Here is a 49931-nt window from a genome sequence, read left to right as displayed (position 1 = left end):
CATTTTCAGGCGTGCGCTTAAGTCTCTCATGCTGACGATACTTTTATCCAGTGCAAAACCTATCCAACAGGACACAAAAGTAAATGTACTTAATGCGGGATAGTCATTTTTGGGGAGTGGCTTGAGAAGCTCTTTCATTAGTTTTGGGAAAATTGTTAGCATGGCTTATTCACATTTATTGGTGTATATTTACTTTGTTTTCTTATCTATAATATCAAATTTTGTACGACTTTTTTCCCCGTTCAACACTTCTGGGGGAATAGCATCGATTTGGGAGGCGATTTCCTGCACAAGTTCCTCGATTCCCACACCGGTTTTACAGGAAGTGGCGATTAGTTTGGTGATTTGGGGATATTTTTTCCGGAGGGTGCGGATCTTAACTTGGGGGGGATGTTCATCGGCACAATTACCCACGATAATCACGGGAGAATTGCCTCCGTAGGTTTCAATGAGTTTTAACCAGTATTCCAGACGGTTTTGCTGTTCGTTTTTGCGGTTGTCGAGGACAAGCAGATAAAGACTGCGTTTAGTCAGAAAAAACTGATGGGTGGTTTGCATCACTTTCTGACCGCCAAAATCCCAGAGATTGAGGCGAATATCGGGTTTTTGGGACAGTTGCCACTTTTCAATATTAATGCCGGGGGTCTTGGGTTCTTCGGAATTAAAGGTATCGTGCAGTAACCTCTTTAACAGGGAAGTTTTCCCCACATCCCCCTCCCCCACCAATAAAACTTTAAGCTCATTAAGAGGGCGTTTTTTCCCTTTATCCTTGAGATAACTAAAAATCGCCTGCGGGTTGCCATTATCCGATATTATTTCACCCCATCCCTGACGAATAATTTCCGGGGGAACGTTGGTAATCGGGTTATTTTTGAGGACTAATCGCTTCAGGTTGACTAAGTGAGCGAGTGCTTCTGGTATCTCCCTGATTTGGTTATTTCTGAGGTCGAGGCTTTGCAGGGGGGTGAGGTAAGCGAGCGCTTCTGGTATCTCCCTGATTTGGTTATTTCTGAGGTAGAGGCCTTGCAGGGAGGTGAGGTGAGCGAGCGCTTCTGGTATCTCCCTGATTTGGTTATGGCCGAGGTCGAGGTATTGCAGGGAGGTGAGGTGAGCGAGCGCTTCTGGTATCTCCCTGATTTGGTTATGGCCGAGGTCGAGGCTTTGTAGGGAGGTGAGTTGAGCGAGTACCTCTGGAATCTCCCTGATTTGGTTATCGCTGAGGAGGAGGAATCGCAGGGAGGTGAGGTGAGCGAGCGCTTCTGGTATCTCGCTGATTTGGTTATGGCCGAGGTAGAGGAATCGCAGGGAGGTGAGGTGAGCGAGCGCTTCTGGTATCTCGCTGATTTGGTTATGGCCGAGGGCAAGGGATCGCAGAGAGGTGAGTTGAGGGATTTCGGGGGGAATTTCTGTTAAGTTTCTGCCAGACAGATCCAACTCCCCCGCTCTTTCGTCCTTTGCCCGTTGAATTAACTCTAATACTTCCCGTGCTGTCATTGACCATCCCCCCGCTACTATATTTACTCCATTTTGGCAAAAGATCCAGTTAATACAACTGGTGGTGATCAGCTAGTCCACTGTTAACAGTATGATTAACTCCCACACGCGGTTATTCATACATTTGTATCAGTTTGGGGATGACTGATAATTGCTGATTGTCGCTATTTCTGCAAATGTGAGATGCAGCCAGTATGTCAAATGAATAATTATAGAATTCAAGAGAATTTATCCTGAAGACAGGGATTGATAAGGAATAATTTCTTCGAGGGTATTTCCTAACTTTTCCCTCGCTAGATCTAACTCATAGGCTTTTTGTAAATTCATCCAAATTTCTGCCCCTGTATTAAAAAAACGCCCTAATTTTAAAGCAATATCTCCCGTGATATTTCCTTGACCTTTGAGAATTTGCTCAAGTTCATTCTCAGAGATATTAACTCTTGTGGCAAGCTGAGAAACATCAAGATTAATTTCCTCTAATTCATCAGCTAAAATTTCACCGGGGTGGATAGGACTTTTCCAATTATTCATCGTGAATTTTCCTTAATGATAATCAACAATTTCAACATTAGTGGCTGCATCATCCCATGAGAAACAAATACGATACTGGTCATTGATGCGAATACTATATTGACCGATTCTATCTCCTTTTAAACGTTCTAAGCGGTTACTCGGCAATCCTGCCAATGCTTCTAGTGTATTAGCACTTTCTAAAATACGCAATCTTTTGATCGCTAATCGTTCAATCCCAGAAAACTTTTTAACAAACTGCTTATTATATAGCTTTTCTGTATCTTTACATCGAAAGCTTTTAATCATGGGTTATTTTTGTCATGTCTAAGGCAATAATTTGATAAATTTAGCTAAATTTATCAACCGTCCCGAGAATTACTCAAATTTTTCTCATCTTTTTTTCTCAAACCATGTTTGTAATAATTCCCCAGATTCCTTAGCTAAAATTCCCGCGATTACCGGTAAACGATGGTTAGAAAAAGGACTATCAATAAAATTAGCCACAGTGCGGATAACTCCTGTTTTGGGATCGTCAGCACCGTACACTAATAATCCTAATCTAGCCTGAATGATTGCCCCGGCACACATGGGACAGGGTTCGAGGGTGACGTAGAGGGTACAATCATTTAAGTGCCAATTGCCTAAAACTTGACTAGCGGCACGAATCGCCAGAATTTCGGCGTGAGCGGTGGAATCATGGTGTTTTTCCTTGCAATTAGCCCCTTGAGCGATTAAATGTCCCTGTTTATCCACGATAACCGCTCCCACAGGTACATCACCCCGGTTTCCCGCAGTTGCCGCTAAATTTAAAGCTAACTGCATCCATTGCCGATGTTTCTCATAGGCTTTTTCATCAATAGACTTTAGATAGTCCCACATTTAGCCAGTAAATTATCTAATTTTTTCTGACCATCCAAAGCATACAAATCATCACAACCACCGATATGTTCATTATTAATAAAAATCTGTGGTACACTGCGTTTACCGTTGGACCGTTCGGCCATGGCTTGACGAGCGCTTTCATCCCCATCAATCTTGTATTCGGTGTATTTTACCCCTTTCCAACCCAGCAACCATTTAGCCCGAATACAGTAGGGACAAGTTGCCCAGGTGTAAATTTCCACATTGGCCTTGATATTCTCGTTATAACGCCCAAAAAGCGAGTTAAATAGATTTAGCATCGTTCTTACTAAGTAGTTAGGTGTTAAAAACTGTCAGATGCCCCCCTTATTAAGGGGGGATTAAGGAGGGATCGACACCCCCCTTATTAAGGGGGGATTAAGGAGGGATCGACACCCCCCCTTATTAAGGGGGGATTAAGGGGGGATCCATCTTCAATTTAATTATAACCAGCTACTTACTCTCCTATTTATCTCTATTTTATGGATTCTGCTACCAAAAAAGCCCAATTACGCAAACAACTAATTGCCCAAAGACGAGCGCTTCCTAAGCATATTTGGCAAGAAAATAGTCAGCAACTTTGCAAAAATTTACAATCTTTACCCCTCTTTCACCACGCTAAAACCATTCTCGCTTACTTCAGTTATCGTCAAGAGCCGGATTTAAGTTCCTTATTTTGTCAACACCATCGCTGGGGTTTTCCCCGTTGTGACGGAGATAGCCTGACTTGGCACTGTTGGACTGCCGATGATCCCCTAGAATTAAATCGTTATGGCATCTACGAACCAACAGCGATCGCTCCTCTCATTTTACCGGCCGAAGTGGACTTACTATTAATTCCCGCCGTCGCTTGCGATCGCCAAGGTTATCGCTTAGGTTACGGGGGAGGTTATTTTGATCGTCTCCTACATTCCCCCGAATGGCAAGCTATCCCCTCGATCGGGATTGTCTTTGACTTTGCCTATCTCGATCCCCTTCCCCTCGATACTTGGGACCAAAAATTACAGGCAATCTGTACCGAATCAAGAACCGAAATTTTTTAACAATTATTTCCCTATTCCCTCACACCCAATCCCCAAGCTGATCCCTGTCTCGGAGTCTCCTATCTGGGAGTCTCCTGTCTCCTATCCCCTATCTCCTATCTCCTGTCTCCTATCTCCTATCTCCTATCTCCTATCTCCTGACTCCTGACTCCTGACTCCTGACTCCTGACTCCTTACCTCACCGTTAACTTTACTTTTCACCGACTACTCATATATTAAGTTTTATTGAATCCGATCGACCCTTAAGATAGCTTTGCTAGGATGAAATTCACATCAGGAGATGTTTATAGTAATCACCAGAAAAAGTCAACAGGGAAGCAATGAAACACTTTCACGAACCATGGATTCAAGAATGGTGTCAAGAAAACGGCTGGACAGAGCTATTTCTCGAACGCTACAGTAATTATTGGGCATTCCCTCCCAATGCCGTGATGCCAGAACCAATTCCCACCAAAGTGTTACAAAACATTAAGCGCCAAAAAGGTCTATCCCCTGCCGAAAAACTTTGGTTAGGAATGGCAATCGGATTGACTTTGACAGCTTTAATTCTCTGTGTCATCCTCGCTTGTCCCATGCCTATAGTTCTCGCTTTCGCTTTTGATGCTGTAACCGCAGCGCGATTGGAAGTGGAATATTAACTGGGCAAAAATTGAGCAGCAAAAACCTAAAAAGGGGGAGATTTTTCCGAAAGTCTTCCCCTTTGCCGCTTTTTTCTGGACAGGGATGATGGATCTGTTCAACGAAACAGGGTAAAATCGGGCGATAATTTAAGAAAGTAGATTCATCGGTTTTTTAGCCGTCAGGAGTCAGTATTTAGGAGTCAGGAGATTATTTTTATTTATTCTCCCCACTTCCCTCTCCCCCCACTCCCCAATTGAGCATCTCATTTATGCAAGTGAGTAATTATACTTATCCATAAAACTGTTTTCTAGCAAGGCTTTCAAAATAGCTTGACATAAAAACCTGATTTAGGGGTTACAAAGGTGAGATGCTCCCCTCCCCAATTCATAATTCATAATTCATAATTCATAATTCATAATTCCCATGTCCGAATCTCGTCGCTTACAGTTTACCCCCGATCTGGAAATTTGTCGTATTTTGAACGGAATGTGGCAAGTTTCAGGCGCCCATGGTTCGATCGCACCCCAAAAAGCGATCCCTAGTATGTTCTCCTATCTAGATGCCGGTTTCACCACTTGGGATCTGGCCGATCATTACGGGCCGGCCGAAGATTTTATCGGTGAATTTCGTCGTCAATTAGTCGCCCAAAGGGGCATTGATGCTTTAAATAATCTGCAAGCTTTCACTAAATGGGTTCCCCGTCCGGGTAAAATGACTAAGGAAATAGTCGCAAAAAATATCGCTATTTCCCTACGTCGTATGGATGTGGATAGTCTCGATTTATTGCAGTTTCACTGGTGGGATTATCGCGATAAAAATTATCTAGATGCCTTATATTTTTTAGGAGAATTACAACAGGAAGGCAAAATTAAACACCTGGCCTTGACTAATTTCGACACGGAACATTTAAAAATTATTCTCAGCACCGGGATTAAAATAGTCTCCAATCAAGTCCAGTTTTCCCTGATTGATCGCCGTCCTCTAGTCAAAATGGCACAATTTTGCCAAGAACATAACATCTATCTACTCGCCTATGGTACTCTAGCAGGAGGCTTATTAGGGGCAAAATATCTCGGTCATCCTGAACCCAATCCCATGAGTCTCAATACCGCTAGTTTACGGAAATATAAAAACATGATCAATGCTTGGGGAAACTGGCAATTATTCCAAGAATTATTAACCGTTCTTAAAGCGATCGCTGATTCCTATCATGTCACCATTCCTAATGTGGCAGTGCGTTACGTTCTCGAACAAAAAGCCGTAGCTGGGGCAATTATCGGGGTGCGTTTGGGTGTTGCTGAACATATCCAAGAAAATGCCCGTATTTTCGATTTTCAATTATCCCCCCAAGACTATCAAAAAATTGATCATGTCTTGCAAAAATCCCAGGATTTATTGCAGTTAATCGGTGATTGCGGTGATGAGTACCGTCGTTAAGTAGGTAGGTGTTAAAAATTGTCAGCTTTCCCCCCTTATTAAGGGGGGACTAAGGGGGGATCGGCACACCCCTTATCAAGGACTGATAACTGATAACTGAAGACTGATAACTGAAGACTGATAACTGAAGACTGAAAAGAGGCTAATGATGAGATTTGAACAACCAATCCCCGATGATCCCGCTAATCAATGGCGCTATCAATTAGATCAATTCGTGCAAGAAAATCAACAGGAATTAGCCGGTTTAATGTGGGGTTTACTCTCGGAATGGGGAGAAGATGCCCAAGAAACCCTGGGCATCGATCTTAAACCCCAGCCCCATTTTGTCTGTTGTTCTAGGGAGGCTCTAGAGAAATTAAATCGCAAGGTTAATTGTAAAATTCAAGAGATGCTTGGGATTATTTATCGCTATAATCCCAGGGAAGAAGTGGCTATAGTCGCTATCGGTGATGGTCAGGTAAAATTGATTTATTTTCAACCCGATCTTTCCCCCCCTGAATGTTTTAATCGCCTCGAAGTGGATCTCGATACCCTAATTCAACAGTTAGAGTCCAAAATGCTGGCGGAAATCCAATCTTTCCCAATTTGATGCCGATTGCCAGCGCAAAAAGTTGGCAGGTTGTCCCACCGATAAACCCGCTAATCCGATCGCTTTTCTGGGGGATTCTGTCCCTAAAAGAATCGCCGTTTCTAAATCACATATTCCCCAGTTAACTAAATTGGCTACTCCTTGTAATAAGGGTAAGGTTGTTCCCGCTAAAGTACCGTCAAAAAGTCTTGCTGTTCCCTGTTTAACTTCAATTTCTCTCTCGTCCCAAGGATAGACACCATCTTCTAAACCGATCGGCGCTAAAGCATCACTAACTAAGAAAATTCCTCGATGATAATTACTGGCTTTTAGTAATAATTCTATCATGGTTGGATGGATGTGTTGACCATCGGCAATTAACCCACAATACACCTCGCAATTGATAATTGCTTCCCCTAATAACCCCGGTTGACGATGATGTAAAGGAGGCATGGCATTGAAGGCATGAGTAACCATTTTTGCCCCCTGTAAAAAGGCTTCTTTTGCTATTTCTTGACTCGCTTGCGAATGTCCTAAACTGACGGTAATCCCTCGATCGCTTAAGTATTTAATCACCGTACCGCTACTATCTAATTCGGGGGCTAGGGTGATAATTTTTACGATCGATAAGTAGTCCCCAAAGATTTTATCTACTGTTTCTATACTTGGGTTTAAAAGATATTGGGCTGGATGCGCCCCCCTTTTTTCATAGTTTAAAAATGGTCCCTCTAAATGTACTCCTAAAACCTGCGCGCTCGCTCGATTTTCCTGTTTCTGTTTCTCGATATATTTGGCAATTACTGAGAGGGATTTTTGAAATTTCTCCACAGACGTGGTTACTAAGGTGGGCAGATAACTATCAATTCCTTGATTCCCAAGATAATCGCTAATCTTATCTAACTTTTCTAGATCTGTTATTTCTAAGTCGGGAAATGCTAATCCTAACCCTCCGTTGATCTGTAAATCTACTCCTCCCAACGATAGCCAATCCCCTTCCATATCGATAATCTTTTCCCCTTTTTTTCTTCCCCCCATCTCCCTTATCCTCTCAATCTTTCCAGCAGCATTTATCTCTATTTGTTGTCGATCCTGATGGGCGGGAATTCTAGCGTTAATTAGGGTTATCATAGAAGTAGAAAACTAATTTTTTTTTATTATAATCTCAAAAAAAAACTTTTTTTTTGATCATGCTTGACAAGTGGGCATTTTTTTGAGATACTTTTTTATATAATGGGAATCTTTGCGTTCAATGATGGACACTTACATCCAATTATATAAAAACTCATCATAAAAAAATAATACCATAACCTGTCCGCTCCCTGCCCAGAGATTGCAAAAATACTTTACAAAACAATTAAGCAGGGAGGCACAATTATTGGTAGGATGGGTTAGCGGTAGCGTAACCCATGCGGGAGTTGGGTTTCATGCTTCCACCCAACCTAAGTTCATCTTATGTTTAATTCCACCCACCTACTTATACCAAATCCGTTTTTAATAGTGTGATTAACTCTCAAGTTATGAATTGTTTCTCCCCACACCCCACTTTCCTATCACCCCACTTCCCCCCGCAACGCGCACGCAGTGACCACCCCACTATCCTATACTTTTTAAACAGGATTTAGTATTACAGCCTTTCTCCCGCAGTTCCGGCGTTCCCCAAAACCAGTGACTGTCAGAGGGAAAGCTTTGTCCTATAATAAAATTAAGACCTTATAAAAACTACTTTTTTAGCGATAAAAGAGCAGCAATCTCAGCAATTAGAGAGGGGTGTGTGTTTTTTAAAAAAATAGGGAAACAGACTCAAGAACCGCGTCGTATTATTATCGGAGATGTGCATGGCAATTTTCAGGCACTTTTGCGACTATTAAACCGAGTTGCTCCCGATAGTGAGGATGAGGTTTATTTTCTGGGAGATTTAATCGATCGAGGACAGCAGAGCTTGGAAGTGGTGGATTTTGTCATCAAAAATAACTACCAGTGTCTCCTAGGAAATCATGAATATATGCTCTTAAAAGCTCTGGCAGGAAAAGAAGTTTCTGAAAAATGGTTTAACGGCTGGATCGAGAGTGGCGGGGCGGCGACACTACTAAGTTATAATAACAATATACCCGCCGAGCATATTAATTGGTTTCAATCCCTACCCGCTTATTTAGATTTAGGAGATATTTGGTTAGTTCATGCGGGAGTACAACCAGAATATCCCCTTGAACAGCAAACAAATGAGCAGTTTTGTTGGATTAGAAACGAATTTCATACCATGACCCAACCCTATTTCAAGGATAAACTAATTATCACAGGTCATACTTTAACCTTTACCTTTCCCGATGTCAAACCGGGACAACTAGCTCGCGGCAGCGGTTGGCTAGACATTGAAACTGGGGTTTATCATCCTCAAAGTGGTTGGTTAACTGCTTTAGATTGGACAAATCAATTAGTTTATCAAGTGCAGTCTCAAAATAAAAATTGTCGCACGATCCCTTTAGAAAAAGCCGTGGTTAATCTAGATATTGACAAGATTTATCGCTACTCTTCCCAGCAAAGCTCATCTAAATTGCTGAATATTTAATGGTGATCAGAAAAGAGAAGCGATAAAATCGGAAGGATCGGTTAAAATAGTTGATAATCTGATTAATACCCTTTTCTAATGACCCTTGCACTCTTATACCAAGCCTTCATCGAAACAATTCAACATCCTGACCCTGAGATAAATCTAGCTCGGGCAGCCCTACAAATAGCCAATTTTGAATATCCGCGCCTCAATATTGATCACTATTTAAATAGAATAAATTTAATGGCTGAGGAGGTAAAAAAACGTTTACCCGATAGATTATATCCTTTAAAAATAGTCAAGATTATCAATCAATATTTGTTTGAAGATTTACAATTTAATGGTAATACCCAAGAATACTATGACCCCCGCAATAGCTACTTAAATGACGTAATTGATCGCCGCACAGGTATTCCGCTCACTCTCTCGATTATCTATTTAGAGATTGCCAAACAGATCGATTTTCCCATGGTAGGAATTGGTATGCCGGGCCATTTTATTATCCGTCCCGATTTCGAGGAAGTGGAAATTTTTGTCGATCCCTTTCACGGTGGTGAAATCTTATTTAAACAGGACTGTCAAGAAAGATTAAGTCAGGTTTATCAACAGCCAGTTAAATTAGAAGAACATTTTCTCAATATTGCTACCAATCAGCAAATTTTGTTACGTTTGTTGACTAATTTAAAATATATTTACCTGAATCGTCAACAATGGTCTCAGACAATTCGGACAATAGATCTGCTACTTTTGCTCATTCCTAATCATCCCTTAGAGCTGCGCGATCGAGGTTTAGTTTACTATCAAATTGGACAATTCAGCCAAGCGCAACAGGATTTAGGCTTCTATCTTGCTCTCCTACCCAACGCCCAAGATGCGGAATCAATTCGGCAATTATTGCAAAAAATTAACTCTTAAGTTGTCCGTCGTCAGGAGATTATTTTTATTTGTTCTCCCCAGATCCCACACCCCACACCCCACACCCCACCAACAAACTTTTTGCCGCAAACCCTAACTAAAATGACTATTAGCCCTTCCGTAACCGCAAAAAAACTCAAAATCGGTCAACTGCGAAAAGTCCATCATATCGCTTTCAACGTCAAAGATATGGATGCCTCTCGTCATTTTTATGGGGAAATATTAGGCTTAGAGGAATTAATGGGGGAAAAAATTCCCAGTACCTTAAAAGAATTAGTTGCCCAGGGAAAAGTTGCCAATTTTATCACCCCCGATGGTACAGTAATTGACCTATTTTGGGAACCAGATTTAAACCCTCCCGACGACAATCCCGAAATCGCTTTTACCCGTGCCAACCATTTAGCCTTCGATATTGCCCCCGAATGCTTCGATTTTGCCCTAGAAGTGCTACAAAGTCAGGGAATTACTATTGCTAGTGGACCCGTGACCCGTCCGACTGGCAGGGGGGTTTACTTCTACGATCCCGATGGCTTTATCGTCGAAATTCGCTGTGATCCCGCATTTTAACGACTCAGAGGACGAAAACTGCCACTAAAAACCAGAAAAGTTAGGATAATCGCTAATATAATCGCCGTTATCGCAATTAGAGGCAGAGAAATCTGTTTAACAGCGATCGCCAAGAAAGCCCAGATAAACACCCCGATAAAAGCCCGATCTTTTCGGTTTAAACCGACTAAAATTGCGATTATCGCCCCGATAACCAGAATTATTACCGTCCAGCTCTGGTCAGTTAGACCCCATGGCTGCCAGTCGATCCAATCTAGCACCGAAGCGACGTTGACAATCGTGGCTACGGTAATCCAAGCGAAATAGATACTAATAGGAGCATTAACCAATAAACCCTGTTTACGATTGACAATAAAGCGATTAATTTCTAAGCGGAGATAAAGCCGGATGAGAGAAATTAAAATGCCTAGCATTGCCAGTAAAGACAGGGCAAAAAAACGGGATTGAAAGAGAATTACCCAGAGAATCTGACAAGCACTAGCGATGGCTAATTCGTAGCCTAACCGACGCAAACGCGGTTCAGTTTTATTGAAAGCCAAAGCTTGGTAAATTCCCAGACTAATTAAACCCAGATAGATTAATCCCCAGATAGCAAAAGCATAATTAGCGGGAATAATTAAGACATCTTGAAAAACTGTATTCGAGATAGCCCCGATATTTTCGCCGTTGAGAGGGAAAATATTAGCGAAAATATTGGTGATAAAAGCCCCTAGAATAGCAAATAAATTTAGTTCTTGTCGGAGACGATCTCGATCAAAATTCATAGGTCAATCAAAGATGGAAAACATCATTTCGCCCTGGGCGGCCAATTGCCCATCGACTCTTGCTTCCCCTTGCATTTTAGCAATTTTATTCATCTTGAAGGATAATAATTCCACCGTCATAATTAATTGATCCCCCGGCACCACAGGACGACGAAAACGGGTTTTATCAATGCCAGCGAAGGCAAAAAATTTCCCTTTCATCCCGGGTAATTGGGTCAAAATCACTCCCCCCACTTGGGCCATGGATTCAACAATTAACACCCCCGGCATCAAGGGACGACTGGGAATATGACCGGGAAAAAAAGGCTCGTTGATCGTGACATTTTTTAGGCCAACAGCCTTTTTACCTGGTACATAGTCAATAATGCGATCGACTAGGGCAAAGGGATAACGATGGGGCAGTAGTTGGCGAATTTCCTCAACGGTAAAGGTAGTTTTTATGACTGGTTCCAACTCGGTTAAGGCTTCGGTAACGATGGTCATGCAAGTCAAAAATTACAAGTGAGATCAGACATTATCTCACAATCAGTTATCAGTTATCAGTTATCAGTTATCAGTGATCACTGATCAGATGAACGTAGGTTGGGTTGAAGCCTGAAACCCAACGCCAGCATAGTTTACGCTACCGCTAACCCATCCTACAAATAATTGTGCCTCCCTACTTAGCTTAACCAATTAGGTTTTAGATTCGATCCTTGTTATCAGTGATCAGTTCACTGTTTACTGTTGACTGGAAATGGCTGACAGCCTTTTTAGTTGGGCATTTCAGTTAAACGAGCATTTTGATAATAATGGCTGAGAATGCGATCATAAGTCACCCCTTGGTCGGCGAGAGAAAAAGCGCCCCATTGACTTAAACCGATCCCATGACCGAAACCGCGACCATTAATGGCAAAAGTACCGTTATCAGCTGAAATCGTGAATAGGGTACTACGCAGCTCGAGTATTCGCCGTAATTGGGTATCAGAGATTAATTTAGAGCCTTGATCGCCTACTACACGCATTCTAATCACTCGTCCGTGGGGAGTGGTCCTTTCGGGAGATAGCGATCGCACGCGACCGACACCACCGATTAAACGGCCTAATTCCCCGGCGCTAAAGTTTTTTGACCATTGAAATACCGGGGCGACTTGGTCGTAATCGATGACACCGCGCAGGTAGGGTAAGGGGGAATTCCAAACATCCTCGACATTTTCCGTATGGCCCCCAGAGGAGGAGTGAAACACCGCTAGAATCGGTTTGCCGTTGAAACTCATAATTTGTCCGGCGGTGGCCTTAACTGCCTCTTGGGTGGTAGTAAACTCGCTTTCTAGACCCTTATAAACTTGGGTGCGGGTGGTAGTATCAAGATCGTAGATGCGATTGCCGGAAGTGTTCATTTGGTAGAGAGCATAGGTACGCGCCGCCACGGATTGGGCTTTTAAGGCCTCTTGCGGCCAGGAGGGAATCGCCTCCGCACCGACGACACTATAGAGATATTCCTCTAAATCGACTAAATTTAGGGCTGTCACCCCAGAACCTTGCCGAATGATCCTTGTCCGTCCTCGATACCAGCGATCGTTAATCCAGACGTAACCATCATTCTCCGGTTCGATGAGCAATTGACTGGCCTGCCAATCGGCCAAACCCACCGCTTTTCCTCTGGGATTAGCATTGAGGGCATTCATGGCGGTTAATTCTCCTAGGACTCTCCCGGCCCCATCTTTCACCACAGCATCGGTGGAACTACCCACGGAGACGGCGCTAACACCTTTACTGATGGCAATGCGTAATTCGACAGCAGCTTGGACTGGAGCGATAATCAAAGCCCAAAACACTAGGATGAGCCAGCTATGGGCAGGCAGGCGCTGCAGGTAACTGCTCAGCAGCCTTGCTGTGTGTTTATTGGTCATGGGGATCGGACTCCTCACACAATCGATCGATAATCAATTTTACCCGGACTGGGATTTTTTGGCTACTCCGGTTCGGAAAAATTTTTCCCCTGTCACTTTTTCCCGATTGTCTGACAATTTTTCTGTCCTCTAGCCCCTGAATAGGCAAATCGTCTTATTTTCTCCGATTAATCGGGATTTATTCGGTTTAGTCGATTATTCTAAGTAGGGAGGCGTTAAAAATTATCATATGCCCCCCTTATCAAGGGGGGATTAAGGGGGGATCGGCACCCCCCTTATCAAAGGGGGATTAAGGGTAGGGTTGATTCATGAATCAACCCTACTATGAATAAACCCTAGGATTAAGGGGGGATCAAAGACAAAATCCATCCTCAATTTAATTATAACCACTTACTTAATTAGTCCAGCAAAGAGTGGACAATCGCCAATTCTTGCCGCCAAACTAGCAGGGATTTCTCCCAAGCTAGTTCCCATTTTTGCGCTAAAAAAGGTCGAGTATTTTTGCCCAAATTATAGGCGAGGACAATCTCTTCCCAGAGAGAGGCTAAGGAAAGTGGCGAAGAAAATAAAGCTCCGAATAATCCCCCTAAAATTATGACAATAGCTAGAGGGCGACGAGTTTGACTTAATTCAAAAGCTTTCAGTTGCAATTCTCCCATGCCATCGACACCAAAACCCGTGACTATATGCCAGATATCGTGAGTTTGCCGTAGGCGAAGCAGCAGATAATCTGTATCAGAATTGACCTGAATAGACCGATAAAAATTAGGATCGAAATTGAGACTAATTAGGTGAGTAGCATAATGATAACCTAGGGAATCTTCCGGGAGTTTTAGCAGGGTTTCTAAACAGGGACTAGCGGCTAGATATCTTTGGGCAATTATTTGAGCGGTAGCTCGATCGCTTTTAACATATTGCAAAGATAATCGCTGTAACCAACTCTCTTTTAAGCCATCTTCAATATCATATACAGACAGAATGTTACTGGGATTTTGTAAAAGAGAAATTATTCCTTTGGTCACACTGATTAGATTAGTTGTGAATAGCATATAAACTCTCCTAAGTCAGAAAAAAGAGTGAGAATAATCGAAAAAAAACTGATAACCAATAACTGAGAAAAACTACTCCTTATAAGGATCGTACTGAGTCAAGATCCGTTCTAACTTTACTTCGTCAATGCGATTAATTAAGCGTTTAGATTCTTCGACATCGCGGACAGTTTTTGATAAATTAATGGTGGAACCGACGCTAAATAGTAAACCCATGCCTAAATAACCTTTAATCCACGGATCTACTGGTAGATAAATAACTCCTAAAGAAGTGGCAGAAATAGAGACAATAAAAGATAACCAAGTTTGAAAAATCCACGCTTGAGTATGACTGGGAGCAGTACCGTATTTTTTATCGTTCATAATCGTCTCCTAAATGTTTCTACACCCATTTTGTCGGTTCTAGAGGTGCAACAACAATGAGCGCTATCTAGTAGGGGGAGGGTTGAGAACTGGGGTGAAGTGGGGTGAAGTGGGGTGAAGTATCAAGTATAATCGTTGTCAGAATCTAGGACCGAAAAGATGGAGAGCAAACACCTGAAAATTTGGTATTCTTGGGAAAAACAAGAACAAATGATCGAGCGCTTGGTGGGGAGAGTGGGATTAACCCGGGTGCGTGCCACTTGTTTTCTGCGTCTCTGGATTTATGCGATCGCCAAGGAGGGACAGGCAAAACCCCCTTTATCCCAGTTAATTTTTCCCACCACTGCCATTATCTGTACCCATCGGCAAGCATCGGATTTATTTTATCAGGATCAGGATCAGGGCAGCGAACGCTCGGCGGGTATGATGTTAGATAAATTAGCGGCCCTTGGTTTAATCGAAAAAATTTTTGACGGCAACACAACCAGAATTAAAATCAAGCCAATTACGGGGATTTTAGAGCCTGATAGCTCAGAATCATCTGTAGAATTGCAATTAGATCAATTTAATCCCCGTTGTGATGCGATTCCTGTGGCTAACTTGCTGACACGCAATTATAACTGGATGAATCGCAATGCTGAAGCAATTCCCCATCGCATTTCTCGTCTGTTGCGGGGTTGGGCAAAAGATTACACTACAGGTATGCGAGTTTTGCGTCGGGTAGATAATCTTAATCCCGTCGGTTTTTATCTCCTCTATCCCACCGCAAACGAGTCGGAAGCGAATTTTTTTTCCTCTCCTAACAAGAGTTTACATCTAAGTGCGATCAATGAACAGGATCCTTTTAAAATGGCATCCGTGGGAGATGAAAATTGTCTTTCGGTATTTATTCGCAGTTGGATGATTGATGCTAATTATTTAGAAAAATATCGTTTAATCTTCCTGCAAGATGCCCAAAAAACTCTCCAGAGAATGACCTTAGATTTTCCTAATCTCTGCGATTTACATACTTTGATTATTCATCCCGATTATGAGAAATTAGCCGCAGCCTTGGGATTTCAAAAAACTATTCAGGAATCCCCAAACTCTATTTATTGGATGTATTTAGGACTCGATCGCTTTTTATCCCTAGATATGAGTGCAATTCAATTTTAATCGGGAGTGGGGAGTGGAGGGAAAAAATCCATAACTGGGTTTTTGAAGTTCGATCGAGAGTTAAGTAGGTAGGCGTTAAAAATTATCAGATGCCCCCCTTATCAACGGGGGATTAAGGGGGGACTAAGGGGGGATCGGCACCCCCCTTATCAAGGGGGGCAGGGGGGATCGAACCTAAAATCTATTTTTAATTTAATTATAACCAGCTACTTAGTCGTAATATTAAAAGCGGATTTGGTATAAATCTTCTTTTGTGGGATTTTTAAAACCTAGATACAAACTAACTTTTCGATGCGGTGCAAAGTTGGCATTCATACCTTAATTCAGCAATATCAATACTGTTAGCAAGGAACGAAACCCAAACCGACAGCAGCTTTTGTCAAGGATTGTTAAGATGTGCTTACCCTGTAGATATCGATTCTTGCCTGTGGCAATATGTTGGTAATAGGGACTTACCAGCAGCTAAAATTTGTCTTATCATGGCGAGGAGGAAAAATATTCTCACCGGTGAAAAGAAGTCGAATTAATTTTCTACAAATCTTTAGACACACATTCTGCAATCTCAAATCGAAAATCTCAAATCTAAAATAGGCTTATGTGGAATTCTATAATACAATTCTATCAAACTAATAAAGACTGGATTGACAATCTCCTCTCCGGTGCATTAGTGACTGTTGTTCTGGCAATAATCGGTTTCATTTGGTGGTATCGAGAGCAAAAACGAAAAGTCCGAATCATTGAACCGTCCTTACCCTTTACGAAAATTGCCCCCAATAGCAATGTAATCCCGATTATCTACAAAAGGGATGAAAAGGATAAATCTCCTTTAGCGGATCATAATATTATTTACCAACACCGAATGGCTGACCGAAACTTTACTAACGAACTTCTGCAAAATCTGGAGGAAAATCGCTGGTTAATTATTCTCGGACCCACAGGAATCGGCAAAACTAGAGAAGCTGCTGAAGTAGCGCAACGCTTGAATCATGAAGGCTGGACGGTATTAGTATTAAAATTAGGAGAATGGTTAGAGCGACCTGAAAATAACCAATTAGAGGCAATTGGAACAGATAGAAAATTACTATTTTTACTCGACGATCTTAACTCATATATGCGCCGTAGTTTGGAAGTAGAACAAAATCCCCAAGCAAAAGATAGTCCTCTTGCGGCGATTAATATTCCCTTACAAGAACGACTATTAAAAACCCTAGAAGCTTATGAAAACCATTGTACTCGTCCCGAAGAAGTGCGGGTGATTGCCACTGCGAGAGATGAAAAAGAACCCGAATTACCGGGACAACCGAGTGAATGGGATAAGTTACAGTGGAATAAATACCCAAAACTGTGGAACCGTTTTCACTTGGTAGAATTGCCATCACCGGAAGACGGTGCAATTGTCGAATTATTGCAGGATACTATCCCGCAAACCAACATTAAAGCCGAAACTGACTACAGCAGCATTGCTGCCTGTAATGATTCTACCTTTCGCAATGTGGTAGAAAATTTAGTGCGCCTCGACAACCGACAATTACCCCTCAATCCTGCCAACTATCAAGCTACTCTGCGAGGCAACTGGCAAAAACGTTATCAGGATGCAATTAAAAGGGATACTCTGGCGAAATATATCTATGCTGCGGTGGATTTGTTGCGCCAGTGTAATGTTTCCTTAGAACCGTTTATTGTTGAACCCACTGCCAGATTTATCGCCAAGGGAAATATGTGGCAACAACTCTGGTATCGCTGGAAAATCAAGCAAAGTTTGGCTGATTTAATTGCCAGAGAAAACATTTTAGAACCTCGCGACGGACAAATTGAAGCCAAGGGAAAGCAGGTAGAATTAAATGACTATCTGCGTCCTCTAAAACAGTTAATTTGGCAGTTATTTAAACAAAAACCAGAGGAAATGTTGCCCTCTCTAGCAGGATTTACTCTTAAACTATATGAATTAAACCGCTATCGAGATGCCTTAAAAGGGTTCAACTGTCTAGTTAGTTTGCTACCTCAATGGAAAAACGGTTGGTTTTATCAAGGTACTACTTTTTATTATCTTGAACAATACCAAGAAGCGATCGCATCCTACGACAAAGCTTTAGAAATTAAACCCGATAAGCATGAAGCTTGGTACAACCGAGGGGTTGCGTTAGGTAATTTAGGCAGATTTGCAGAAGCGATCGCATCCTACGATCGAGCTTTAGAATTTAAACCCGATTTCCATGAAGCTTGGAACAACCGAGGGAATGCGTTAGATGATTTAGGCAGATTTGCAGAAGCGATCGCATCCTACGATCAAGCTTTAGAATTTAAACCCGATTACCATGAAGCTTGGAACAACCGAGGGATTGCGTTATTGAATTTAGGCAGATTTGAACAAGCGATCGCATCCTACGATCGAGCTTTAGAATTTAAACCCGATTACCATGAAGCTTGGCACAACCGAGGGATTGCGTTAAGAAATTTAGGCAGATTGGCAGAAGCGATCGCATCCTACGATCGAGCTTTAGAAATTAAACCCGATTACCATGAAGCTTGGTACAACCGAGGGATTGCGTTAAGAAATTTAGGCAGATTGGCAGAAGCGATCGCATCCTACGATCGAGCTTTAGAATTTAAACCCGATTTCCATGAAGCTTGGTACAACCGAGGGAATGCGTTAGGTAATTTAGGCAGATTAGAACAAGCGATCGCATCCTACGATCGAGCTTTAGAAATTAATTCAAATTATGCTAATACTTACTACAATAAAGCTTGCTGTTATGGCTTACAAAATAATGTGGAATTAGCTATCGAAAACTTACAAAGCGCCATCAATCTTGATGTCAAATATCAGGATATGGCAAAAACGGATAAAGATTTTGAGCAGATTCGGGGAGATGAGCGGTTTCAGAGTTTCCTAAATCGAGTATAATAATATATATTTGTATTTTAGCTAAGGAGATATTCTATGACTAACACCTACACAGCTATCATTCAGCCAGACGGAGATTGGTGGATTGGTTGGATAGAAGAAATTCCGGGAGTTAACTGTCAAGAAGCATCTCGTGATCAGTTATTAGAAACCCTAAAAATTACTCTTAGCGAAGCATTAGAATTGAATAAACAGGAAGCAATTGCCGCTACAAAGGGAAACTACCAAGAAGAGAAAATTGTTGTATGAAACGTAAACAGTTTATCGATCACGTCCTGTAGGGGCGAAGCATTCGGATAGGAAATCTACGGTTTCAGCGATAAGTTATTGCCCGAATGCTTCGCCCGTACTTTTTCAGCAAGTCCTAGCCATTCTTGGTGGTTTAACCCCCAATTAAATAAAAGATCTGCGATTCCAAGACATACCGGAGTGATAATTATCACAATTGGTCAATTCAGCAATGGGAAAAAGTTGCCAACCCTTTATTAACTTGTGAGGCAGTTATCACTGAATCCTGTTTTATTTTGTGAAGTAAATAAAGAGAGAAAATTATTCATGTCAAACAAAACTATTGATCTCAATCAAGTACAGTTAACTTTACAAGAACTACTTGCCTTAATAAAGGTAGATACTGAAATTATTATAACCGAAGGAAACAAGCCTGTAGCTCGTCTAATTCCTTGGGGAGATACTGAAAAAACAACGTCTGAAACTCCTTCTCCTAAGTTACGACAACCAGGACTACACGCTGGAAAAATTAGGACTAGCGAAGATTTTGATGAGCCACTTCCTGAAGAATTTTGGACAGGTGAATCATGAAATTTCTTTTAGATACCCATACATTTATTTGGTGGGATAGCGAACCAGAAAAACTCTCTCAAAGAGCTTTAGAACTGTGTAGAGATCCTAGTAATACGCTATTACTTAGTATTACAAGTATTTGGGAAATGCAAATCAAACTACAACTAGGTAAACTATCACTCAAGATACCTTTAGCAGAAATGATTAATACTCAGCAGGAAACTAACCAAATTGGCCTTTTATTAATTACAGTCAGCCATGTTTTAGCTTTAAATACTTTACCTAACATCCATAAAGATCCATTTGACCGCTTGTTAGTTGCTCAAGCTAATCTTGAAAATGCTAGACTGATTAGCCATGATTCAATATTAGCAAAATATCCTGTTCAGATAGATTGGTAGATAGGGCTTGCTGAATAAATGTGAAATATAGACGAGGTAAGAGTTTTAGGGTTCTGTTTTGCTCTCACAGGTGCAAGATTTTGAGAGAATCGTCGTTCAAAACCTTGCGTCTTCATCGGCCCGCGTCCTGTAGGGGCGAAGCATTCGGACAATAACCTATCGGTGAAACCGTAGATTTTCTATCCGAATGCTTCGCCCATACTTTTTCAGCAAGTCCTAGCCATTCTTGGTGGTTTAACCCCCAATTAAATAAAAGATCTGCGATTCCAAGACATACGGAAATTAGGGATATTCTCGCTAATAAAATCTGCAAAGATATCGGAATACCACTAATCAAATAAATCGTTCATCAGTCTTGATGTCAAATATCAGTATCTGGCGAAAACAGATAAAGATTTTGAGCAGATTCGGGGAGATGAGCGGTTTCAATCATTGCTAAGTTAAGTAAATAAAAAAAGAGATAACTATCTATGTCGAAAGCAATCCCATCATCACAGTTAGGCGATAATAACTCTTAAGTTCCAACTTTCTATCCTAATCAGGAGACCGATTGCTATGACACTGGCAAATACCCACCTAAAAATCGAAAATCTCGCTCATTATATCATAAAAATCACCAAAAATACTTAATTTACTTAAGACAACTAAATAATTGTTTAATCAGTAATTCTTGAGGAAATCTAAAATCAGAACCCAACCAGCAAAAAAAGTGAGAGAATAAAAACATAGTTCAGAGAGTAGAGGCTGTCAAGACAAGCTTTCCAGTCGTAAAATCCATAATTCCTGCCGGGTGAGGGCCGATAACTAACTTTCAAAAAAGCAGAATTAAATTTAGTAGAAAAAAATCGCAACAATCTGTCAATCCACTGAAAAAAGAGAGAAAACTTATGTTTTGTGAACAATGCGAACAAACCGCTAGTGGTAATGGTTGTCATCAGTGGGGAGCCTGTGGAAAAAGTCCCGAAGTCAACGCCGTTCAAGACTTATTAGTTTATTGTCTGCGGGGATTAGCATCGGTGGTTTTAAAAGCCAAAGAAGCGGCGATATCTACTCGCGAAGCCGATATTTTTACCTGCGAGTCGCTTTTCGCCACCATGACCAATGTGAACTTCGATCAAAGACGTTTTACCGATTATATTCAGCGTTGTTTAGAGATTCGGGAAAATTTAAAAGCACAATTGGGATCGGTGGACTGGTCTGCACTTGCTAACTATCAGCCTAATTTTAATGAGAGCCTAGTCAGCCAAGGTCAAGAAGTATCCTTAGAACTAATTGAAAAAGTACAAGACCTCGATATTTTTTCCCTAAAGTTAACCGCTATCTACGGAGTTAAAGGTCTGGCTTCCTATACTTTCCACGCTCAGGAATTAGGTCAAGAGGATGACTCAGTTTATCAGGTTATCCAAGAGACTTTAGCGGCAATTGATCGCAGTGATTTAAACCTGAATGATTGGGTGGCAATCTGTCTAAAAGTTGGGGCAGCAAACCTGCGGGCCATGGAATTATTAGATCAAGGTCATACCGAAACCTACGGTCATCCCATACCGACAAATGTTCCCTTAAATCCGCGTCTAGGTAAAGCCATTTTAGTCTCCGGCCATGATATTAAACAATTAGCGGCTTTACTGGCACAAACTGCCAATACTGGGATAACAGTCTATACCCACGGAGAATTATTACCCGCTCACGGTTATCCAAAACTCAAAGAAAAATATCCCCATCTCTACGGTCATTATGGCACCGCCTGGCAAAATCAAACTAAAGAATTTGCTAAGTTTCCGGGGGCAATAGTTTTAACTACTAATTGTCTCATGCCCCCCCACGAAAACTATGAAAGTAAACTTTTTACCCTCGGACCTGTGGGTTATGCCCATATTAACCGCTTAGAAACAGTGGACGGTGCGATCGATTTTAGTCCCGTGATTGCTAAAGCGCAGTCATTGCCCGGATTTACTGAAATAAGCGAACCTCGGCAGGTAATGGTGGGATTTGCCCACAATACCGTTCTCAGTGTCGCTGATACGGTGGTTGATGCCCTTAAACAGGGTAAAATCCGTCACTTCTTTCTGGTTGGGGGCTGCGATGGGGCAAAACCCGATCGCAATTACTACACCGAATTCGTGGAACAAGTTCCCGAAGATTGCATCGTTTTAACCCTTGCCTGTGGAAAATTCCGCTTTTTCGACAAACAATTAGGTAGTATCGAAGGATTACCCCGGCTAATGGACTTGGGACAATGTAACGATGCCTATAGTGCCATCAAAATCGCCCTAGGATTAGCCAACGCTTTTAACGTTAGCGTCAACGAGATACCCCTCTCCCTAATTATCTCTTGGTACGAACAAAAAGCGATCGCTGTACTGCTCACCCTGCTACATCTAGGTATGCAAAATATCCGTCTGGGACCAACTTTACCGGCATTTATCTCCCCCAACGTCCTCAAATTCCTCTCCGATACCTATCACCTGCAGCCGATTACCACCCCCGCAAAAGACTTAGCCGATTGTCTAGGTTAAAACTTTCTGTAAAAATCCCACCCTTAGCCACAAACTGTGGCCTATGGGAAGGAGAGGGATATTATCCTCAAGGAGAATAATTTTTATGTCCGTAATCACTTTAAGCATTGATGGTAAAGATGTAGCGATCGAAGCGGGTTCGCGAGTTCTGGCGGCAGCTAGTCAGGTAGGAATAAAAATTCCCGCCCTCTGTCATCTGGACGGGGTTTCCGAAGTGGCCGCCTGTCGCTTATGTTTAGTAGAAGTTGAAGGTATTAATAAATTATTACCTGCCTGTGTAACGGAAGTGGCGGAAGGCATGGTGGTCCATACCGATACCCCAAAACTGAAAGAATATCGCCGCATGACGGTGGAATTATTATTCGCTGAAGGTAATCACGTTTGTGCAGTTTGTGTGGCTAATGGTAACTGTGAATTACAAGATTTAGCCATCGAAGTGGGTATGGATCATAGTCGTTTTCCCTACCGTTTTCCCAAGCGAGAAGTGGATATTTCCCATCATCTTTTTGGTATCGATCATAATCGTTGTGTTCTCTGTACCCGTTGTGTGCGAGTCTGTGATGAAATTGAAGGGGCGCACGTTTGGGATCTGGCTTATCGCGGCGAAAAAGATAAAATTATCGCGGGAATGGATCAGCCTTGGGGCAGCGTTTCTGCTTGTACTTCCTGCGGCAAATGTGTTGCAGCTTGTCCAACGGGAGCCATATTCCGTAAGGGTTCCGCCGTTTCTGAAAAAGAGGAAGATCGATCGAAGTTGGAATTTTTAGTTAACGCCAGGACTGAACACCAGTGGACGCGTTAGCAAAAAATGGTAGATTCTCAAAACGCTCGTTGGGGACATCTAGGTATTTATGCCAAGTATCTGCGGGCGGAAATGGCTCTGTATGACGAGATTATGGGGATGAATGAAGATATTCGCTTGATTTCCGATTACTGCGGTATTTCTGCTCGGGAAACTCAACGAGCAAAAAACTACGCTTTCGGTAGCGGTGTCAGTCAGTATGAATTTTGGCCTAGTATTGATATGGCAAAGGCTTGGTTGAGGATGGCGCGAGGACAGGGAACGGCGATTGATCGTGTCTTTCTACAACACGAAATCTTAGAATCGGATTTAGTGATCAATCAGGGTATGAATCAGCCTTCTGCTCACGAAATCGCTCAAGCTCAATATGGTTGGTCTGTCCTACTGCGTCAAGGGAATCAATAATGTTATGAATGATACAAATCTCGAACAGATCTTTCTGCAAGCCTTGCATCGCTGTCTATCCCTGGTGGATTATCAATCTCAACCAACCAATTTAGCTTGGTCTGCGATCGAACTTTTCGCCGAAGTTGGACGATTTCCCCAGATGCTTCGTCAATTCTGTGATCAATACCGAGAGCGTGTGGCGGCGGCAGATCGGGCGATCGAGGATTACGCCAGTAGTGTGGATAATTGGACAGTCAAGGGGACTATTTTCGGGGCGCAGGATCAATGTAATATCTTGCATTTTTTTCTCAATGTCCACACGAAAAAATTTAAGTTTTTTAGAGGTGAAAATTGGACACCACAGCTAATCTGTGAATTTTTGCAAGAATGGAAGGGGATCGATCTTTTTTCTTTAATTGCAGATAATCAGGAACTTGTCGAGACAGGCAAAAACCCGCCCCTCGGTAAACAGCCGCTTTTCTATTAGCTAGTAATCACTATTGCCCAAACCTAACAAACAAGGAATTAAAATTATGTCTAAAATTCGCTTCGCTACTGTCTGGTTAGCCGGTTGTTCGGGATGCCATATGTCCTTCCTCGATTTGGATGAATGGCTGTTAGAATTAGCCGAAAAAGTTGACGTGGTATATAGTCCCGTCGGCTGCGATCTGAAAACCTATCCCGAAAATGTCGATGTCTGTTTAGTGGAAGGAGCGATCGCTAATCAGGATAATTTAGAACTAATTCATCTAGTCCGTCAAAATACCAAAACCGTCGTTTCTTTTGGTGATTGCGCTGTGACTGCTAACGTTCCCGCTATGCGGAATATGTTGGGAACTGCCGATCCCGTGCTAAAAAGAGCTTATTTAGAGTTAGGAGATAACACACCTCAACTACCAGAAGAACCCGGTATCGTTCCCGAATTATTAGATCAAGTGCTGCCCGTCCATCAAGTCATTCCCATCGATATTTTTATGCCGGGATGTCCCCCCGATGCGGACAGAATTCGCGAGACATTAATTCCGATTTTAAAAGGGGAATTACCCGTGATGGCAGGACGAGAAATGATTAAATTTGGTTAATTGAATCAGTTATCAGTTATCAGTTATCAGTTATCAGATTTGAGTTTTAAGTTTTGAGTGAGCAGTATGTATTAAGTGAGCCTCATCAAATGCCAGTTTGCTGCTGTCTTTTCGCTGATTATTGATTACTGTTTACTGATTACTGATTGGGTGCATCTCACATTTGTAGAAATACCGACAATCAGCAATTATCAGTGACTCCTAAATTATTACAGATGTGTCAGCAGCCGCGTGTAAGCATCCCACCGAAAAACTAATGCGCTCCGGGGTTTGGGGGCGGCGCCACGCCCCCAACGGGGGGTTTGGGGGGTAGAACCCCCCAAAGGCTTGGATTGAGTGATAAAATCGAAAGTAATAGTAAATCCCTTGAGTATGGGCTATGCAAAACGGAGAATAAATAATCAGTTTTTAATAACTGGATTTAGTATTACTGTTTACTGATCACTGAACATCTAAATCAAGTTAAAATATCCGCTCCTAACATCCGTTGATATTTAGCCTCTAAAGCTTGTTTCAAGTTGGGCAAAGTGATTAAATGGGGATCATCTAACATAATTTTTTCGGCAGCATCTCTTGCCAAAACTAACACCTCTTGATCCTCGACTAAACTAGCGAGGGCAAAATCTGGTAAACCCGATTGTCGTTGTCCTAAAACTTCCCCCGGACCGCGAAATCGCATATCCATTTCCGAGATAAAAAAGCCATCTTGGGATTGTTCCAAAACCGTTAATCTTTGACGGGAATTAGCACTATTAGTGCCACTTAAAAGTAAACAATAGGATTGATGGGAACCTCTGCCCACGCGCCCCCGTAATTGATGCAATTGTGAAAGGCCAAAACGTTCGGCATTTTCAATTAACATCACCGTGGCATTGGGAACATCCACCCCCACTTCGATAACCGTAGTTGAGACAATAATTTGCAGAATATTATCGCGAAAAGCTGTTAAGATTTCCTCTTTTTCGGCGGAACTCATGCGACCATGGAGTAAACCGATATTAAAATTGGGAAAAATCTTTTCTGATAAATTTTGATATTCTTCCACCGCAGCCCTAACATCTAATTTTTCCGATTCTTCAATCAAGGGAAAAATCACATAAGCTTGTCTGCCTTGGGCAATTTCACGCCGAATTAAATCATAGGCAGCCCTTCTTTGATTCCCATTTAAAGCGCTGGTTTGAATCGGTTGTCTGCCGGGGGGTAATTCGTCAATTTGACTCACATCCAAATCCCCATGCAGGGTTAAAGCTAAAGTACGGGGAATCGGTGTTGCTGTCATGGTTAAAACGTGGGGAGACTCTCCTTTGCTTAATAATCTTGCCCTTTGTTGTACCCCAAAGCGATGCTGTTCATCAATAACAACTAAACCTAATTTGCGGAAATTAACTGCATCTTGAATTAGGGCATGAGTTCCCACTAAAAGTGGTAATTCTCCTGTCTCTAATTGGGCGTGAATTTCTCGCCGTTTAGCGGTTTTTGTGGAACCAGTTAATAATTCTACGGGTAAATGTAAGAGATTAAACCAGCTAACTAACTTACGATAATGTTGTTCTGCTAAAACTTCCGTGGGAGCCATTAATGCCGCTTGATAACCGGATTGTAGGGCTGCTAAAATAGCATAAACTCCGACAATTGTTTTGCCAGAACCCACATCCCCCTGCACAAGACGATTCATCGGGGTGCTAGAATCTAAATCCTCTAAAATTTCTTCAATAACTCGTTTTTGAGCATTAGTTAATTGAAAGGGAATTATCTGATTAAATCGATCAATTAGTTGACCCTTAGCACTAAAAACAGCACTTTTCTGTGTCTGACGATACTGTTGCCGCCGCCGCAGAAAACCCAATTGTAAAAAGAAGAATTCATCAAAGACTAATCGCCGTCGCGCTTGACTTAGAATCTCGGCATTATTAGGGAAATGAATGTTAGTAATTGCCGTTTTTAAATCGATTAATCCGTATTGTTTTCTTAGACCGAAAGGTAGGGGGTCTTTTATCGCCTCTACTGCCCCAAAAGCGGCGACTACAGCCTTTCTAATTAGGTCGGCGGGTACTCCATCGGTGAGGGGATAAACCGGCAGAATACGCCCGATTTTTAAGGACTCAATACTTGCCCCAGAACTGTCTAATAATTCAAATTCAGGATTTTCTAAAGTTAACCCATATTTACCCGCTTTGACTAAACCACTAACCGCCACCACCGAACCCACCAGATAGAGTTTTTTTTGTCCTTCTTGCCAAGCACGATTAGTATAGCGAGTTCCCGCATAAAAACGGTTTAATTTTATCTGTCCAGTGCGATCCTGTAAGAGCAATTCAAAGATAGCTAACTTGGTATTTTTGGGGCTAGTAAAACAATTACAGCGCTTGACATTCCCCACTAAAGTTACCGTTTCCCCCTCGGTTAAATTGGCGATATTGACTTGACGACTGTAATCAATATGATCCCGGGGATAATAATATAATAAATCTTCAACTTTGTGGAGGTTTAATTTTTCTAAAAGACCAGCTTTTCTCTCTCCCACTTCCGCTAGATATTTCAAGGGTTGTTCGAGGGTAACTTGCCGTGGAGAAATAGCCTTTGTCGTGATGGGAGTGGTATTAATAATTTTCGCCACAGCTGGTTCTTTTGGGGTGGGGGTTGCTTCTAAAGTTTGCCGTAATTGTTGTAAAAAATTGCGAGTTTCGGTGACTAATTGTTGTCTTTGTCTGGGATTAAACTGGGAATATTGGGCAAATTTTTGGGCTAATTCTCGCCAGCGATTTCTCTCACTGGTGGAAATTCCCACGGGAGGATTATCCCCGAAACTAAGACAGAAAAACTCGCTAAAACGGTATTGATTTCCCTGAAGATCGGGATAACCTTTTTCCGCTTCTACAGATAAGGCTTTTTGTAATCTCACCCAGTCGGGTATTTCCCCTTTCATAATTGCCTCTTGATTCCAAATTTCCCAGTATTATGCTTCCCTGATACCCCTGTTTGATCATAACTGATTAATCGTACCAACTACTGCGCCATGCCGCTTCCGCTTGAGCGATAGTATATTCTTTGCGAATACGATGATATTGTTCCCCTAGACGATTTAATTGTTCCCAAAGGGAGCGAATTTGATTTCTTTCGACACTTAAGCGCGTATCAGCAAATTCCAGTTCAGCCATTCGTAGATGAATCGCCGTTACTTTAGTGACTTTGCCACTTGAAAAATCATGATCATCCCCATCATCTTCATCTTCATCTTTTTCTTCCTCTGGTTCAGGGTTTTTAGCTTCCACTAGAATGTTTAACATATTATTTCCTCCACCTAGGGATTGTCCTTCTTCTCCCGCTTGAATTGCCATATCGATAATTTGACTGGGTAGATGAGGGGGAAGAATATAAGCTTTTTGTAGTTGCTGATTAATTTGTTTAGAGAGATGATTGAGAATCTCGACACAGTTTTTTTCCAGCACTCGACAACAATAAAGTAAAATATCGGGGTTATTAATCTCTCCAGTTGCGGCTAGATTTTCCCGTTTGTCTAGAAAAAGCTTCCAGAAATCTGGGGTGTTAACTGTCTCTGCTGGACTTTTAGAGAATCCTACCCCTGAAAATGCCCCTCCCTCGAAGCTCTGCTCGCCCAATTGCTGTAAACTGGCTTTAGCCTCTTGTCCTAGAGCTTTGATCTCCTCTTGTAGTTTCTGACGATTGCTGTGGGAGAGGGCCAGAAATTCCCCCCCATAGTAACGGGTACAGATATGATACACTGCCCCGATCGCCTGTTTATAGAGAGATTCACCGAGTAAATCAAGATAAATTCGGTATTTTTCTCGCATTCTTTCGGCTAAATTTGCCACTTCCGTTTCTATGTTCTTTAAATCTTGTTGTAGCTTGTTCAGTCTTCCAGTCATAGAAATTTTACCGAGGGAGAAGTTAGCGATCGGCGAATTCTATTATAGCGACTCACTGTCAGCTATAGCGCCCTGACATGGGGGAGATGTTTAGACTCGATCGGTTGTCAGTTATTTTAGCTATTAGCTTTTTGCAGACCAGCTTTTAGCATTTGTTTTGGCAAAGATAACTGCTATAATCAGGCTAATTAGTAGGAAAACTCTCTATCTCTATATTTTTGCATAGTTTACACCACAAGTCCGGGCATGAAAACCGACAGTATTTTTTATGATCTTTTTCAATCTTATCCGTCAATTTTCTTTGAATTAATCAACCTTTCCCCCGGAGAAGCCGAGAATTACCGCTTTGATTCCGTCGAAATCAAGCAACTAGCTTTTCGTATTGATGGCGTATTTTTGCCCAATATTACCGATCCTAGCATTCCTATTTATTTCTGCGAGGTGCAATTTCAAGATGATCAGAATTTTTATGGCCGTTTCTTTGCTGAAATCTTCTTATATCTCAGTAAAACTGCTTTTAACAATGATTGGCGCGGGGTGGTCATTTATCCCCATCGTCGGGTAGAATCAGATCAGGTTGTACGTTATCAAGACTTATTGACATCTGGGAGAGTGACGCGAATCTATTTAGATGAACTAGATGATATTAATCAAGATTCCCTCGGTATTGCCACTATAAAATTAATTATTGCTAAAGAAAATCAAGCAGTGGCAACAGCCAAACAACTTATTGAACGAGTGCGAACTGAATTTACCCAACCGCAAAACCTCCTACAATTAATAGAAACGATCCTTATTTATAAATTACCACGTCTAAGTCGCCGGGAGATAGAAGCCATGTTTAGTTTAGATGAACTGAAACAAACCCGTTATTTTCAAGACGTTCGAGAAGAAGGTAAACTGGAAGGTAAACTGGAAGGTAAACTGGAAGGTAAACTGGAAGGTAAACTGGAAGGTAAACTGGAAGGTAAACTAGAATCTGTGCCGCGTTTATTGGCTTTAGGTTTAACGGTAGAACAAATTGCTCAAGCCTTGGACTTAACTGTAGAAAAAGTGCGAGAAATACCAGAAACCCATTAAGCTAATCTAGCAGTAAGCTATGACAGCGTTTCTGATCAAGATAAAGTGTAACCTAATTTGCTATCGACCACCGACTACCCAAAACGAAAACTTACTACCTCACCTATGACTAGCACTCCTTCAGCTTCTTTAAAATTTAAAAAAACAAAAATTACCGACACAAATATCACTCTCTCCCATGGCAGCGGTGGCAGAGCAATGCGGGATTTAATTAACGAGATATTCGTTAATAACTTCGATAATAACTTACTGGCACCCCTTGAAGATCAAGCCCGATTTGAGATTAAAGATTTAGCTAAAATAGGCGATCGCTTGGCATTTACCACCGATTCCTATGTGGTTTCTCCCCTATTCTTTCCGGGGGGTGATATTGGCAGTTTAGCAGTCAATGGAACTGTTAATGATTTGGCTGTCGGTGGGGCAATTCCTCTCTATCTCAGTTGTAGTTTTATCCTCGAAGAAGGTTTATCTATCGACACCCTAAAAACCATCGTTACCAGCATGAAAATAGCCGCCGACAAAGCAGCGGTAAAAATCGTCACCGGGGATACAAAAGTCGTTCCCAGGGGACAAGGGGATCAAATATTTATTAATACCTCTGGAGTGGGGGTAATTCCGGCCCGAATCCATTCCAGTGCCAATAATTTACAAGTTGGTGATCGCATTTTGCTTAACGGTTTTCTGGGGGATCACGGTGCCGCCATTCTGATGGCCCGGGGCGAATTAGACCTACAATGCACAATCGAAAGCGATTGTCAAGCCTTGAATTCTTTAATTTCGGCAATTCTGGCCGTTTGTCCGCAAGTCAAAGCGATGCGGGATGCCACTAGAGGCGGATTAGCCACGGTTTTAAACGAATTTGCCCAAAGTTCTGGGGTGGGAATACAGGTGCAGGAAACGGCGATCCCCATCCGGGAAGAAGTGCGAGGAATGTGCGAATTATTGGGTTTAGAACCGCTTTATCTAGCAAATGAGGGGAAATTAGTCCTTGTCGTGCCACCGGAGGCGGAAAATCGCGTTTTAGCAGTGATGCGTTCCCATCCTGACGGCATTTTTGCCGCTTGTATCGGGGAAGTCGTCGCTTCTCCCCCCAATTTAGTTTACTTAAAAACCGCTTTCGGCACTAAAAGGATTCTCGATATGTTAGTAGGTGAACAATTACCGAGAATATGTTAATTAGACAGGAGACAGTTTTAAAGGAAAAAGTGAAAACTAAAAAAACAGATAGTTGGAGTTTTGGGGTTTTGGGGTTTTGGGGTTTTGGGGTTTTGGGGTTTTAGTTGAAATTTCCCTGTTCCCTGTTCCCTTCTCCCTTCTCCCTGTTCCCTGTTCCCTGTTCCCTGTTCCCTATTCCCTGTTCCCTGATAACTGATAACTGATAACTGAAAATGCACGAACTAGGAATTACCCAAAATATTATCGAACTTGCTTTAGAACATTCCCGAGGAATGAAAGTTAAGCGCGTGGTGTTAGAGATTGGTAAACTAACGGCAATTATGCCAGAATCGATCGCTTTTTGTTTTGATACCTGTTGTCAAGGTACTAATGTAGAGGGGGCAATGTTAGAGATTCTGGAAATTTCTGGTTTAGGACAGTGCCAAGATTGCGGAAATGAGCTAGAACTAGAATATCCCTACGGAATCTGCGATCAATGTGGTAGTCGCAATATAGTCATTTTACAGGGTCAAGAATTAAATCTCAAATCGTTGGAGACAGAATCCTTATGTGTGTAACCTGTGGTTGTTCTGATAACTCGGAAGTGACGGTAACTAATCCGCAAACGGGAACCCATGAACATATTTTAGCCGATGGTACTGTTATTAGTCATAGCCATCACGATCACGAGCATGAGCATCCCCATCATCCCGCGGAAATTCCCGCTCAAATTCATGGTAATATTCTCCAAGTTGAGCAAAATCTGCTGGCAAAAAATAATCTGTTAGCGGCACAAAATCGCGGTTGGTTGAAGGGGAGAAAAACTGTTGCTCTTAATCTAGTTTCTTCCCCCGGTTCGGGAAAAACTACCCTGTTAACTCGCACAATTGCCGATTTAAAAACCGCTATTCCTATCAGTGTCATTGAGGGAGATCAAGCAACAGCTAATGATGCCCAAAAAATTAGTGAAACCGGTTGTCAGGTTATCCAAATTAACACCGGAACAGGTTGTCATTTAGAAGCATCAATGGTAGAGAGAGGATTAATCGAACTCGATCCACCGATGAATTCTTTAGTCATGATCGAAAATGTCGGTAATCTAGTTTGTCCTGCTTTATTTGATTTGGGAGAAAATGCCAAAGTCGTCATTCTTTCCGTCACCGAAGGAGAAGATAAACCGATTAAATATCCCTATATGTTCCACGCTTCTCAAGTCATGATCTTGACAAAAATAGACCTACTACCCTACGTTAATTTTAACCTCGATCGCTGTTTAGATTACGCCTATCAAGTTAATCCCAATCTGAAAGTTTTTCAAGTTTCCGCTACCACTGGAGAAGGTTTAGATGCTTGGTACGGTTGGTTAAAATCACTGGTTTAAGTTAAGTAGTAACACACCTAAAAAGTTCAGTCTAACCGAAAGAAAAATGACCCTAGCACTTGATCACAATAATTATAATCAACTGTTGACTAAATTTCAACCCAAGATTATTGAAAATGAGGAAGAATATGAGCAAGCGCGTCATCTTCTGATTAATCTAATTAGTAAACAGGATCGACTACCAGAAGAAACCGCGATGGTTAAATTGATGGCGACAATTATTAAGGATTTTGATGCCAAACAACCTCAACCCGAACCAGCTTCACCGCAGGAAGTATTATTACACTTAATGTCAGCTAACAACATGAAACAAGCTGATTTAGTTGGTAAAATTGGTTCTAAGGGTGTGGTTTCTGAGATTGTTAATGGCAAGCGATCGATTAGTAAAGCTCAAGGGAAAATTTTAGGAGAGATTTTCAATGTTTCCCCCAGTGTATTCATGTAATTATCTATTAGTTATTAATGAAAACAACCGTCATTGTTCCCCCGATTAAATGTCAAGGTATCAAAACTAAACTGGTATCATCAATCAAAAGTTTAGCGGATCAGCAAAACTGTGAGCGCTGGATAGAACCCTTGTGTGGTTCGGGGGTGGTAGCTTTTAATTTACAACCCCAAAAGGCCTTATACTAAATCTAGTTATTAAAAACTGATTATTTATTTCCCCTTTTGCCTATTGCCTATTGCCTGAGTGCCTCTCCTAACCAAGAAGTTAATTTTGTTCTAGTCCTTAATCATATTCTTTTGCCGCTTGTACTAAGGATAAAAGTTGTCCGGTTTGATCGGTTCCCGATACTCCTAAATCACTGTGACAGAGGATAACTTTTTCGCTTACCCTTGCCAATAAATCCCTTAAAACTCTCTGTAAACGTGCCTGATTTTCCTCTAATTCTGCTTCCGTTGTCCAGCGTTGATAGGGACTTTCTCGCCAAAAAATCGGCGCAGCAAAAAGAGTAGCAGCACCTCCTTGTTCCCAGAGTGGGGAGGAACAATCTAGCCAAAAATGCCAACGATGACTAGAACGAAAAGAACGATATTGAAAGATATTGCCTAGGGTGACTGCTGAGGAAGATTTAATAAATTGTCGCACAGGATAGGGATTAGCAGTAATTGTACCACGGCGCAAAAGTTGGATAAACTGACTAATAGTTTCGCTGGCACTTTGAAAAGAGGGTTCACTCTCACGCAAACGCCGATCGATCTCCCAAAAATGTTGGGCAGTTTCCATTAATTCTCGCAAAGCTGCCAAGTGATCGAAGGGCAAATTTTCCCCATCGTTTAATAATTGTTCTATCGCTTGATTTAAGACAAAAATCGGGAAAAGTTTGGCCTCTTGCTGCCGTTTTTTCATCCCTTCGATCCAGTGACAAATTCTTTCGTAGGCAGTACAAGCTTTTTGTCCTAAGCGATCCCAACGGGGAAAAGTTTCGATCGCTAATAAACGAGGATTTTCCGGATGCACTTGATAACAATGATCGGCAATTAATCCGGCGCGGATTGGATCGATATCGGGAATTAAATTCTCTTCTTCATCCCAGCGATAACGGCTAAAAATCACCAGCATTTCCGCTATGGCCTCTTGGGGGGCTAAACGCCCCAAATTTGCGTAAACAAGGGCGAGAAGGGTCAATAATGCCCGAATCAGAGGACAACTGATCAGGGGTCGTTGTTCGTTGAGGGGTTGAACGGGTATCCCGGCACCGGTTAAAATTTCCATCAGGCTATAACGGGCGATTTCGTCTAAACCGGGGGCAATAACGGCGATTTCTTCGGCTTTTACTGCTCCTTGCTTGACTGCTTGAATAATAGCTGTGGCTGTCTTCCGTAACAATTCGGCGCGAGAGGTGGTTTGCAGGGAGATGAATTGATCGGGAAGATTGCCAAGATAGTTACCGTCGCTGATTAAGGAGAGAACCGTCTCGCTAAACTGAGCAGCTAACCCCTCAGTGGTAGATAATGGCATAATTTGACAGCGTGCCGCTAATTTTTGTAGATAATCGGGATCGGCAGTTAATCCTAAGCGAATTTTTCCCTGGGGATTGTAGGTAAAAACGCTAAAACAATCATGATCGAGGAAAAAACTGAGTAAATCCTTGGCAATAGCCGGATAATCGTCCACATCGTCCGCAAAAACTCCCCGGAAGCGTTTTAATAGTTGCTGTTGATAACGACTATCAGGAAATAAATAGCGCCAATAGAGTTCGTAGATGATACCATAACTTAATAAACCACGTTCTAGAGACCAATCACGCCATTGAATGATTAATTCTCCCACTTTTTCTGGTGTTTCCTGCTCATTAATCGCTAAAACTCGTTTCAAATCTGTTTCTGATAATCCGTCGGCTAATCTTTCGGGTATCTTTTCTGCGGGAACACCACTAGCGCCGGCTAATTGCAACAAATCGAGAACTTGACGGACGAAACGATATTCATTTATGCTAGTAAGCTGGAAGAATTCAGCGATTGCTGGTTGCCAGAGACGGGTGGCGAGTTCCTGCTCTGTTTCTGGGCGTAATCGGCGGGGAAATTGCGCTTTTAGCCCTAAAGACTCGAAAATTAACGGCCAAAACAGGATGACTTCATCGGTGAGAAAACCTAAAGGGGTTTTGCAGAGAATCGGATAGCTACCCCTAACAGCAAGGGCTAATTGATCGGCTAATTCTCGTTTATTATCATCGTTGGCAGCGAAAACTAAGATCGAGCGGGGAAGGGGCGATGATTTCGGTCGATCGAGATACAATGAATCCTGGGACTGAAGTTGAGAAACAACCCAGCGCCGAAATTCCCCGACTAAAGCGGTGGTTTTTCCCGATCGAGTCCCACCTTCGATCCAAATTGGTATGATTGACATCGTTTTTTCTGGATTGTATTTGTTAAGATGACTGATCGGTACTCTAGCTTTTTTCCTTGTGGAAGTAATTGTTTCCTATGAATCTTAATCGGATTTTGCAAGGTGTTAATCAATGGTTATTACAAACTCCTGAACGTTCTTTAGATGAGGCTTATCATGCAGCTTTGAAGATTAAGGAGATAGAAGACAAGCATTTTCAAGGGCGAAAAGTGGCAGCGGAGTTCTCGAATTATGGCAGTACCACTAATTCCTATTTTATCGCAGAAGTTAAAGGTTATCTGCAAAAAATTAAAGTCAGATTGACGGAGTTTAAAGCTAGTCGCTCGATCGTTAATACCTTCGGACCAAATCAACCGACAATTAATAATGGGGTGATTACTGTCACCACAGATGTTTGTCTGAAAAAACTTCAGTTTATCGATAGTATTATCGGAAAATATCAAGGTAATTATTGGCAAGAAGATATTCAAGATGTTCCCAAAAGTATCCAGAACAGAAATTTTGAGCAGGAAACAGCCAAAAATAAGACTTCTAGAAATCGCTCTTTTTTAGCGGCGGGTAGTCTTGAAGATGAGGAAATGATCAAAAGCAATAAATCCCAAAAAGCTACGGAAAAACCGGGAGTTTTACCCCGTTCTTTTGTCAATACTTTTAATCGCATTAAGCAGGAAATCGATCCCCAAGCGGAGGAATCGGAGGAGGCAGTTTTAAAAAGATTTCGCAATTCTCGTTATAAAACAGCCATTTCTCTCAAGTTTATTTTACTGTTAATTATTGTTCCTTTATTAACCCAGCAATTAACCAAAACTTTCCTGATTACCCCCTTGGTTAATAAATATTTCCAACAACAGGAACAGTTTATTTTTATCAATCAGGATCTAGAAGAAGAAGCTTTTTCGGAATTGAGAAGATTTGAGGAAGCTTTACATTTTCGAGGTATGATTGGTTTAGCACCCAAATTATCTAACGAAGAAATCGAGGGAGAAATTACTAAAAAAGCAGCGGTACTAAGTGAAGAATTTCGCCAACGAGGTTTAAATGCGATCGCTAATATTTTCGCCGATATTTGTTCCCTGATTGCCTTTGGTTTTGTTGTCGCTTTTAGTCGTCGGGAAATCGAGATTGTCAAGTCTTTTCTCGATGGCATTCTCTATAATCTTAGCGATTCAGCTAAAGCTTTTTTAATTATTCTCTTTACCGATATATTTGTCGGTTTCCACTCTCCCCACGGTTGGGAAGTGATCCTAGAAGGGTTAAGTCGTCATTTCGGTTTACCGGAAAATCGCGAGTTTAATTTTCTCTTTATCGCCACTTTTCCCGTTATCTTGGATACAGTCTTAAAATATTGGATTTTCCGTTATCTCAATCGCATTTCTCCCTCGGCAGTGGCTACCTATCGTAATATGAATGAATAGGGTAAAATCGGGGAGAAACTTGATAATTTACCCTTCTAATCTGGGAAGGATAATTTTGCTGCTGTCTCTTGTACTTTGGTAAGTTCTAATTGCAAAGCAGTGGCAATCTGTTCTATACTTAAACCTAAGGCCAGTAAACCAGCAATCGCTTCAGTTTTAGCTTCTTCACGACCTTCTTCACGACCTTCTTCACGACCTTCTTCACGACCTTCTTCACGACCTTCTTCTTTAGCTTCTTGATAAAGTCGAGTTTGTCTGAGATCATCTAATCCGAACATAGCTTCTAACTCCGTGCGACTAAGATTAGTAAATTTATAGGCTAAGGTTCTTTCAATTAATTCTACAACTTTTTGCTGGAAAACTAGATCATCAATTTCAGCGATCGCTTTTTCTAAAAGTGGTTTTCCTCGTTGCTGTGCTAATTGGGGTGTAGCGACAATTAACTGAATAATTCCTAAACCCAGAGACGGAGCCGGACTATCGATTAATTCATCTAAATAAATAGGTCTGATCTGTCCCGTTATCTCAAATCCCCGTAGTTGATAGGGAAAATTATTGTCGATATCCCTGGAGGCAAATAAAGCTACAGCCATCCAATCCTGAACGGGTTTATACTGATTGAGATAGATGACAATTTCTGTTAAAAATCGCCAATAAAAATCACTTTTATCCTGAAATTGCACTTCAACAAAGTAAATAATTAGTTCCGGGGCTGCTGTGGTCGGTAAAAAAATACCGTCAAAACGACGCGCTAATTCTTTGATTTCTCGGGAGGAGAATTGATAATTTTCAGCTTTCTGGGTTGACTCTCCCAGTAATTCAAAAATTAACCCCGGAAAGGTTTGCAAGAGTTGATAAAAAATTGTATCGGTCTTCACAAGCTTGAAAAAATCTAGATGTTTACTAACAATTACTTACAAATCATCCAACAAGAGCGTGACTAACACCTTATCGACACGATTACCGTCCATATCCACCACTTCCAAGCGCAACCTTTGCCATTCAAAATGATCGGCAGCCCCTGGAATCCTACCAAGATGGGTAATAATAAAACCACCTAAAGTGTGATAATTGCCCTGTTTTTCCCCGGGTAATTCACTGATTTCAAATAATTCTTTAAAATCTTCGATCGCCACTGTACCATCGATCAACCAAGAACCATCTTCCCGCTGCACGATCTGAGCATCTTCAATATTATCTAATTGGGGTAAATCGCCGACAATTGCCTCTAAAATATCCTTGCGCGTCACCAATCCTTGAATTACCCCGTACTCATCCACTACCAAGGCAATATGATGACCACTTTGCTGCACCAATTCTAACACCTTTAAACCCCTAGTGCTTTCCGGCACAAAAAGCGGCTGTTGTAAATCCTTCGTCAGGTCGAAACTTTCACCGGTTAAACAATCTGCCAATAAGTCTGTGACTTCGATTACCCCCAAAACCTCATCTAAACTGCCCTGACACACAGGAAAACGGTTATGATTGCTCTCAATTAGCTTCTGGCGGTTAATTTCGGCACTATCTTCCAAATCTAGCCAAATAATATCTGGGCGCGTGGTCATAATCTGGCTTACTCGGCGATCGCCCAATCCTAACACCCTTTCCACCATATCCTGTTCTGCTTCCTCAAAGGTTCCCGCTGCGGTTCCCTGTTTAAGCATAATTTTCAATTCTTCTTCCGTAATTGGGGAATCATTGTTATTAGTATTAATCCCCAACAAACCGAGAATCAGATTAGTCGATTGACTCAAAAGATGGACAATGGGCGAAACAATTTTCGATAGCTTATCGAGAGGATCAGCAACGAGGATAGCGATTTTTTCAGGATTACTTAAACCTAACCGTTTCGGCACTAATTCCCCCACCACTAGGGATAGATAGGTAATAATTAACACCACTAATCCTAATCCCAAAGCTTGACTGTAGGGGGCTAAAACAGGAACTTGCGCCAATAATTGCGCCACACTGACCGATAAATTCGCTCCTCCGTAGGCCCCGGCAAAGATTCCCACTAGGGTAATGCCAATCTGCACCGTCGATAAAATTTGATTGGGATCATTGGCCAATTTTAAGGCCACCGCCGCCCTTCGATCATCTCTGGCTAATTGTTCTAAACGGACTTTGCGCGCCGAGACAATGGCAATTTCCGAGAGGGCAAAGACTCCATTGAGGAGGATCAGGAAGAGGATAACAAGAATTTCGGTAGTCGCCGAGAACATGGTTAAAATTTACAGGTAAAAGGGCGGATAGTTGTTTGTATCATAGTGCGAGAATCGGTTAAGTTCAGTAAAGAATCATCTTGATTTTTAACGAGTTACGAAGGCTTGTGTCTGGAGAGGGGGTACTCTCAGTATAAATGGGATAGGATAAAGTTCGCGCTCTTAGCTCAGTTAGCAGTGAACAGTCAAGAGTGACCTGTTGCCAGTAAAAAAAGTTGTCCCTGGGAGAGTGGGGACAAACTATCTCAATCTATTCGCCTGAAAAATTATGATCGCTACACCCGTATCATCGAAATCGAACGCTATCACGGAAATCCGCCCCGGACTACCGACTATTTGCGGTTGGGAACAGGAAATCGCAGCGATTGTTAATCACGATGATCCGATCTTTTTACCGACAACAAATCTCCAATTAGACAATATTAACGCTGGTTTTGCCTGTGCCTTGCATATGCACCAACCCACTATCCCCGCGGGTGTTAACGGGGAATTAATCTGCAATCTCCAGCATATGTTCGAGCATCAAGGGGATGGCGATAACCATAATGCCAGCGTTTTTGCCTGGTGTTACAGTCGCATGGGCGATTTTATCCCAGAATTGGTGGCGGAAGGCTGTAATCCCCGGATTATGCTCGATTATTCCGGCAATCTCCTCTGGGGTTTGGTACAGATGGGACGGCAGGATATCCTCGATAAACTCAAATTAATCACCTGTAACAGTCAATATCAACCCTATGTGGAATGGTTGGGGACGATGTGGAGTCATGCGGTGGCTCCTTCCACACCGATTCCCGATCTAAAATTACAGATGCAAGCATGGCAAACCTATTTTGCCTCGATTTTTGGCCCCGATGCCCTGAAACGAGTCAAAGGGTTCTCTCCCCCGGAAATGCACCTTCCTAACCATCCCGATACCCTCTACGAGTATATTAAAGCTCTGAAAGAATGCGGCTATCGTTGGTTATTGGTACAGGAACACTCGGTGGAAAATCTCGACGGTTCGGGATTGAGTCAGGAACAAAAATATATTCCTAATCGCCTGGTGGCCCGTAATTCTCGCGGGGAAGTGATTGCGATTACTGCTTTGATTAAAACCCAGGGTTCCGACACCAAATTAGTCGCCCAAATGCAACCCTACCACGAGGCCAAATGCCGCGGTAAACAGCAAATCGGCGGCGTTTGGGTTCCTTCCCTAGGTTCCCAGATTGCCGACGGTGAAAATGGTGGCGTGATGATGAATGAATTTCCTCGCGATTTTCCCAATCCTTGGCGGGAAATGCAGGGGGGTTCCACTGTGGCAGGATTTAACGGCACGGAATATCTGGAGTTAATCGAGGCCGCTGGCGTTAATCCCCAAGATTATCCCCCAATTCAAGCCGTACAGCAGCATAAAATCTGGCAGCGAGTTAATCCGGATGCCGCTACCCCTGAAGCAGTGGAACAGGCGATCGCTGAGTTAAAACAGACCGACCACCGTTTTACCATGGATGGGGCATCTTGGACAAATGATCTCAGTTGGGTGCGCGGTTACGAAAATGTTCTCGAACCGATGAACCAATTAAGCGCTAAATTCCACGAGAAATATGATCCTTTAGTACAGGCGGATCCTAGCTTCACCCGACGACCGGATTATCTGGAGGCACTGCTTTATAATTTGCTCGTGCAAACCAGTTGTTTCCGTTATTGGGGCCAGGGTACTTGGACCGATTATGCCCGCACTTTGTACGAAAGAGGCGCGGCCTTAACCCGCTAAGATAGTAAGGTATCTAGGGCGCAGAATCTGCGCCCTAGTAGTATAAATATACTAACAAGGGATGTTCGCCGATGAAGTAATTAAAGAAATAGTTAAATCCTGATAAAAATCCTCCTGTTTTAACTCCACTTTTGATTGAGAAGCCAGTAAAAGTAAAGCCCAAAAAATCGCCACCTTTTCCTGTGTTGCCGAGTGACTAGAGGGTTTTTCCGCTTGCCATAAATCTAATAAATACTCAAACTCTATCTCATTTTTCTCTAATTGAAAAAACTTTCTCTGCAAAAAAAAGTCCAGTTCCGCTGCCAATTCCGTCAGGTTTTCTTGGTGGGCTAATTCCGTGATAATTTGTACCGCTTCCCGTCGGGATTGCGGCCGGGGTTTCGGGACAACTACAGGCAGTTTCGGTAAAGCTTCAATCTCTAGGGCAATCTGTTGTAATTGAGTGATTAACTCCTGCAAAGTTACCCGTCTTTTTCGCGGTGGTGGGGCGGCAGTACGACGGCGAATATGATTTTCTAGATAACGGGGTAAAGTTCTTAATTCCCGTTCTAACTCGCTAATTTCCTCATCAATCAGACTTTCTTCTTGCTGGTCAAAAGACAATCTTTCTAGGGTATCAGCCTTAAATAAAACTAACATAGAAGCCCATAAAAAAGCCTGTCCCGATTGGGGTAAATTAGCTTGGGCCATGGCTAAATCTAGATCATTTAATAACCCCAATTCCGCCAAAAAGCGATCGATCACATCAATAACCTGCACATCCCAGGGGTCAATTTCTCCCTGTTCCGCCATTTCTAAAAGAGAGGCGATCGCGTCACTAGCTGAGGTGATAGTCATGATTCTAGAATCTTGTAGGATCTCAAAGGATAGAATTTAGCAAGCAAAACCATGGACATATCGATCGCTGACCTGCGCTTGGACTACAATCTTGAAGAATTGCTAGAGTCAGAAACATCTGCCGATCCTTTCATTGTATTTAAACAATGGCTAGAACGGGCGGTATCTTCGGGAAGATTGGAACCCAACGCTATGACTTTAGCCACTATTTCGCCGGAGGGTAAACCCCGGGCCCGCATGGTACTGTTAAAAGACTTCGATCCTCGCGGTTTTGTTCTCTTTACCAACTACCAAAGCGCCAAAGGACAGGAATTAATCGCCAATCCCAATGCAGCCCTAGTGTTTTGGTGGGGAGAATTGCAACGGCAAATTAGGATCGAGGGAACTGTAGAAAAAATCAGCGAGGAGGAATCGGATAACTACTTTTTTGTCCGTCCCTGGGAATCTCGTTTAGGGGCCTGGGCCTCCAATCAAAGTGACGTGATTTCCGGGCGGGATATCCTCGAAAAACGCCTGACAGAACTAAAAGAAGAATATGCTGCCCGTGAAGTTCCCCGTCCTCCTCATTGGGGCGGTTTTCGCCTAATTCCTAGTTTAATCGAGTTCTGGCAAGGTCGCCCCAGTCGTCTCCATGATCGTCTCTGTTATTATCGTCAAGAAGATGGCAATTGGCAAAGGCAACGTTTAGCTCCTTAGTTTTATTTTGACACCTTGTATTGGCAAAATAGCTCGATGCTAATTCAATTTGTCATTTTAGTCTTGAGATAATATTAGGTCGATGTCTTTTCCCAACCCGCGCTTCCCTTAGCGATCGGGTTGGGCTATTATGTCATTTGAGAAAGGCAATCCGTCCGCCCTAAAGTTTCAGAAAAACGATAGAATTGAAAGGGTTTTGGTTTGCATCTTTCAAAAATAACTAGAGAATTAATATGAATGTTGGACTTCGAGAAACCTTAGAAGCATTGCGGGTTGAACTGAGTAAATCTATTTTAGCCTCTGAGGGTGAGCAGATTCGCTTTGAAGTGGGTGAAATTGAATTAGAGGTTCAATTTGTGGTTGAGCAGTCGAAAGAAGGCAAAGGTGGGCTGAAATTTTGGGTAGTAGAAATGGGTGGGGGTGTCACCAATAAAGATACGATAACCCATAGAATTAAAATTCCTTTAAATTTTTGCCAATAGTGGATAAGAGATATACAATAAAAGAGGTGATCACCCCAAAAGAATCTTTTCTAAAGAGGTAATCAATTAATGAGCGATAACAAAAATAATGTTGGTGGTGTTCCGGGTATTCTGACTGCGGTTGCAGCAGTTATCGTTGCGGTGACTGGACTAATATCTGTACTTAAGCCATCGCCTGATCCTTCTCTCAAAGCAGAACCCCAGAAAACAAACGTTTCTCCTAGTCAAGTTCACTCGGAGTCTCCAGCGTCAAAAGTTACGTTTTCCTGTGGAGAAAGTGAATACAATGGGAAAAGTTTTCCTGCAACAATTGCAACGGGTGATGAATCGATTCCAATTATTCTTTGGAAGCTAGATAATAATCATTTTGGTGATAATTGGCCACCGCTAAAAAGGTGTGAGGAAGTTTCTCGGCGATTCCAAAGAATTTATGATCGTGATGGCTTAAAACGTTCTCGATTAGTTGCTACATTAGAAACGTGGGTTCCCAATAAGGAAGTACCTGTAATCTGTGCTGTTAAATCAGAAAATTCAGTTTGCCATGAGGAGGATTTATTAATTACTTTAGAATCGAAAGATAACCCTGATGATGTTCTAAAAGAGCTATTAAATCGCCACGAATTACCTAGTCAAGAGCCTCCTGTTTTAAGGGGAGAAAAACCACCTAAGACTTTTGCGGAAGGAAAACGAGTTTTTTATGATATTTCTTCAATTATTCCTTCACCAAAATCTAAAAAGAATACCGAAAAAAGTTCGGAAAAACCTGCTTGGTAAAAATAATTCTGAATTTTATTACTCATTCAAATATATTTGAAATTATGAAACTCCATAAATTGACAAGCCTTGTCTTTGTTTATATTTGTATCGCTATATCATTGCCATTTGGATGTTCTTTGACGTTGGCACAGACGACAAAGGAAATGCAAGCGATTGTGAAGAAGCCATTACCTATTTTTGAGGCAGGAAGCAGTGCAGTTCAAACAATAGATACGAATAATCCTGAAACTATTAAGCTTATTGAAGAAGGAATTAAACGCGCAGAGTATAAATTATCTGTGTATAAAAAATATTCCAAGGATAGTTATCCAGACCCTCAGCATTATCAAGGCAAACGAATGATAAGTGATTTAATTCAAGAAGCCAACGAACGATTATGTGATTATAATATTAGGCTTGCCGATTTGATAACAAGAGATAAAGAAATTGTAAAACATTGTGGCGATTACTTTAAAGTATTTAACAAAGAATTTGCCGCACAATACAAAAATAATCCATTAGTAGAAGACCCAAATAATATTATAATGGGCTATCCAGAAAAAGAGATAATAATGACGAAATCTTTATATAAACTTAAAGAAAAAAAGTCAGGAATTCAAAAAAATAGAGAATTAATTCAAGGATTAAAAAATGGGCTTAAGACTCAATTAAACTCAATAAAAGAAACTGGCTACGAATCTGGAGGGATTCATACTTTAACTATTGGGGAATTAGTTGCAGTAATTAATGATCTCAATTTGATGTTGGCTAGTCATACTAATTCTGTTGATGATTATAAGTCCGCTTTAAATGACTTTAACTTTATGAAGGATAAATATGCGAAATATCTCATGAGAACATTTAGATATGATTCAGATTCATCATTAGCCAAAGAAGGGGCAATGTTAGCTGGAATCGGTCGTTTTCATGAAGCTGAACGCAAATTTGATCAATCATTTGAAAATCTTCCTTTTGAGTCTTTATCTCGTCTTAAGGATTATGAAAATGTTTTAATCAAGCAAAATAAATATGAAAAAGCACTAGAAATATCTGATTTGGGACGTTCTCTCAATCTGCTCCGTAATTGGGCTGATTCCGCTCTTTCAGAAGAACAAAGACAAGAACAGTTAAAAAAGTTAAAAAATGAACCCAGAATGACTATTGATGACTTTAAAAAGATAGCAAGAGTCAAAAATACAACCATTGTCGAATACTCATTACATGAAGATGATAAACTTTTAATTTGGGTAGTTACTCCTGATAGCAATGTTTATTTTCGCCAAGTAAATTTATCTAACAAGACAGCAAAAATAGCATTTAACCAAGATAACCTATCGTCAGTTTTATCTATTGAGCGGAATTTTCTCAATTTATTCATTTTTAATTTTATAGTTACAATATTGGTTTTGCTGATTTTTGCCAAATCTCAAAATAAAAAATTAGCTATTCTTTTTTTTGGAGTAATTTTAGTTTTAAATACTGTTGGGTGTCAGAACCAAAAACAATCACAATTTGCTCAATCTCAAATTGATAACATTCCCTCTCTAAAGGATTTAATTCAAGTTAATTATGGACTAATTAATCAAGAAAATGGAAGAACAGATATACCCCAAATTATTACTTCTTTGTCAAATAAATATTGTCAAAGATCTATTGAATGTTTACAAAAATTAAATCAAGTATTAATTGAGCCAATAGCAGATATATTACCAACAAATCCTGATGATCATGTGGTATTTATTCCAGATAGTCAATTATTGAAAGTTCCCTTTGCTGCGTTAAGAGATACTCAAGAGAAATACTTGATCGAAAAACATACTATCTATTACGCGCCTTCAATCAAAATTTTAAAAATGCTTCATAATGAGGCTTATTCAAAAGTATCAAATAGTCAGCAGGATGCTCTTATCGTAGGCAATCCTATCATGCCGACCATTAAATTACCTGCTATTGATGAAAGTCGTCAAGAATATAGTGAAATTCGTAATATTAAACCTCAAAAACTTGGGCAGTTAAAAGGAACAGAAAATGAAGCTAGGGAAATTGCCAAGATTTATCAAACAGAACCGTTAATTGGAAAAGATGCGAAAGGAGAAGTTGTCCTTAAAAAAATGCAGAATGCCGACATTATTCATCTTGCCACTCATGGATTTTATACTTCTATGGGGGATTCGGTATTAGCCTTAACTCCTTCCCGTCCTTCCTGTGTAGGAGATGCCCCTATGGATTGCAACTTCTATAATTTAGAAGATGGGTTTTTGGATTCCTCTTCAATTTTTAATCCTAAAACCACTTTCAAGGCAAAATTAGTCGTTTTAAGTGCTTGTGAAACGGGTTTATCTGGATTGGGTGATTATCGTTATTCTAGTTTTATTAATGGATTTATGAGAAAAGGAGTTCCTAGTATTGTAGTCTCTTTGTGGCAAATTCCTGACTCACCATCTGACGAGTTAATGATCAATTTTCATAAAAATCTTCAAAATGATCCAGACAAAGCCAAAGCATTACGGCAAGCAATGTTAAACACTATGAAAAAACATGAAAATCCTGGCTTATGGTCTGCTTTCGTTTTATTTGGAGAAGCAGAAAAACCAACTAATGCTTTAGATTAATCAATTTAGTCCCTTTAATCCTTCATTTTGGGGGGGAGGTTGCCTTAAGAGAAGTGTATCAAAGTATTAAGGATGTTAGTCGGTGGTGGAAATAATTCCCCTTATGATGTATAATGCTAGACCATAGCGGATAAGGTATTCAACCGCTCTAAAAACCTAGCTATCTAATCGATAGGCGCACCTTGAAAACTAGAGTTATAGGGTTCCATAAAGGATTGCTTTTATGGGTAAAAGCTCTAAGCATCAAGTACCAGAGAAACCAATTATTTTAGAGGTTTTGAACTGTATCGTAGGGCATACGAGAACAGGCTTCTGTAATGGAGCGAAAGTCTGAGGAGAGACTCGCCTCTGGGTTAGATACCGCAAGGGGTCTGATTTAAGCGAACTCGTTGAGCCAGAAATTCTAATCAGCGATGATAGAAGAATCCACGTCCGTTCACGGCGCGGAGTATGTCAACGGAAGTGTTACCCGAAACCCTTAGAAATTGCCAGAACGATTGGGTCTGAATACAACCGTGCAGACGTATTAAAAGCATTAACCGCCACATTAACCCCTGCTAATGTTGACTTATCTTTCTGGCAAGATGTCCTTCAGGCTTTGGGTACTCTCACTCGTCCTAAATTCCTCGAAACTATTCCCAACTTAGCGCCTTTAATCCTTCATTTTGGGGGGGAGGTCGCCTTAAGAGAAGTGTATCAAGGGATTAGGGATGTTAGTCGCTGGTGGAAGTGATTGCCCTGTCAATAATTGCTATAATAGCTAAAATGGTCATAATGGCTAGTTTCTATAAAGGTTAGTTATGAAAACATTAGGAGCCTCAGAAGCAAAAAATCGCTTTGGCGAACTGTTAGACTTGGCTCGAAGAGAACCAGTAAAGATAGCAAAAAAGGGACGTAATGTTGCAGTCGTGCTGTCAATCGAGGAATTTGAGAGATTTTCCGAGTTAGAAAATCAACTTTTGGCTTTACAGGCAGAAAAAGCTCATCAAGAAGGTTTTATCGGAACAACAGAAAGTGAGGCTTTACTGTCAGAAATTTTAAATGCTTAAGATTAACCTATCTCGACAGGCAACTAAACGCTTAAAAAAACTGCCAGATAAACACGCCAAACAAGTAGCCACAAAAATAACCGAACTGAGAACAAATCCCTATCCCCAAGATTCTCTAAAGTTAAAAGGATACTCTTATCATAGAGCCGATATTGGTGAATATCGAATCGTTTATCGTGTTGAGGAGCAAACACTAGAAATCTTGCTGATTGACAAACGAAACGATGATGAAATTTATAAACAACTAAAGAGAACAATATAGAGAATCTTAATTATCAACCATCAATTAATTAGCGATATTATTCCTGCTAAAATCAAGAAAAACAAATTATCTTTAAACACTCATGAACATTAACGTAACATTTCCCGAAGAACTCCTCATTGCTGCCAGAGAAGAAAAAGAAGCATTCTCTCGTAAAGTCATAATTTATACATTAGGGCATCTTTATCAAGAAGGAAAAATTTCAGCAGGAATCGGCGCACAAGTATTAGGATGCGATAAATATACATTTTATACACTTCTCTCTGAGTATGGTTTTTCCATTATTGATTACACAGCAGAAGAATGGGAATCAGAAATACAAACCAGCCGTAAATTAGCCCAAAAAATCCAAGAGAATGAAGATAATTGTTAATTCTACACCGATCATCGCCTTATCTTTGATTAATCAATTAGATCTTCTTAATCAGCTATTTAATGAAGTGATTATTCCTTGGGCAGTTTATCAAGAAATTGTCATCGCTGGAGATAATAAACCGGGGGCAAAAGAACTCAAAAATGCCAATTGGATTCAAGTTCAAGAAGTTGCATCATCATCTCCTCTTGAACCGCTATTACTAGGATTAGATCGAGGAGAATTAGAAGTTATTCTCTTGGCAATTTCAATCAAACCAGACTGGGTAATTATAGATGATAAATTAGCAAGAAGAGTTGCCAAAGCTATGGAATTACCCGTCAAAGGAACATTAGGAATTCTCTTGGTTGGTTTTTATGCAGGTTATCTATCTAAACAAGAAATTTTAGATTTATCACAACAGTTAGTTGATTATGGAATTCGTATTAGTTCTCCGATTCTTAATTGGCTAAAAACAGAATTAGACAATGATCATTAATACCAAATCAATACAAAATAAACTACCATGAAACAACTAATCGTACACATTCGTGACCAAGAAAAAGCAGAAACACTCTCTAAAATTTTAACTGCTTTAGATTTTGTTGACTCCGTAGAAATCATCGAAGATCAAACAACATTATCTGATAACGAGCAAGACTTCTTTGCCCTGGCAGGATTGTGGGAAGACAGGGATATTACCCCTAAATCTATCCGTGAAGCAGCATGGCGAGAAGAAAACCGATGATTTTATGTGACAGCAATATCCTCATTGAATTCTATAAAAACAACCATAGAATTATCGAAGAGCTTCGCCATATTGGACTAAATCAACTAGCCATTAGTTCCATTACTCAAGCCGAATTATATTATGGAGCAATCAATAAAAATGAACTCAACAAAATCAAAAGACATCTCGGATTGCTACATACCTTTCCTGTAGATGTCGCAATATCCAATCAATTTATTAACTTAATGGAAACCTACTCCCTCAGTCACAAACTCAACATCCCTGACTCTATCATTGCCTCAAAAGCATTAGTGCAGAATATTAAGCTATATACATTGAATTTGAGAGATTTTTGTTTTATTCAAGGCTTAGAACTCTATGATCTGTCAAATGAATAACCCATCAACGTTAGCATTTTCCAGCGTTCAGCGAACCAGTCATAAATTAGTCAAAAAATCAAAGAGAATGAAGATAATTGTTAATTCTATTCCCAATTTAGCGCCTTTAATCCTTCATTTTGGGGGGGAGGTTGCCTGAAGAGAAGTGTATCAAAGTATTAGGGATGTTAGTCGCTGGTGGCGGTGATTCTTGTCCCATTAATTAACAATGATTAATTATTAATTAATCGGCGAAATTCAGTAAAATAGTAATAGACCAAATTAGAGGGAAAAAATTATCTATGGCAACTACATCAGAAGACGTATGGCGAATCTTAGCCGAATTAGCGACTGCTCAAGCCGAATTGACTGCTGCTCAAAAAGAAACTGACAAACAACTCAAGGAAACTGACCTACTACTGAAGGAAGTTAGTCAACAACAGAAGGAAAACGCCCAACAACTCAAGGAAACTGACCGACAACTCAAGGAAACTGACCGACAACAGCAGAAAACTGACAAACAACTCAAAGAACTGGGCAAACAAATTGGGGGGCTCGGTGCCAAATTCGGCAGCTTTACCGAAGGACTTGCCCTTCCCTCAATGGAAACGATTCTCAGACAACGCTTTGGTATGGAAGTGGTTAGTCCCAGTGTGCGAGTCAGTAAAAAAGGACAACACCTAGAAATTGATGTCCTTGCCTATACCAATGGTCAGCTAAATACCGCCTATATCGTCGAGGTTAAAAGTCATGCCAAAGAGGAATCTATTACACAATTAAAAAGTATTTTGCAACGGTTTCGTAGCTTTTTCTCTGAACACAAAGATAAAAAACTCTATGGCATATTAGCGGCGGTTGATTTATCACCAGGATTACGGGAAAAAATTCTCCAAGAAGGGTTTTATGTGGCTCGGATTCATGACCAAGTATTTGAATTAGATATTCCCGATAATTTTCAACCTCAAATCTATTAAAACCTCAAAGGCTATCGCTCTATCTTCCCCAAAGGAAAAAACACTCTCTTATTCATGAATCGGCCAAATTCAGTAAAATAGTAATAGACCAAATCAGAGAGAAAAAATCATCTATGACGACTACATCAGAAGACGTATGGCGAATCCTAGCCGAATTAGCAACTGCTCAAGCCGAATTAACTGCTGCTCAAAAAGAAACTGACAAACAACTGAAGGAGACTGACCTACTATTGAAGGAAGTCAGTCAACAACAGAAAGAAAACGCTCAACAACTCAAGGAAACTGACAAACAACTGAAGGAGACTGACCTACTATTGAAGGAAGTTAGTCAACAACA

The 49931-nt window shown here is 41.2% G+C and carries 54 protein-coding genes and 1 pseudogene; 38 read left to right on the top strand and 17 right to left on the bottom strand.

Annotation, left to right across the window (positions count from 1 at the left end):
* Window positions 1-189 precede the first annotated feature (189 nt).
* From H6G48_RS16205 to grxC, 5 genes are all read right to left on the bottom strand, one after another.
* On the bottom strand, window positions 190-1494 hold the full coding sequence (locus tag H6G48_RS16205; RefSeq protein ID WP_242034667.1) for a leucine-rich repeat protein: 1305 nt from the start codon (window positions 1492-1494) through the stop codon (window positions 190-192).
* 228 nt (window positions 1495-1722) lie between these two features.
* Complete coding sequence (locus H6G48_RS16200) at window positions 1723-2025, bottom strand: HigA family addiction module antitoxin (protein ID WP_190722499.1); 303 nt, start codon at window positions 2023-2025, stop codon at window positions 1723-1725.
* A 12-nt stretch (window positions 2026-2037) separates the two neighbouring features.
* Complete coding sequence (locus H6G48_RS16195) at window positions 2038-2313, bottom strand: type II toxin-antitoxin system RelE/ParE family toxin (RefSeq protein ID WP_012268033.1); 276 nt, start codon at window positions 2311-2313, stop codon at window positions 2038-2040.
* A gap of 84 nt (window positions 2314-2397) precedes the next feature.
* A complete protein-coding gene (gene tadA / locus H6G48_RS16190; RefSeq protein ID WP_190722498.1) occupies window positions 2398-2886 on the bottom strand; it encodes a tRNA adenosine(34) deaminase TadA in 489 nt (162 codons plus the stop codon).
* Window positions 2871-3188, bottom strand: coding sequence for a glutaredoxin 3 (grxC, locus tag H6G48_RS16185; protein WP_002751734.1), 318 nt, complete (start codon window positions 3186-3188; stop codon window positions 2871-2873). The genes tadA and grxC overlap by 16 nt, the downstream gene beginning before the upstream one ends.
* Before the next feature lie 201 nt (window positions 3189-3389).
* On the opposite strand from grxC, the gene H6G48_RS16180 reads away from it, so the two are divergent.
* The 4 genes from H6G48_RS16180 (at window position 3390) to ccmS (ending at window position 6597) form a co-directional block, all read left to right on the top strand.
* On the top strand, window positions 3390-3950 hold the full coding sequence (locus H6G48_RS16180) for a 5-formyltetrahydrofolate cyclo-ligase (protein WP_190722497.1): 561 nt from the start codon (window positions 3390-3392) through the stop codon (window positions 3948-3950).
* A gap of 320 nt (window positions 3951-4270) precedes the next feature.
* Window positions 4271-4588 carry a slr1957 family protein gene (locus H6G48_RS16175; RefSeq protein WP_061430635.1) on the top strand — a complete coding sequence of 106 codons (318 nt, stop codon included), beginning with the start codon at window positions 4271-4273 and terminating at the stop codon, window positions 4586-4588.
* 406 nt (window positions 4589-4994) lie between these two features.
* A complete protein-coding gene (locus H6G48_RS16170; protein WP_061430636.1) occupies window positions 4995-6008 on the top strand; it encodes an aldo/keto reductase in 1014 nt (337 codons plus the stop codon).
* Window positions 6009-6156: 148 nt separating this feature from the next.
* Window positions 6157-6597, top strand: coding sequence for a beta-carboxysome assembly chaperone CcmS (gene ccmS / locus H6G48_RS16165; protein ID WP_190722502.1), 441 nt, complete (start codon window positions 6157-6159; stop codon window positions 6595-6597).
* On the opposite strand, the gene nagA is transcribed toward ccmS, so the two are convergent.
* Window positions 6553-7704, bottom strand: coding sequence for an N-acetylglucosamine-6-phosphate deacetylase (nagA, locus tag H6G48_RS16160; protein ID WP_190722496.1), 1152 nt, complete (start codon window positions 7702-7704; stop codon window positions 6553-6555). The two genes, ccmS and nagA, sit on opposite strands and share 45 nt — an antisense overlap.
* 643 nt (window positions 7705-8347) lie before the next feature.
* On the opposite strand from nagA, the gene H6G48_RS16155 reads away from it, so the two are divergent.
* The 3 genes from H6G48_RS16155 (at window position 8348) to H6G48_RS16145 (ending at window position 10606) form a co-directional block, all read left to right on the top strand.
* Window positions 8348-9142, top strand: a complete 795-nt coding sequence (locus H6G48_RS16155; RefSeq protein WP_190722495.1) for a metallophosphoesterase family protein — start codon at window positions 8348-8350, stop codon at window positions 9140-9142.
* Between the two features lie 78 nt (window positions 9143-9220).
* Window positions 9221-10039, top strand: a complete 819-nt coding sequence (locus H6G48_RS16150; RefSeq protein ID WP_147069167.1) for a SirB1 family protein — start codon at window positions 9221-9223, stop codon at window positions 10037-10039.
* Between the two features lie 102 nt (window positions 10040-10141).
* Window positions 10142-10606 (top strand): VOC family protein, encoded by a 465-nt coding sequence (locus H6G48_RS16145; protein ID WP_061430641.1) that lies wholly within the window; start codon window positions 10142-10144, stop codon window positions 10604-10606.
* On the opposite strand, the gene H6G48_RS16140 is transcribed toward H6G48_RS16145, so the two are convergent.
* The 5 genes from H6G48_RS16140 to H6G48_RS16120 all read right to left on the bottom strand — a co-directional run bounded on the left by H6G48_RS16140 (window position 10603) and on the right by H6G48_RS16120 (window position 14674).
* Window positions 10603-11370, bottom strand: coding sequence for a tryptophan-rich sensory protein (locus H6G48_RS16140; RefSeq protein WP_190722494.1), 768 nt, complete (start codon window positions 11368-11370; stop codon window positions 10603-10605). The genes H6G48_RS16145 and H6G48_RS16140 overlap by 4 nt on opposite strands.
* Before the next feature lie 3 nt (window positions 11371-11373).
* Window positions 11374-11853 carry a 3-hydroxyacyl-ACP dehydratase FabZ gene (gene fabZ / locus H6G48_RS16135; protein ID WP_002740973.1) on the bottom strand — a complete coding sequence of 160 codons (480 nt, stop codon included), beginning with the start codon at window positions 11851-11853 and terminating at the stop codon, window positions 11374-11376.
* Between the two features lie 269 nt (window positions 11854-12122).
* Entirely contained in the window at window positions 12123-13262 is a 1140-nt protein-coding gene (locus tag H6G48_RS16130) for a SpoIID/LytB domain-containing protein (protein ID WP_190722493.1), read from the bottom strand.
* A gap of 398 nt (window positions 13263-13660) precedes the next feature.
* On the bottom strand, window positions 13661-14311 hold the full coding sequence (locus tag H6G48_RS16125) for a Coq4 family protein (RefSeq protein WP_190722492.1): 651 nt from the start codon (window positions 14309-14311) through the stop codon (window positions 13661-13663).
* Between the two features lie 72 nt (window positions 14312-14383).
* Window positions 14384-14674, bottom strand: a complete 291-nt coding sequence (locus H6G48_RS16120) for a YiaA/YiaB family inner membrane protein (RefSeq protein WP_002758035.1) — start codon at window positions 14672-14674, stop codon at window positions 14384-14386.
* A 159-nt stretch (window positions 14675-14833) separates the two neighbouring features.
* On the opposite strand from H6G48_RS16120, the gene H6G48_RS16115 reads away from it, so the two are divergent.
* From H6G48_RS16115 to H6G48_RS16070, 11 genes are all read left to right on the top strand, one after another.
* On the top strand, window positions 14834-15829 hold the full coding sequence (locus H6G48_RS16115; protein WP_190722491.1) for a hypothetical protein: 996 nt from the start codon (window positions 14834-14836) through the stop codon (window positions 15827-15829).
* Between the two features lie 595 nt (window positions 15830-16424).
* Window positions 16425-18734 (top strand): tetratricopeptide repeat protein, encoded by a 2310-nt coding sequence (locus H6G48_RS16110; RefSeq protein WP_190722490.1) that lies wholly within the window; start codon window positions 16425-16427, stop codon window positions 18732-18734.
* Between the two features lie 36 nt (window positions 18735-18770).
* Window positions 18771-18983, top strand: a complete 213-nt coding sequence (locus tag H6G48_RS16105; RefSeq protein ID WP_002780190.1) for a hypothetical protein — start codon at window positions 18771-18773, stop codon at window positions 18981-18983.
* A 306-nt stretch (window positions 18984-19289) separates the two neighbouring features.
* Window positions 19290-19553: a type II toxin-antitoxin system Phd/YefM family antitoxin gene (locus tag H6G48_RS16100; RefSeq protein ID WP_002752677.1), complete on the top strand. Its 264-nt coding sequence runs from the start codon at window positions 19290-19292 to the stop codon at window positions 19551-19553.
* Complete coding sequence (locus tag H6G48_RS16095) at window positions 19550-19936, top strand: type II toxin-antitoxin system VapC family toxin (RefSeq protein ID WP_002796474.1); 387 nt, start codon at window positions 19550-19552, stop codon at window positions 19934-19936. Before H6G48_RS16100 ends, H6G48_RS16095 begins: the two co-directional genes overlap by 4 nt.
* Window positions 19937-20284: 348 nt before the next feature.
* Window positions 20285-20380 carry a TPR end-of-group domain-containing protein gene (locus H6G48_RS27525; RefSeq protein WP_409888327.1) on the top strand — a complete coding sequence of 32 codons (96 nt, stop codon included), beginning with the start codon at window positions 20285-20287 and terminating at the stop codon, window positions 20378-20380.
* A gap of 443 nt (window positions 20381-20823) precedes the next feature.
* The gene (gene hcp, locus H6G48_RS16090) at window positions 20824-22452 is read left to right on the top strand and encodes a hydroxylamine reductase (protein ID WP_190722489.1); all 1629 of its coding nucleotides are present in this window, start codon (window positions 20824-20826) and stop codon (window positions 22450-22452) included.
* Window positions 22453-22537: 85 nt separating this feature from the next.
* A complete protein-coding gene (gene hoxU / locus H6G48_RS16085; RefSeq protein ID WP_061430651.1) occupies window positions 22538-23254 on the top strand; it encodes a bidirectional hydrogenase complex protein HoxU in 717 nt (238 codons plus the stop codon).
* A 6-nt stretch (window positions 23255-23260) separates the two neighbouring features.
* Window positions 23261-23659: a hypothetical protein gene (locus H6G48_RS16080; RefSeq protein WP_190722488.1), complete on the top strand. Its 399-nt coding sequence runs from the start codon at window positions 23261-23263 to the stop codon at window positions 23657-23659.
* A 4-nt stretch (window positions 23660-23663) separates the two neighbouring features.
* Complete coding sequence (locus H6G48_RS16075; RefSeq protein WP_242034666.1) at window positions 23664-24128, top strand: hypothetical protein; 465 nt, start codon at window positions 23664-23666, stop codon at window positions 24126-24128.
* A gap of 46 nt (window positions 24129-24174) precedes the next feature.
* Window positions 24175-24723: an NADH-quinone oxidoreductase subunit B family protein gene (locus H6G48_RS16070; protein ID WP_002740992.1), complete on the top strand. Its 549-nt coding sequence runs from the start codon at window positions 24175-24177 to the stop codon at window positions 24721-24723.
* Window positions 24724-25180: 457 nt separating this feature from the next.
* Here the strand turns inward: H6G48_RS16070 and recG are convergent, their stop codons facing one another.
* Window positions 25181-27649, bottom strand: a complete 2469-nt coding sequence (gene recG / locus H6G48_RS16065; protein WP_190722486.1) for an ATP-dependent DNA helicase RecG — start codon at window positions 27647-27649, stop codon at window positions 25181-25183.
* 67 nt (window positions 27650-27716) lie between these two features.
* Window positions 27717-28610, bottom strand: a complete 894-nt coding sequence (locus H6G48_RS16060; RefSeq protein WP_190722485.1) for a hypothetical protein — start codon at window positions 28608-28610, stop codon at window positions 27717-27719.
* Between the two features lie 246 nt (window positions 28611-28856).
* On the opposite strand from H6G48_RS16060, the gene H6G48_RS16055 reads away from it, so the two are divergent.
* The 6 genes from H6G48_RS16055 to H6G48_RS16030 all read left to right on the top strand — a co-directional run bounded on the left by H6G48_RS16055 (window position 28857) and on the right by H6G48_RS16030 (window position 32859).
* Window positions 28857-29690, top strand: a complete 834-nt coding sequence (locus H6G48_RS16055) for an Rpn family recombination-promoting nuclease/putative transposase (protein WP_147072821.1) — start codon at window positions 28857-28859, stop codon at window positions 29688-29690.
* 105 nt (window positions 29691-29795) lie between these two features.
* A complete protein-coding gene (gene hypE, locus H6G48_RS16050; RefSeq protein WP_190722484.1) occupies window positions 29796-30866 on the top strand; it encodes a hydrogenase expression/formation protein HypE in 1071 nt (356 codons plus the stop codon).
* Window positions 30867-31078: 212 nt separating this feature from the next.
* Window positions 31079-31423, top strand: a complete 345-nt coding sequence (locus tag H6G48_RS16045) for a hydrogenase maturation nickel metallochaperone HypA/HybF (RefSeq protein WP_190722483.1) — start codon at window positions 31079-31081, stop codon at window positions 31421-31423.
* Window positions 31414-32226, top strand: a complete 813-nt coding sequence (hypB, locus tag H6G48_RS16040) for a hydrogenase nickel incorporation protein HypB (RefSeq protein ID WP_190722482.1) — start codon at window positions 31414-31416, stop codon at window positions 32224-32226. Before H6G48_RS16045 ends, hypB begins: the two co-directional genes overlap by 10 nt.
* A 46-nt stretch (window positions 32227-32272) precedes the next feature.
* Window positions 32273-32671 carry a helix-turn-helix domain-containing protein gene (locus H6G48_RS16035; protein ID WP_190722481.1) on the top strand — a complete coding sequence of 133 codons (399 nt, stop codon included), beginning with the start codon at window positions 32273-32275 and terminating at the stop codon, window positions 32669-32671.
* Window positions 32672-32688: 17 nt separating this feature from the next.
* Complete coding sequence (locus H6G48_RS16030; protein ID WP_190722480.1) at window positions 32689-32859, top strand: DNA adenine methylase; 171 nt, start codon at window positions 32689-32691, stop codon at window positions 32857-32859.
* Between the two features lie 97 nt (window positions 32860-32956).
* On the opposite strand, the gene H6G48_RS16025 is transcribed toward H6G48_RS16030, so the two are convergent.
* The gene (locus tag H6G48_RS16025) at window positions 32957-35077 is read right to left on the bottom strand and encodes a PD-(D/E)XK nuclease family protein (RefSeq protein ID WP_190722479.1); all 2121 of its coding nucleotides are present in this window, start codon (window positions 35075-35077) and stop codon (window positions 32957-32959) included.
* Window positions 35078-35154: 77 nt separating this feature from the next.
* On the opposite strand from H6G48_RS16025, the gene H6G48_RS16020 reads away from it, so the two are divergent.
* The gene (locus H6G48_RS16020; RefSeq protein ID WP_190722478.1) at window positions 35155-36492 is read left to right on the top strand and encodes a proton extrusion protein PcxA; all 1338 of its coding nucleotides are present in this window, start codon (window positions 35155-35157) and stop codon (window positions 36490-36492) included.
* Window positions 36493-36527: 35 nt separating this feature from the next.
* On the opposite strand, the gene H6G48_RS16015 is transcribed toward H6G48_RS16020, so the two are convergent.
* Together H6G48_RS16015 and H6G48_RS16010 are read right to left on the bottom strand one after the other, a co-directional pair.
* Window positions 36528-37370: an Rpn family recombination-promoting nuclease/putative transposase gene (locus tag H6G48_RS16015; protein ID WP_190722477.1), complete on the bottom strand. Its 843-nt coding sequence runs from the start codon at window positions 37368-37370 to the stop codon at window positions 36528-36530.
* 36 nt (window positions 37371-37406) lie between these two features.
* Complete coding sequence (locus H6G48_RS16010; RefSeq protein ID WP_147069490.1) at window positions 37407-38714, bottom strand: hemolysin family protein; 1308 nt, start codon at window positions 38712-38714, stop codon at window positions 37407-37409.
* 268 nt (window positions 38715-38982) lie between these two features.
* Between H6G48_RS16010 and H6G48_RS16005 the strand changes: the two genes are divergently transcribed.
* A complete protein-coding gene (locus H6G48_RS16005) occupies window positions 38983-40467 on the top strand; it encodes a polysaccharide deacetylase family protein (RefSeq protein WP_190722476.1) in 1485 nt (494 codons plus the stop codon).
* A 51-nt stretch (window positions 40468-40518) separates the two neighbouring features.
* On the opposite strand, the gene H6G48_RS16000 is transcribed toward H6G48_RS16005, so the two are convergent.
* Window positions 40519-41304 carry a segregation/condensation protein A gene (locus H6G48_RS16000; RefSeq protein ID WP_190722475.1) on the bottom strand — a complete coding sequence of 262 codons (786 nt, stop codon included), beginning with the start codon at window positions 41302-41304 and terminating at the stop codon, window positions 40519-40521.
* A 51-nt stretch (window positions 41305-41355) separates the two neighbouring features.
* On the opposite strand from H6G48_RS16000, the gene pdxH reads away from it, so the two are divergent.
* From pdxH to H6G48_RS15940, 12 genes and pseudogenes are all read left to right on the top strand, one after another.
* Window positions 41356-42000 carry a pyridoxamine 5'-phosphate oxidase gene (gene pdxH, locus H6G48_RS15995; RefSeq protein WP_190722474.1) on the top strand — a complete coding sequence of 215 codons (645 nt, stop codon included), beginning with the start codon at window positions 41356-41358 and terminating at the stop codon, window positions 41998-42000.
* Window positions 42001-42227: 227 nt separating this feature from the next.
* The gene (locus H6G48_RS15990) at window positions 42228-42482 is read left to right on the top strand and encodes a trypco2 family protein (RefSeq protein WP_190722501.1); all 255 of its coding nucleotides are present in this window, start codon (window positions 42228-42230) and stop codon (window positions 42480-42482) included.
* A 69-nt stretch (window positions 42483-42551) separates the two neighbouring features.
* Window positions 42552-43256 carry a COP23 domain-containing protein gene (locus H6G48_RS15985; protein WP_190722473.1) on the top strand — a complete coding sequence of 235 codons (705 nt, stop codon included), beginning with the start codon at window positions 42552-42554 and terminating at the stop codon, window positions 43254-43256.
* Between the two features lie 44 nt (window positions 43257-43300).
* Window positions 43301-45850: a CHAT domain-containing protein gene (locus H6G48_RS15980; RefSeq protein ID WP_190722472.1), complete on the top strand. Its 2550-nt coding sequence runs from the start codon at window positions 43301-43303 to the stop codon at window positions 45848-45850.
* Window positions 45851-46650: 800 nt separating this feature from the next.
* Complete coding sequence (locus H6G48_RS15975) at window positions 46651-46899, top strand: type II toxin-antitoxin system Phd/YefM family antitoxin (RefSeq protein ID WP_002739617.1); 249 nt, start codon at window positions 46651-46653, stop codon at window positions 46897-46899.
* The gene (locus tag H6G48_RS15970) at window positions 46892-47161 is read left to right on the top strand and encodes a type II toxin-antitoxin system RelE family toxin (protein WP_002739840.1); all 270 of its coding nucleotides are present in this window, start codon (window positions 46892-46894) and stop codon (window positions 47159-47161) included. The genes H6G48_RS15975 and H6G48_RS15970 overlap by 8 nt, the downstream gene beginning before the upstream one ends.
* An 82-nt stretch (window positions 47162-47243) precedes the next feature.
* Complete coding sequence (locus H6G48_RS15965; RefSeq protein ID WP_079206348.1) at window positions 47244-47534, top strand: UPF0175 family protein; 291 nt, start codon at window positions 47244-47246, stop codon at window positions 47532-47534.
* Entirely contained in the window at window positions 47518-48012 is a 495-nt protein-coding gene (locus tag H6G48_RS15960) for a PIN domain-containing protein (RefSeq protein ID WP_190722471.1), read from the top strand. Before H6G48_RS15965 ends, H6G48_RS15960 begins: the two co-directional genes overlap by 17 nt.
* Before the next feature lie 27 nt (window positions 48013-48039).
* Window positions 48040-48261, top strand: coding sequence for a hypothetical protein (locus H6G48_RS15955; protein ID WP_002780145.1), 222 nt, complete (start codon window positions 48040-48042; stop codon window positions 48259-48261).
* On the top strand, window positions 48240-48641 hold the full coding sequence (locus H6G48_RS15950) for a type II toxin-antitoxin system VapC family toxin (protein WP_242034665.1): 402 nt from the start codon (window positions 48240-48242) through the stop codon (window positions 48639-48641). The genes H6G48_RS15955 and H6G48_RS15950 overlap by 22 nt, the downstream gene beginning before the upstream one ends.
* 281 nt (window positions 48642-48922) lie before the next feature.
* Window positions 48923-49594 (top strand): DUF3782 domain-containing protein, encoded by a 672-nt coding sequence (locus tag H6G48_RS15945; protein ID WP_190722470.1) that lies wholly within the window; start codon window positions 48923-48925, stop codon window positions 49592-49594.
* Between the two features lie 113 nt (window positions 49595-49707).
* Window positions 49708-49931: pseudogene (locus H6G48_RS15940) on the top strand (DUF3782 domain-containing protein); the annotation flags it as partial.

Source organism: Microcystis flos-aquae FACHB-1344, assembly GCF_014698375.1.
GTDB classification, from domain to species: domain Bacteria; phylum Cyanobacteriota; class Cyanobacteriia; order Cyanobacteriales; family Microcystaceae; genus Microcystis; species Microcystis aeruginosa.
The sequence above is the reverse complement of the archived record's forward strand: the minus strand, read 5'-3'. Positions and strand labels throughout refer to the sequence as shown.

Coding starts and splice junctions, on each gene's coding strand:
- H6G48_RS16205 (WP_242034667.1), bottom strand. CDS start 1,494: ATGACAGCACGGGAAGTATTAGAGTTAATTCAACGGGCAAAGGACGAA.
- H6G48_RS16200 (WP_190722499.1), bottom strand. CDS start 2,025: ATGAATAATTGGAAAAGTCCTATCCACCCCGGTGAAATTTTAGCTGAT.
- H6G48_RS16195 (WP_012268033.1), bottom strand. CDS start 2,313: ATGATTAAAAGCTTTCGATGTAAAGATACAGAAAAGCTATATAATAAG.
- tadA (WP_190722498.1), bottom strand. CDS start 2,886: ATGTGGGACTATCTAAAGTCTATTGATGAAAAAGCCTATGAGAAACAT.
- grxC (WP_002751734.1), bottom strand. CDS start 3,188: ATGCTAAATCTATTTAACTCGCTTTTTGGGCGTTATAACGAGAATATC.
- H6G48_RS16180 (WP_190722497.1), top strand. CDS start 3,390: ATGGATTCTGCTACCAAAAAAGCCCAATTACGCAAACAACTAATTGCC.
- H6G48_RS16175 (WP_061430635.1), top strand. CDS start 4,271: ATGAAACACTTTCACGAACCATGGATTCAAGAATGGTGTCAAGAAAAC.
- H6G48_RS16170 (WP_061430636.1), top strand. CDS start 4,995: ATGTCCGAATCTCGTCGCTTACAGTTTACCCCCGATCTGGAAATTTGT.
- ccmS (WP_190722502.1), top strand. CDS start 6,157: ATGAGATTTGAACAACCAATCCCCGATGATCCCGCTAATCAATGGCGC.
- nagA (WP_190722496.1), bottom strand. CDS start 7,704: ATGATAACCCTAATTAACGCTAGAATTCCCGCCCATCAGGATCGACAA.
- H6G48_RS16150 (WP_147069167.1), top strand. CDS start 9,221: ATGACCCTTGCACTCTTATACCAAGCCTTCATCGAAACAATTCAACAT.
- H6G48_RS16145 (WP_061430641.1), top strand. CDS start 10,142: ATGACTATTAGCCCTTCCGTAACCGCAAAAAAACTCAAAATCGGTCAA.
- H6G48_RS16140 (WP_190722494.1), bottom strand. CDS start 11,370: ATGAATTTTGATCGAGATCGTCTCCGACAAGAACTAAATTTATTTGCT.
- fabZ (WP_002740973.1), bottom strand. CDS start 11,853: ATGACCATCGTTACCGAAGCCTTAACCGAGTTGGAACCAGTCATAAAA.
- H6G48_RS16130 (WP_190722493.1), bottom strand. CDS start 13,262: ATGACCAATAAACACACAGCAAGGCTGCTGAGCAGTTACCTGCAGCGC.
- H6G48_RS16125 (WP_190722492.1), bottom strand. CDS start 14,311: ATGCTATTCACAACTAATCTAATCAGTGTGACCAAAGGAATAATTTCT.
- H6G48_RS16120 (WP_002758035.1), bottom strand. CDS start 14,674: ATGAACGATAAAAAATACGGTACTGCTCCCAGTCATACTCAAGCGTGG.
- H6G48_RS16115 (WP_190722491.1), top strand. CDS start 14,834: ATGGAGAGCAAACACCTGAAAATTTGGTATTCTTGGGAAAAACAAGAA.
- H6G48_RS16110 (WP_190722490.1), top strand. CDS start 16,425: ATGTGGAATTCTATAATACAATTCTATCAAACTAATAAAGACTGGATT.
- H6G48_RS16105 (WP_002780190.1), top strand. CDS start 18,771: ATGACTAACACCTACACAGCTATCATTCAGCCAGACGGAGATTGGTGG.
- H6G48_RS16100 (WP_002752677.1), top strand. CDS start 19,290: ATGTCAAACAAAACTATTGATCTCAATCAAGTACAGTTAACTTTACAA.
- H6G48_RS16095 (WP_002796474.1), top strand. CDS start 19,550: ATGAAATTTCTTTTAGATACCCATACATTTATTTGGTGGGATAGCGAA.
- hcp (WP_190722489.1), top strand. CDS start 20,824: ATGTTTTGTGAACAATGCGAACAAACCGCTAGTGGTAATGGTTGTCAT.
- hoxU (WP_061430651.1), top strand. CDS start 22,538: ATGTCCGTAATCACTTTAAGCATTGATGGTAAAGATGTAGCGATCGAA.
- H6G48_RS16080 (WP_190722488.1), top strand. CDS start 23,261: ATGGTAGATTCTCAAAACGCTCGTTGGGGACATCTAGGTATTTATGCC.
- H6G48_RS16075 (WP_242034666.1), top strand. CDS start 23,664: ATGAATGATACAAATCTCGAACAGATCTTTCTGCAAGCCTTGCATCGC.
- H6G48_RS16070 (WP_002740992.1), top strand. CDS start 24,175: ATGTCTAAAATTCGCTTCGCTACTGTCTGGTTAGCCGGTTGTTCGGGA.
- recG (WP_190722486.1), bottom strand. CDS start 27,649: ATGAAAGGGGAAATACCCGACTGGGTGAGATTACAAAAAGCCTTATCT.
- H6G48_RS16060 (WP_190722485.1), bottom strand. CDS start 28,610: ATGACTGGAAGACTGAACAAGCTACAACAAGATTTAAAGAACATAGAA.
- H6G48_RS16055 (WP_147072821.1), top strand. CDS start 28,857: ATGAAAACCGACAGTATTTTTTATGATCTTTTTCAATCTTATCCGTCA.
- hypE (WP_190722484.1), top strand. CDS start 29,796: ATGACTAGCACTCCTTCAGCTTCTTTAAAATTTAAAAAAACAAAAATT.
- H6G48_RS16045 (WP_190722483.1), top strand. CDS start 31,079: ATGCACGAACTAGGAATTACCCAAAATATTATCGAACTTGCTTTAGAA.
- hypB (WP_190722482.1), top strand. CDS start 31,414: ATGTGTGTAACCTGTGGTTGTTCTGATAACTCGGAAGTGACGGTAACT.
- H6G48_RS16035 (WP_190722481.1), top strand. CDS start 32,273: ATGACCCTAGCACTTGATCACAATAATTATAATCAACTGTTGACTAAA.
- H6G48_RS16030 (WP_190722480.1), top strand. CDS start 32,689: ATGAAAACAACCGTCATTGTTCCCCCGATTAAATGTCAAGGTATCAAA.
- H6G48_RS16025 (WP_190722479.1), bottom strand. CDS start 35,077: ATGTCAATCATACCAATTTGGATCGAAGGTGGGACTCGATCGGGAAAA.
- H6G48_RS16020 (WP_190722478.1), top strand. CDS start 35,155: ATGAATCTTAATCGGATTTTGCAAGGTGTTAATCAATGGTTATTACAA.
- H6G48_RS16010 (WP_147069490.1), bottom strand. CDS start 38,714: ATGTTCTCGGCGACTACCGAAATTCTTGTTATCCTCTTCCTGATCCTC.
- H6G48_RS16005 (WP_190722476.1), top strand. CDS start 38,983: ATGATCGCTACACCCGTATCATCGAAATCGAACGCTATCACGGAAATC.
- H6G48_RS16000 (WP_190722475.1), bottom strand. CDS start 41,304: ATGACTATCACCTCAGCTAGTGACGCGATCGCCTCTCTTTTAGAAATG.
- pdxH (WP_190722474.1), top strand. CDS start 41,356: ATGGACATATCGATCGCTGACCTGCGCTTGGACTACAATCTTGAAGAA.
- H6G48_RS15985 (WP_190722473.1), top strand. CDS start 42,552: ATGAGCGATAACAAAAATAATGTTGGTGGTGTTCCGGGTATTCTGACT.
- H6G48_RS15980 (WP_190722472.1), top strand. CDS start 43,301: ATGAAACTCCATAAATTGACAAGCCTTGTCTTTGTTTATATTTGTATC.
- H6G48_RS15975 (WP_002739617.1), top strand. CDS start 46,651: ATGAAAACATTAGGAGCCTCAGAAGCAAAAAATCGCTTTGGCGAACTG.
- H6G48_RS15970 (WP_002739840.1), top strand. CDS start 46,892: ATGCTTAAGATTAACCTATCTCGACAGGCAACTAAACGCTTAAAAAAA.
- H6G48_RS15965 (WP_079206348.1), top strand. CDS start 47,244: ATGAACATTAACGTAACATTTCCCGAAGAACTCCTCATTGCTGCCAGA.
- H6G48_RS15960 (WP_190722471.1), top strand. CDS start 47,518: ATGAAGATAATTGTTAATTCTACACCGATCATCGCCTTATCTTTGATT.
- H6G48_RS15955 (WP_002780145.1), top strand. CDS start 48,040: ATGAAACAACTAATCGTACACATTCGTGACCAAGAAAAAGCAGAAACA.
- H6G48_RS15950 (WP_242034665.1), top strand. CDS start 48,240: ATGGCGAGAAGAAAACCGATGATTTTATGTGACAGCAATATCCTCATT.
- H6G48_RS15945 (WP_190722470.1), top strand. CDS start 48,923: ATGGCAACTACATCAGAAGACGTATGGCGAATCTTAGCCGAATTAGCG.